The organism is Acetobacter sp. DmW_043 (genome assembly GCF_002153485.1).
Lineage (GTDB): Bacteria > Pseudomonadota > Alphaproteobacteria > Acetobacterales > Acetobacteraceae > Acetobacter > Acetobacter thailandicus.
The window spans coordinates 1-57,671 of the sequence record NZ_JOMN01000021.1 but is presented as its reverse complement, the minus strand read 5'-3'; the positions used below and the strand labels follow the sequence as shown (position 1 = coordinate 57,671).

The 57,671-nt window shown below is 50.0% G+C and carries 43 protein-coding genes (1 of these 43 running past the window's edge); 23 read left to right on the top strand and 20 right to left on the bottom strand.

From position 1 onward, the window contains the following. On the bottom strand, nucleotides 1–150 hold the 5' end (the start) of the coding sequence (locus HK11_RS07395) for an HlyD family efflux transporter periplasmic adaptor subunit (RefSeq protein WP_086554714.1). The gene continues 882 nt to the left of window position 1, outside the view; the window shows 150 of its 1,032 coding nt (coding positions 1–150); its start codon is at nucleotides 148–150; its stop codon lies beyond the left edge, outside the window. A 3-nt stretch (nucleotides 151–153) separates the two neighbouring features. After that, nucleotides 154–429, bottom strand: coding sequence for a YtcA family lipoprotein (locus HK11_RS12330; RefSeq protein WP_158092795.1), 276 nt, complete (start codon nucleotides 427–429; stop codon nucleotides 154–156). 252 nt (nucleotides 430–681) lie between these two features. Here HK11_RS12330 and HK11_RS07385 point away from each other — a divergent pair, with 252 nt between their 5' ends. Together HK11_RS07385 and HK11_RS07380 are read left to right on the top strand one after the other, a co-directional pair. Beyond that, nucleotides 682–1,158 carry a cupin domain-containing protein gene (locus tag HK11_RS07385; RefSeq protein WP_086554712.1) on the top strand — a complete coding sequence of 159 codons (477 nt, stop codon included), beginning with the start codon at nucleotides 682–684 and terminating at the stop codon, nucleotides 1,156–1,158. 245 nt (nucleotides 1,159–1,403) lie between these two features. Continuing rightward, nucleotides 1,404–3,782 (top strand): TonB-dependent siderophore receptor, encoded by a 2,379-nt coding sequence (locus tag HK11_RS07380; RefSeq protein WP_233127548.1) that lies wholly within the window; start codon nucleotides 1,404–1,406, stop codon nucleotides 3,780–3,782. Between the two features lie 51 nt (nucleotides 3,783–3,833). Here HK11_RS07380 and HK11_RS07375 read toward each other — a convergent pair whose 3' ends face one another. From HK11_RS07375 to arcC, 5 genes are all read right to left on the bottom strand, one after another. Continuing rightward, nucleotides 3,834–5,408 (bottom strand): GH39 family glycosyl hydrolase, encoded by a 1,575-nt coding sequence (locus tag HK11_RS07375; RefSeq protein WP_158092794.1) that lies wholly within the window; start codon nucleotides 5,406–5,408, stop codon nucleotides 3,834–3,836. A 241-nt stretch (nucleotides 5,409–5,649) separates the two neighbouring features. Beyond that, nucleotides 5,650–11,583, bottom strand: coding sequence for a DUF3320 domain-containing protein (locus HK11_RS07370; protein WP_233133367.1), 5,934 nt, complete (start codon nucleotides 11,581–11,583; stop codon nucleotides 5,650–5,652). A 133-nt stretch (nucleotides 11,584–11,716) separates the two neighbouring features. Beyond that, on the bottom strand, nucleotides 11,717–12,118 hold the full coding sequence (locus tag HK11_RS07365) for a heme-binding protein (protein WP_086554709.1): 402 nt from the start codon (nucleotides 12,116–12,118) through the stop codon (nucleotides 11,717–11,719). An 18-nt stretch (nucleotides 12,119–12,136) separates the two neighbouring features. Next, nucleotides 12,137–12,988 carry a DUF2877 domain-containing protein gene (locus HK11_RS07360; RefSeq protein ID WP_086554708.1) on the bottom strand — a complete coding sequence of 284 codons (852 nt, stop codon included), beginning with the start codon at nucleotides 12,986–12,988 and terminating at the stop codon, nucleotides 12,137–12,139. Continuing rightward, nucleotides 12,985–13,914, bottom strand: coding sequence for a carbamate kinase (gene arcC / locus HK11_RS07355; RefSeq protein WP_086554707.1), 930 nt, complete (start codon nucleotides 13,912–13,914; stop codon nucleotides 12,985–12,987). The genes HK11_RS07360 and arcC overlap by 4 nt, the downstream gene beginning before the upstream one ends. Nucleotides 13,915–14,197: 283 nt before the next feature. Here arcC and HK11_RS07350 point away from each other — a divergent pair, with 283 nt between their 5' ends. The 6 genes from HK11_RS07350 to HK11_RS07330 all read left to right on the top strand — a co-directional run bounded on the left by HK11_RS07350 (nucleotide 14,198) and on the right by HK11_RS07330 (nucleotide 21,045). Further along, on the top strand, nucleotides 14,198–14,980 hold the full coding sequence (locus HK11_RS07350) for an IclR family transcriptional regulator C-terminal domain-containing protein (protein WP_233133365.1): 783 nt from the start codon (nucleotides 14,198–14,200) through the stop codon (nucleotides 14,978–14,980). 267 nt (nucleotides 14,981–15,247) lie between these two features. After that, on the top strand, nucleotides 15,248–16,771 hold the full coding sequence (locus HK11_RS07345) for an ABC transporter substrate-binding protein (RefSeq protein WP_233133363.1): 1,524 nt from the start codon (nucleotides 15,248–15,250) through the stop codon (nucleotides 16,769–16,771). 3 nt (nucleotides 16,772–16,774) lie between these two features. After that, nucleotides 16,775–18,316: an acyl-CoA synthetase FdrA gene (gene fdrA / locus HK11_RS07340; RefSeq protein WP_086554706.1), complete on the top strand. Its 1,542-nt coding sequence runs from the start codon at nucleotides 16,775–16,777 to the stop codon at nucleotides 18,314–18,316. After that, nucleotides 18,309–18,485, top strand: a complete 177-nt coding sequence (locus HK11_RS12470) for a hypothetical protein (RefSeq protein WP_198943238.1) — start codon at nucleotides 18,309–18,311, stop codon at nucleotides 18,483–18,485. Before fdrA ends, HK11_RS12470 begins: the two co-directional genes overlap by 8 nt. 32 nt (nucleotides 18,486–18,517) lie before the next feature. After that, the gene (locus HK11_RS07335) at nucleotides 18,518–19,783 is read left to right on the top strand and encodes a DUF1116 domain-containing protein (protein ID WP_086554705.1); all 1,266 of its coding nucleotides are present in this window, start codon (nucleotides 18,518–18,520) and stop codon (nucleotides 19,781–19,783) included. After that, nucleotides 19,780–21,045, top strand: coding sequence for a DUF1116 domain-containing protein (locus HK11_RS07330; protein WP_086554704.1), 1,266 nt, complete (start codon nucleotides 19,780–19,782; stop codon nucleotides 21,043–21,045). Before HK11_RS07335 ends, HK11_RS07330 begins: the two co-directional genes overlap by 4 nt. A gap of 44 nt (nucleotides 21,046–21,089) precedes the next feature. Here HK11_RS07330 and HK11_RS07325 read toward each other — a convergent pair whose 3' ends face one another. The 12 genes from HK11_RS07325 to HK11_RS07270 all read right to left on the bottom strand — a co-directional run bounded on the left by HK11_RS07325 (nucleotide 21,090) and on the right by HK11_RS07270 (nucleotide 37,816). Next, entirely contained in the window at nucleotides 21,090–22,199 is a 1,110-nt protein-coding gene (locus HK11_RS07325) for a metallophosphoesterase (RefSeq protein WP_369822933.1), read from the bottom strand. A 133-nt stretch (nucleotides 22,200–22,332) separates the two neighbouring features. Continuing rightward, nucleotides 22,333–23,823 (bottom strand): gamma-glutamyltransferase, encoded by a 1,491-nt coding sequence (locus tag HK11_RS07320; protein ID WP_086554703.1) that lies wholly within the window; start codon nucleotides 23,821–23,823, stop codon nucleotides 22,333–22,335. A gap of 2 nt (nucleotides 23,824–23,825) precedes the next feature. Next, nucleotides 23,826–24,566, bottom strand: a complete 741-nt coding sequence (locus HK11_RS07315; protein WP_086554702.1) for an SDR family NAD(P)-dependent oxidoreductase — start codon at nucleotides 24,564–24,566, stop codon at nucleotides 23,826–23,828. 13 nt (nucleotides 24,567–24,579) lie between these two features. Next, nucleotides 24,580–25,782 (bottom strand): cytochrome P450, encoded by a 1,203-nt coding sequence (locus HK11_RS07310; protein WP_086554701.1) that lies wholly within the window; start codon nucleotides 25,780–25,782, stop codon nucleotides 24,580–24,582. Continuing rightward, a complete protein-coding gene (locus HK11_RS07305) occupies nucleotides 25,779–27,515 on the bottom strand; it encodes a hydantoinase B/oxoprolinase family protein (protein WP_233133362.1) in 1,737 nt (578 codons plus the stop codon). The genes HK11_RS07310 and HK11_RS07305 overlap by 4 nt, the downstream gene beginning before the upstream one ends. Next, nucleotides 27,512–29,617, bottom strand: a complete 2,106-nt coding sequence (locus tag HK11_RS07300) for a hydantoinase/oxoprolinase family protein (RefSeq protein ID WP_086554699.1) — start codon at nucleotides 29,615–29,617, stop codon at nucleotides 27,512–27,514. Before HK11_RS07300 ends, HK11_RS07305 begins: the two co-directional genes overlap by 4 nt. Beyond that, nucleotides 29,617–30,774, bottom strand: a complete 1,158-nt coding sequence (locus tag HK11_RS07295; protein WP_086554698.1) for a mandelate racemase/muconate lactonizing enzyme family protein — start codon at nucleotides 30,772–30,774, stop codon at nucleotides 29,617–29,619. Before HK11_RS07295 ends, HK11_RS07300 begins: the two co-directional genes overlap by 1 nt. 67 nt (nucleotides 30,775–30,841) lie before the next feature. Beyond that, on the bottom strand, nucleotides 30,842–32,035 hold the full coding sequence (locus HK11_RS07290; protein ID WP_086554697.1) for an MFS transporter: 1,194 nt from the start codon (nucleotides 32,033–32,035) through the stop codon (nucleotides 30,842–30,844). Between the two features lies 1 nt (nucleotide 32,036). Next, on the bottom strand, nucleotides 32,037–33,632 hold the full coding sequence (locus HK11_RS07285) for a carboxylesterase/lipase family protein (protein ID WP_086554696.1): 1,596 nt from the start codon (nucleotides 33,630–33,632) through the stop codon (nucleotides 32,037–32,039). A gap of 24 nt (nucleotides 33,633–33,656) precedes the next feature. Continuing rightward, nucleotides 33,657–36,068 carry a TonB-dependent receptor gene (locus HK11_RS07280; protein ID WP_158092906.1) on the bottom strand — a complete coding sequence of 804 codons (2,412 nt, stop codon included), beginning with the start codon at nucleotides 36,066–36,068 and terminating at the stop codon, nucleotides 33,657–33,659. Between the two features lie 195 nt (nucleotides 36,069–36,263). Then, nucleotides 36,264–37,493 carry an NAD(P)/FAD-dependent oxidoreductase gene (locus HK11_RS07275; protein ID WP_086554694.1) on the bottom strand — a complete coding sequence of 410 codons (1,230 nt, stop codon included), beginning with the start codon at nucleotides 37,491–37,493 and terminating at the stop codon, nucleotides 36,264–36,266. Next, nucleotides 37,493–37,816 (bottom strand): 2Fe-2S iron-sulfur cluster-binding protein, encoded by a 324-nt coding sequence (locus HK11_RS07270; RefSeq protein ID WP_086554693.1) that lies wholly within the window; start codon nucleotides 37,814–37,816, stop codon nucleotides 37,493–37,495. The genes HK11_RS07275 and HK11_RS07270 overlap by 1 nt, the downstream gene beginning before the upstream one ends. Before the next feature lie 185 nt (nucleotides 37,817–38,001). Between HK11_RS07270 and HK11_RS07265 the strand changes: the two genes are divergently transcribed. From HK11_RS07265 to HK11_RS07240, 6 genes are all read left to right on the top strand, one after another. Continuing rightward, entirely contained in the window at nucleotides 38,002–39,324 is a 1,323-nt protein-coding gene (locus HK11_RS07265) for an aromatic ring-hydroxylating dioxygenase subunit alpha (protein WP_086554692.1), read from the top strand. 12 nt (nucleotides 39,325–39,336) lie between these two features. Continuing rightward, nucleotides 39,337–40,770 carry a glutamine synthetase family protein gene (locus HK11_RS07260; RefSeq protein ID WP_086554691.1) on the top strand — a complete coding sequence of 478 codons (1,434 nt, stop codon included), beginning with the start codon at nucleotides 39,337–39,339 and terminating at the stop codon, nucleotides 40,768–40,770. Between the two features lie 53 nt (nucleotides 40,771–40,823). Next, nucleotides 40,824–42,074 carry a lipase family protein gene (locus tag HK11_RS07255; RefSeq protein ID WP_086554690.1) on the top strand — a complete coding sequence of 417 codons (1,251 nt, stop codon included), beginning with the start codon at nucleotides 40,824–40,826 and terminating at the stop codon, nucleotides 42,072–42,074. A 24-nt stretch (nucleotides 42,075–42,098) separates the two neighbouring features. Further along, nucleotides 42,099–43,610, top strand: a complete 1,512-nt coding sequence (locus HK11_RS07250; RefSeq protein WP_086554689.1) for an amidohydrolase family protein — start codon at nucleotides 42,099–42,101, stop codon at nucleotides 43,608–43,610. Next, nucleotides 43,607–44,380, top strand: coding sequence for an N-acyl homoserine lactonase family protein (locus tag HK11_RS07245; RefSeq protein WP_086554688.1), 774 nt, complete (start codon nucleotides 43,607–43,609; stop codon nucleotides 44,378–44,380). Before HK11_RS07250 ends, HK11_RS07245 begins: the two co-directional genes overlap by 4 nt. Before the next feature lie 105 nt (nucleotides 44,381–44,485). After that, a complete protein-coding gene (locus HK11_RS07240; RefSeq protein ID WP_086554687.1) occupies nucleotides 44,486–44,782 on the top strand; it encodes a hypothetical protein in 297 nt (98 codons plus the stop codon). 55 nt (nucleotides 44,783–44,837) lie between these two features. Here the strand turns inward: HK11_RS07240 and HK11_RS07235 are convergent, their stop codons facing one another. Continuing rightward, nucleotides 44,838–45,815, bottom strand: a complete 978-nt coding sequence (locus HK11_RS07235) for a glycosyltransferase family 2 protein (RefSeq protein ID WP_086554686.1) — start codon at nucleotides 45,813–45,815, stop codon at nucleotides 44,838–44,840. 282 nt (nucleotides 45,816–46,097) lie between these two features. Between HK11_RS07235 and tssH the strand changes: the two genes are divergently transcribed. The 9 genes from tssH (at nucleotide 46,098) to tssG (ending at nucleotide 57,404) form a co-directional block, all read left to right on the top strand. Beyond that, the gene (gene tssH / locus HK11_RS07230; RefSeq protein WP_086554685.1) at nucleotides 46,098–48,755 is read left to right on the top strand and encodes a type VI secretion system ATPase TssH; all 2,658 of its coding nucleotides are present in this window, start codon (nucleotides 46,098–46,100) and stop codon (nucleotides 48,753–48,755) included. 25 nt (nucleotides 48,756–48,780) lie between these two features. Further along, a complete protein-coding gene (locus tag HK11_RS07225) occupies nucleotides 48,781–49,263 on the top strand; it encodes a type VI secretion system tube protein Hcp (protein WP_086554684.1) in 483 nt (160 codons plus the stop codon). 190 nt (nucleotides 49,264–49,453) lie between these two features. Further along, the gene (gene tssB, locus HK11_RS07220; RefSeq protein ID WP_086554683.1) at nucleotides 49,454–49,960 is read left to right on the top strand and encodes a type VI secretion system contractile sheath small subunit; all 507 of its coding nucleotides are present in this window, start codon (nucleotides 49,454–49,456) and stop codon (nucleotides 49,958–49,960) included. A gap of 3 nt (nucleotides 49,961–49,963) precedes the next feature. Continuing rightward, entirely contained in the window at nucleotides 49,964–51,460 is a 1,497-nt protein-coding gene (gene tssC, locus HK11_RS07215; RefSeq protein WP_086554682.1) for a type VI secretion system contractile sheath large subunit, read from the top strand. 9 nt (nucleotides 51,461–51,469) lie between these two features. Continuing rightward, nucleotides 51,470–52,987 (top strand): type VI secretion system contractile sheath large subunit, encoded by a 1,518-nt coding sequence (gene tssC / locus HK11_RS07210; protein WP_086554681.1) that lies wholly within the window; start codon nucleotides 51,470–51,472, stop codon nucleotides 52,985–52,987. Nucleotides 52,988–53,019: 32 nt separating this feature from the next. After that, nucleotides 53,020–53,841: a type VI secretion system accessory protein TagJ gene (locus tag HK11_RS07205; RefSeq protein WP_086554680.1), complete on the top strand. Its 822-nt coding sequence runs from the start codon at nucleotides 53,020–53,022 to the stop codon at nucleotides 53,839–53,841. Next, complete coding sequence (gene tssE, locus HK11_RS07200; protein ID WP_086554679.1) at nucleotides 53,838–54,377, top strand: type VI secretion system baseplate subunit TssE; 540 nt, start codon at nucleotides 53,838–53,840, stop codon at nucleotides 54,375–54,377. The genes HK11_RS07205 and tssE overlap by 4 nt, the downstream gene beginning before the upstream one ends. Before the next feature lie 4 nt (nucleotides 54,378–54,381). Then, complete coding sequence (gene tssF / locus HK11_RS07195; RefSeq protein WP_086554678.1) at nucleotides 54,382–56,214, top strand: type VI secretion system baseplate subunit TssF; 1,833 nt, start codon at nucleotides 54,382–54,384, stop codon at nucleotides 56,212–56,214. Beyond that, nucleotides 56,211–57,404, top strand: a complete 1,194-nt coding sequence (gene tssG, locus HK11_RS07190) for a type VI secretion system baseplate subunit TssG (RefSeq protein ID WP_158092792.1) — start codon at nucleotides 56,211–56,213, stop codon at nucleotides 57,402–57,404. The genes tssF and tssG overlap by 4 nt, the downstream gene beginning before the upstream one ends. The last annotated feature ends 267 nt before the right edge of the window (nucleotides 57,405–57,671 follow it).

Below are 57,671 nucleotides of genomic sequence, written 5' to 3'. Positions count from 1 at the left end.
AATATCGGCGGTCAGATAAGCATCTTCTGTACGGGGGCGGTGATGGAGACGATTCAGAACTAACAGCCCGAGAACCACGCAGCTGAACAACGACAGAATAAGCAGAGAGACGCCCCCTGCTCTTACCGGAGAGAATTTAAAGCGTGCCATGATTCAATGCCCAAAAATCAAAAGCCAGGTAAGAAAAGTAGCCGCCAGTGCAAAGGCGATATAAGTCAGAACAGGAACCGGCACTGCCTCATTGACCCCGAACGCCCCGATAACGGCGCGTAATAAAGCTGAAGCCACAACCCCGAAGACACCGCAGAGCATCCAGGATGGAAAAAAAGAACCAAGGACATCCTGTAGCGGTGCCCGGCTGCACCCACTAAGCAAAACAGGCATCAGACAAAGAAAATAAGGCTGATAAGAAGATTTCTGATATTTCACGACCGGATTACTCAAGAACAGGTTGATTAGCCCTGAGGGCAAAGAATTTGAAATACAGGATAAATAATAGTTTGTTTGCAAGTCAACTAAATTTATATCAGCGATATCCTGCAGCAGAGCCCCACACGGTCTGATCGGGCAAATATATCCTTCACTCTGCATATGTGATGGCATGCCTCTCCTTCTGATGCTTTTATAAAACGTAAAAAATTTATAGGGTTTCAGTTCGTTATCCAGCGAAAGAGAAAAATAATGAAACTCGTCAAAACAACATTAGCCATAGGCGTATTAACTTTTTATGGCTGTCTTTCCTCATATGCGGCTGAACCTGCTATCGTCCTGGATACCGCACAAATTCCATGGCAACCCGCTCCGGCAGATTTCCCCTCAGGAATCAAAATCTCTTACGTTTATGGTAACCCTGCCCATAAAGGTCCTTTTGTTATCAGAGTGTGGATGCCACCTCATTCAGCCATTGCCCCACATACGCACAGCATGGACGAAACACTGACTGTCGTTTCAGGTCAGTTCACCCATTATGTTGGTAAAACATACGACACCTCTGAAACAAAAGAACTGACAGCAGGTGGTTTTGTACATCTGCCAAAAAATATACCACATGCTCTGCGCACAACAGACCATGAAGCCATTGTCGAGGTTGTCGGTGTCGGTCCCTTTGGTATGACCTATGTCAACCCGAAGGATAATCCTGCAGCCTCCTTAAAATAATAGCCTGCCTGACAATCAGATACAGCTGAGCTTTGACGCTCTCCTTCATGTGATGCAGCAGATAAAAAAAAGCTGCATCACAGCTCCGGCTAAGCCAATCAGCTACTCAGATCCTCACCAAACACGCACCAATATATAAAATAAATAAGATGTAATAAATTTACCTCTTTTTGTTAAGACGTTGAACTGATACCTCACTGATAATAAGAATGAATCGCATTTGCGTTTATCGGTAGGATAATCTTGTGATACGCCACCATATGACCTGTTTCCGGTCGCTTCTTTTGCTCGCATCAACCTCCCTCACGATCGGTGGCAGCATGTCAGCTGCCTGTGCAGCTGAGACCGCACCTGTTCAGTCAGTAGCTGACAGCACCATAAAGAAAAAACACTATTACAAAAAAAATCTGCATAATAAGGCAGCACATTCTGCGCAGGCGCACCATAAACACAAAACTGACGAGAGTATTCTCGTGCGAGGAAACCACTGGGAGAAAGGCAGCTACACCGCACAGGAAACCAGTGCCTCTACCGGCCTGCCACTGAGCCTGCGCGAAACACCACAAACTGTGACCGTGCTGACACGCCAGCTTATGGACGATCAGCAGATCAACACACTCGATGACGTTCTTACCACCACCCCAGGCGTTACCTCCTATGCCAATGATAACGCTGGCAGGACCACTTACCGCGCCAGAGGGTTCGATATAACAAACTATAAAATTGACGGTATGCAGGTCGATGCCACAACAAGTTTTGGTGGTGTTGGCTCATCAATGAACATGGATTTATATGACAACGTCCAGATTGTTCGTGGCGCAAATGGTCTGCTGGGCGGCACAGGCGACCCGTCAGCCACCATTTACCTGCAACGCAAAGCACCACAAAAATATTTTTCAGCTAATAGCCTGCTCAGACTAGGTAACTGGAACGAGCACCGCGTTATGGCTGACCTGAATGCTCCGCTGAACCGCTCGGGCTCCATCCGCAGCCGTTATGTCTTTTCGTGGGATGATACTGATACCTTCAGGGTGCGTGAGCATGTGAATCGTATTGGCGCTCTGGCCAATTTCACAGCCGATCTTTCTTCCCGTGACAGTCTCAATTTCGGCTTTCAGTATGAAAGAACCCGTAATGACGGCGCCTCATGGGGCACTAACGTACCGATCTGGTATGCTGACGGCACAAAAACTCATCTGCCACGCAGCACAAACCCTGCTGCGAAATGGAGTCAGGCTACACGCGACCAGTATACAGCTTTTATCGACTATGATCATGATTTTTCACATGGCTGGCACCTGAAAGCCGGGTATATGCGCACTCAGGGCAGCTCTTACAATAATCTTGGCGTAGCAAAGATAAATAATGCGGCAAAAAGTCAGGGAGGATATGCCGGTTTCTGGAATCAGGATGGTTCAGGAGCTTATCTGAACGCACTGCATGCAGAATATGAAGATGCACGTGATAATGCTGACGTACATGTTTCAGGGCCATTGCATCTTCTGGGGCGCACACATCAGCTGGTCTTCGGGTTTAACGGCTATAATGACGAACTGACACAATACACGTTTAGCAAAGCACTGGGCAACTGCTCCATTGCTGGTGTTACCCCATATTCCGGCTGTCAGTACAGGGCAACCGGACTGCCTATTTCCAACTGGCAGACATGGGACGGTTCATATCCCAACTTTGTCACACACCGCACAAAAGCACGCGAAGTCGATGTAACGCGTAATTATGGCGCTTATGCCTCAGGGCATTTCATTCTGGCTAAGGGTCTCTCTCTTATTCTTGGTGGTCGCATAAGCAGTTATCAGGCTTATACAGGCACATATAACAAAGCCAATCAGTATTCAGGCTCAACCAGTACCGGGCAGGAAAATGCTGTACTGACTCCTTATGCTGGTATGGTCTACGATTTTACGAGAAATATGTCTGTTTATGGCAGCTATACAAGTATATATACGCCACAAACCAGTTTACGAGATGAAAATAACAAACCACTCAGCCCTGTACAGGGTAAAAGTTATGAAACCGGCCTAAAAGGTGAATTTTTTAAAAAACGACTGAATACATCTCTCGCTTTTTATCTTAATCGTCAAAGCAATGTTGCACAGGCAACAGGGGCAACCAATCTGACGACAGGCGAGGCCATTTATGAATCCGTCAATGGCGTCAAGACAGAAGGAATTGATTTTGATGCCTCCGGCCAGTTACTCCCCGGCTGGAATGTCTTTTTTGGTTACAGTTATCTTTACGAAAAAGGGTTAAGCTACCGTCAGGATCCGCATCACCTGGTACGCTTTAGTACGACTTACACCTTTCCAGGGAAAATGCATCATCTGACCATTGGCGGGGGCATTTCAGCCCAGTCAAGCACACAATGGACAACAAACCCGGGCCGCCCGCTTGGCAATGGCAAATATGACAAATCAAACCTGACAGTCAGAGGTTATACACTTATCAATATTATGGCGCGTTACCGTATTAACAAATGGCTTTCTGTTGCAGGGAATATAACCAACCTCACAGACAAAACCTATGTCCGGCAGGCCGGGTTTTATGATGGTATGATTTATGGTGAACCCCGAACCTTCAACTTTACTATAAGAGGTCACTACTGAAACCTGGCAATCAGGGACTGACCTGCATGAAGCCAGCCCCTGATGATATTCTTACTGCACTACCAGTAATGCCAGACTTTCTGGCGGCAGAACTATTATATTACCTGTAGCATGCACAGCTATTTGCTGTGCTTCAGGAATATGCGCCGCATTAACAAGAGCCTGCGTCTGCACATCTGTGGGCGTCGCAGGACGGTTCATCGCATGGTAAAGATCCTGTGGTGTGCCATGATGCTCATCTATAATGACAAGAGATGCTTTTTTCGTTTTCAGCCCCTGCAGATCAAAGCTCATAACTTTTTTCTGATCATGGCTGCGGTTCCACAATGCAAGACTGATACCCTGATTGTTATTACGCGTTGCCAGAATATCTGAATTTTGTGGTGACACGGGCAAACGCATATCACCCAGCTGATGCAGTAAAGCAAAAGCATTAAAAGCAGGTTTAGGTATACCGCGTGAGCTTAGTAAACCATAAGCGCCCGGCAGTTCACGGTCGGCCACACCCTGCTCTTCAAAATCATCAGAAAAAGTCCAGTAAGACATGATTGGTGCCAGACCATCACAATCGCGGATCGTTTCAGCCAGCCAGGGAGAAATCCAGGAACGTTCTGCCGTACCATTCTTCATATCCCAGTCAGCACCAAACTCCGAGATATAAAGCGGCAGATGGTGCAGAGATGAACGGGTGAGCGTTGCCCGTGCAACGCGCGTAGCATCGCATACGGTATTACCTGTATTTTCAGGACTTTTAGGAAGATTCAGCAGATCTGGCGGATCATTGGCATAAATATGTGTTGAGATAAAATCGACCGGCACGTGATAACGCACAACATGATCAATAAAATCACCCACCCAGTGAATAGCTCCGGTTGACGGACCACCAACCTGCAAAGCAGGATCAACGGATTTTATTGTTCTTGCCGTATTATCATAAAGGGCGAAATAACTCTCCATACGCGGAGAACCTACCCATGTCGCCTGATCAGGCTCGTTCCAGACCTCAAAAGGCCATTTACGAACTTCATCTTTCCCATATCTCTGCTCAAGATGTGTCACAAGCGCACGAATCAGATCATTCCACTCCTCCATATGTGCCGGGGGAGTGACATTGGCACGATACCACAACGCACCTTTACTAAAATCAGTTACTGGTTTAGGCGGCTCTGAGGCAGTCATATTCATCAGAGGTTCGAGGCCACTATTGCGCCGCAGGAGGTCACTCCCGATCAGGCTCGGCATAAATGACAGCTCAACATAAGGACGAATATGTAACCGCAGAAGGTTATCATACACGGCATCAAACTTATGAAAATTATAATGCATATGGCCCTGTGTATCAGGAGCCATAATACCCATACTGTCATCCAGAATACCGTGAAAACGTACGTATCGAAAATCCGTTGCTTTCTTAGTAGCTTTTGCATTTTCGACGTAAGAGTGTGTCAGAACCAGATCTGCTCTGCCAGAGCCAAAAGCCTGCTCCCAGAAATGAGGAAACGGTTTACCGGCTGCTGTCGTATCAATTACAACAGAAGAAGATGAAGCATTCTCTGCCTGCACAGACTGTGGACGGCAAAAAAATGCAGCGGCAAAACATGCGGTAATGATAGTCGAAAAATGCAACGAAAAAGCTCCCATCACCAAAAAGAATATGAATAATATAAACGAATAAAAATCAAAAAACTCATATGGCTATAGTCATCTTTTGAAAGATAAAAGTGACATATGATATTTATTCCTAAAGCAGGGAATTATGGGAGTGATTGATTTTTATTCGCACCATTATAACTATTAAAAATGTCTTTTTTCAGTTTTTTATATTAAAATTATTTATTAATATAAAAAACCAAACATTCTGAATTTATCAGATTCCCTCTACCTCTTTACGTGCACGATTAAGTGCCTCAGCAAGGCGGGCACGTGTTGCCTGCCCCATACGACTCATGCCACAGGCACCCCGCATACGTGAAATGGCCTCATCATCTGAACAGTCTGTTGCTATTGCCAGGCTGGCAAGGTCGACCAGCGCTGCCAGAGGCACCTTAGCCGGGTCAACCGGCTTTTCCATTGTAAGATTTTTAAAAGGCAAACGAGAGGACACAGGCAGGCGAGGCGACCAGATGAACACTCCGGCCTCATCTTCCGTTCGTTCAAATAACGCTGGTATAACACGCTGAATGCGCTCACGTATCTCCCGGCCAGCACGGGCAAAACCATGCTCTCTGGAAATATGCTGGATAAGGATATCCTCACGAATGACCCCTGCTTTATCTACTGCCTGTATAACAAGATGTTTTAAAACGGGATCATACTCAGCCTGAAAAAAACTGGCGCCATCGGCTATGACACTGTCAGATGGCAATGAAACAGTAGCCGCAGTTTCACTGGCATATAAAGGTTCCGATATTTCGGAAGAGGCACACATATCAGCCGGAGCCTCTTCAGCTATACCTGATACCAGCAAAGCATCGTCAGCCGCTTTCTGGTCACGTTCAGCCTGCTCTGCACGCTGGCTGCGTAATTCTTCAAGCTTTTTTCTGAGCACAGCATCAATTCTCTCCGCTTCACGTGGCGCATTTGTCCACCAGTCCGTTGACCAGATACGCAGAATAGTCCAGCCCAGATTCTCGAGCACGGCCTGACGCAGCCTGTCACGATCACGCGCTGTAGCACTGCGATGATACGTCGCACCGTCACATTCGATACCAGCGAGGAAGGCACCGGGCAGATCAGGGTCAACAACACCGAGGTCAATACGAAACCCTGAGACGCCGATCTGTGTTGCGATATGCCAGCCTTTTGCTCGCAGCATTGTGGCAACCTGCACCTCAAATACGCTGTCATATCCGCCGACCGATCCCTCATGTGCACCGACAAGAGCTTTTGTTCCACGCTCAGCAAACAAAAGGAAACGACGCAGGTCATGTACACCTGCGGCCGATGTCCGTTCCGTCGCAATCTGATCGCCGCGCAATGACCCGAAAACAATAAGTTGTTCACGCGCTCTGGTAATCGCCACATTAAGACGACGCTCACCACCATCACGGTTCAGCGGTCCGAAATTCATCGAGATCTTTCCTGCCGCGTCTGGGCCATATGTCAGCGAGAACAAGATAATATCACGCTCTTCACCCTGAATATTTTCAAGGTTTTTAACCAGCAGAGGCTCTGACGCTCCTTCTCCTGCGAAACGCTCGAGTGCCGGGTCTTTTCTGACCTCAGCCTCAAGCAGCTCAGTAATCAGCTTTTGCTGCTCACTGTTAAAAGTCACGACACCAACAGAGCGATTAGTGCCATCACGCATAATCCTGACTGCTTCTGCCACGACCATACGGGCTTCTGTCGGGTTTGTGTGTGAACCTCCACGCCCTGGTTCATAAACCCCCTGTGACACAAAACGGAAAGACACTGCCTGGTCTGTCGTAACCGGCGCGGGAAAGGTCACCAGCCCTCCGCCATAATAAGTCTGATTTGAAAACGCGATCAGACTTTCATGGCGGCTTCTGTAATGCCAGCCGAGACTAACAGATGGCACACCTGCGCCCAGACACTCATCAAGGATGGAATCAAGATCCATCATTTCATCGGGGAACGGATCGTCCTCCCCGCCACGCCCCGCAGTAAAAAAGTCTGTTGGTGGCAGCTGCTTAGGGTCTCCCACCACGACAACCTGCCGACCCCGCCCGATAGCACCTATCGCATCCCAGGTTGTAATCTGAGAGGCCTCATCAAAAATCACCAGATCAAATGGCTCTGCATGAGGCGGCAGATACTGAGCAACCGACTGGGGGCTCATCATCAGGCACGGAGTTAATGTACGCAACGCACCAGGCATTTTTTCTGCCAGCCGGCGCACAGGTAAATGGCGCTTCTGTTTTGCAATTTCATGGGTCAGAATTTTATATTCCGGGTCATGCCGCCTTTCTGCCTCGCCTGGAATTTTACCAGCAAGCCGTGCCCTGATCAGTTTCACAGAAAGCTCTTTCTGTTTTTCATCAAGCTCACGAAAGCGCTGAATACGCCCTTCATGCGTGGCAGCCACAAACCCTTTCAGCACCTCTGAATTACTAATGGCGTGCATCATCCACCAGCGTGCGTAATTCGCTTCAAACACAGAAAAAATCGTCTCTCGCGCCACAAGCCCCTGCTCAATAGCGCTTACTAACGGTGCGAGACCAAGCTGCTCTGCCTGATGACGCGCCTGCTGCCACGAGCACCAGTCTCGCATTTCGCGCGAGGCCTCTTGCCACCCCTCCAGCCTGACACGAAGGAGCTCAGGCCACTGCGGGTCGGCCGGGTCAGCCAGAGTCGCGATAACACCAGCACTCCGTTCTGCCAGCTCTTCCATTACTGCCTTCAAAGCCGCGAACGCAGACTGATAAGCTGTAAGTGCCTGATAAATCGTCCCCCCAGGAGACAAAAGATCACGCCCCTCCGTCAGCAGATTTTTTAGTGACGTGCGCGCCGAAAGAAGAGTGGCTATATCGCCTGTACATCCTCCCAGACAGGTCCTGACCATCTGCCCCCACCGGAAAGCAGCAGTAATCTGTTCAAAATCAGTCTCTGTACCACGCCATAAAGCCCCGATCTCCGCTTTATAAGAGGCCACATCAAGACGACTGAAAATCTCCTCCCGTTCAACCAGCTTTTCAAGGTCACTTTCACAGTCTTCAGGCAGGTCGAGCGCATGCTGTGTAAGACGCTTACGCAGTGCTTTGTGCCCCATAGAGCGAGACAGCAGCCACTTCTCATTAAGAGCACGCCACTCATTCAGCATCTCAGCCAGAGGCAGCGTTTTTACACTCTCTTTCCAGCGGGTTTTCAGATCATCAGAAAGAGCGTGATAACGGGCAACATTCTCTTTTTCAGCCTGCACCGTATCATGAATATCCTGAGCATTTTCACTCAGCCCCCACCCAGCAATATCAGACTGCAACAAATGGGCACACAGCACTTCAATGCGGCTGAGCCGTTGCAGCGACAAATTACCTGGCTCAAGGGAAAGCTTTTCAAACACTCTCTCAGCCGCTGTGCAGGCAACTGTAAGTGCCCCCAGTGTTTTACTCACTGCATCAAGCAGCCCTGCCTCCCACAGAGGAGACCAGTTCGTCTGCTCCATCCCGACCAGACGTGGGGACGTGACAATGTCACCAATACGCTCGTATAAGACAGCCAGATCTTCAACAGTCTGCACCAGTCTGTCATAATCCTGCTCTGAATGAATATCAGCATTCGGCCATGAGAAAGGAATATTCTGTACTGCCGCCTGATCAGCACGCAGACTGACACCAATCCCTCTGTAAGGCGTCCAGCCATTACGACGCGGTGTATGCAGGTCACGTACATAAGCATTCAGCTCATTACGAAGAGTATCAACTTTTTGCTTTACCTGGGCATAGTCACCGGCCTGAAAATCCTCAAGGACAGCCTGCGCCGCCTGAAACTGCTGTAATACCTCCATTTTACTGGTTTTGGGCGAAAAGAGATCCAGGCAGAACTCCCCTATACCCAGCTTCACCAGTCGTGCTCTCACAACCTCCAAAGCGGTACGCTTTTCAGCCACAAACAGCACAGTACGCCCCTGTGCCAGGGTATTCGCAATGATATTACCTATCGTCTGACTTTTACCCGTACCTGGCGGGCCAATAAGCACAAAATTCTCACCCGCCGCAGCACGGGCAACGGCTTTAAGCTGCGACGAATCAGCCTCCATCGGGCAGACAAGATCAGCCTCCGCCAAAGCTGTATCTAAATCATCATGACCTTCAAATCCGACAGCCGGCCCGCTCTCACCTGTCTTACTCTCTTCCTTCACACCATTAAGCAGGCGGCTGGCCACATCATTAGCTGCCAGCTGGTCACGTCGCTCGAGCAGATCTTTCCACATCAGAAATTTCGAGAAACTCAGCGTTGTCAGACTTACATGATCGCGAATTTCCCACCCGGGAATATGCCGCAGATGCAGGCGAAAAATCTCGAGAATTTTCGTAACATTAAGCCCGGCATCATCTTCGGGCAGCATGTCAGGTTCAAGTTGCGGTATACGAATATCGTAGTCTGAACGGAGCATCTCAAGCAGCGTTGCGTTAATACGCGGCTCATCACTATGCGCACGTAATGTCAGCGGAGATTTAAGGCTGACACGCTCGAGACTGACAGGAACCAGAATAAGTGGCGCCAGATAAGGCTTTGTTTTATCCTGCGGCACCCAGGCTACAGCACCGATGGTAAGAAACAGCACATTAGAGCCGCCTTCCTGCTCGGCGGCTCTCGCCTGACGATACAGCTCAACAAGAGCATTCTGCAGGGCATCATTCTCACGCTGCACTATCAGCTCGTGTCTGTTCAGTGCTTCCAGAGCATAAGCGCGCAGGGTTTCTTCATGATGTCGCTGCTGATGGATATCCTGATTGCGCGGATCCTGAGCATCCATAAAACCGGCAGAAGAAACAAAACGCAGAGACTTTGTCGTGCCACCCACCCGCATATCAGCCAGAATATCTTCAAGTTTTTCGGGAGCGGGACAGTCAATTTTAATCAGCTGACGGTCAGACTCCGGCAGCCTGAGCAGGCGGTTACGCCCGGTCATGTCAAGCAGACGGTTACACCAGCGCTGCACCCGATCTGCCGGGCGGTCAGGCAACCTTTCCAGCTCTTTCTCTTCGCGCAGCACAGGAGCGGCTTCGAAAACGGGCTGCCCTGCCATATCGGGAGTAACAGCATCCTCCCCGTCAGCCGCCTGAGAAGGAACCAGTGTTGAAAGCGGCCTGATACGACGCAAACGCGCACGATAGATATCAATAACAGCGCGAAATGCCTCATCATCATCGCTGATATTACGCAGTGTACTTTCACCACGCTCACAAGCCACAGAGAAGCCAGGTTTCTGCGCCGCTGTGACCAGAGTGGTTTCAAACACACGCAAATCATCAAGTTTCAGACGATTGCGTATACCAGGCAGGTCCTGCACGACAGAGGTCATAGCATCCTGCCCTGCCAGCCACAGACCAGCAAAAGCATGCCCCTGGGTCAGAACAATCACTGGCCTCAGGCCAGCAGCTTCAAGGCAGGCCGCAAAAAGCACTGTGGTATCGAGGCAGGTGGCAAGTCGCTCGTCATATATCTGTGCAGGCAGGCGAATACGCTGACCACTTTCAACAAATGATGCCGGCGGGTTAACATATGTCAGATTAAGCCCGCATACTGCACACCATATAGCCTGCGCCTGAGCCCAGACCCGGGCTTTATCGCCCTGATATCCTTCAAGTGACGGTGACTGACCTGCTTCACGTAAAATATCAGAAGCACTGCGCAGAACACGGGCAACAGCGGGGTCATTAGGTAGTACAAAAGCTGCCAGAATATCAGGAAGCCCTGCCAGCCCCCCCCACTCATTACGTGCAAGAATACGAATATCATGCGTGGTTTCTGTCAGAATCTGACCATCAGCCCGGGCTGTCAGCGTAATCGTTGCCCGCGAGGCCTCAGTCTGTGCAGCGAGCAGCGCACCGTTCAGCGCCACGTCACGGTCAGGCAGCATATACAACTGCTGCGCCCTTACCTGCTGAAGATGCCAGGTGCGCGGCATAAGAAAAGCCGGGTCGCAGCTAAGGGTTATGTCAACCTGCTGATAGTCATGGTCCGTGATATTATCAAAAATCAGCTCTTCGAGAACAGGCACGCTGTTCTCCCACAGGCTTGCATTCATTGCATCCTGCACTCTGACTGTAAGAGCCGGAGCCGGGACAGGTGGAGCTATATCAGCATTTTCAGAAATCTGCTTATGCTCAGTGTCCACCGCCAAGTCTCCTCTGCACGATACATGTTTATGGTGCTGTAACAAGGCATGTCGACAGCACCATAAAGAAAATAGTCAGCGCACATTATAGAGAATTGTCTCAGACTGACCATAGTCAGCGGCAGATAACACCTCAGAGACTGTCACACCCCAGAGCCAGCACCCCGGCCATAGCACATTCTTCATCAAGGTCAGCGCTGGCACCCCCAACCCCGACAGCCCCCAGCAGCTTGCCATGACGCAGCAAAGGCACCGCCCCTTTTGCGTAAATCATATTATCCCCTTCGAGCGATGAAATACGGTTCATCACAACTGAAGAGGGCGGAATGTCACCACTTTTGCACCGTGTTGCTGCTGCTGTCAGAGCTTTGCCCTGGCAGCCATATATGCTGGCCCAGTTTGACTGATCCATCCGGGCAAATGAAACCAGTCTGCCGCCTGCATCACACACCGCTACACACACATCTATCTTCAGCTCTTTTGCACGTAACAAAGTCGCTGTCAGGGCTGTTTGTGCCTCATCAAATGTTATCATCTTATTTTCCTTAACAGGTTATGAAAGCTGTACATTTAAACCCCACAGAAACCCGGCCAGAGTATCCTCACCCGAACTGTAACCATGCTGTGTTATAGGCCGCACCAGACGCAGTCTCTGCTCAGGAACAGAGTGAATGAGAGGGTAAAATTGCAGGAACTTTTGCCAGTCTTCTGATGCATGCCGATAACTGGCTGATTTCAGAAAAAAATATGACAATGTTGTTGTTTTTTCTTGAGCGTCATAAAAAATATCTGAAAAAAAATCAGAAGAAAATTCTGCGCTGACATAAGTAGCAAGCATCACGCCACATAAAAAATCATCACCGGCTGGTGTCAGACCCCGACCAAGACCAAGCCCCTGTGCAACACCTGCGGCAATAAGATTTTTATCGCCCAGCCTTAACCCCTGCCGTAAATCTGTGAGGGACCACCCTGCGACTTCCTGGCAAAAGGGATCATTCAGAACAGCAGCCAGATACTCTGAATGTCTCTGAACACAGGCACCGTCATATAAAGCGGCCTCATAACAAACCCGCTGCCGCCAGTATTGTTCTGTTACAGGGCAATCTGATGCTATTTCAGCAGCATCAGAAAGGTTTATTATAAGTTCGCCATTACATATTTTCTGACTGTTACAAAAAATTTCACAGTTATCATCAAAATATACAGGCCATGTTTCAAGGCGCACAGTATAAGGTGTCATACGCTCTGAAACAGGAGAAAAGATAAGCATAGACCGGGCGTCACCCTCACCCGCAAGCGCATAGACATGCCTGTCAAACCGCGCCAGAACTCTGAGCCGCTGCTTATCATGCCCCAGAGCAGTCATAGCGAAAGACGCAACCGATGAGGCCTGAATAACGCTCATGCAGTTTTCAGAGCTTTTTCATCCGGATAAATCCAGGTACCAGCCTCTCCTGCAGCAATCTCTTTAATCTGAGAGAGAGAACCTATTGCGGCACATTTACCCGTTTTGCGCACAAAGTTCACAGCAGCCTCTATTTTAGGTCCCATTGACCCGCGGGAAAAAGCCCCGGTCATAAGCTGTTCGGCAGTTACTTTATGCAGTAATTTCTGTTGTGGTGTATCATAGTTTTCATAAACACCAGGGACATCGGTTGCGATAACAAACAGGTCAGCAGGAATATGTGCTGCCAGCAGGCTCGAAGCCCGGTCTTTATCAATAACAGCCTCTACCCCCTCCATCCGGTTTTCGCCTGTATCAACAACAGGTATGCCACCACCACCGGCACAAATAACGAGTGTGCCGTTATCAAGCAGCCACCTTATAGGGCGATGCCACAAAATGCGTTTTGGCTGTGGGGACGGCATAACACGGCGCCATTTGCGGCCATCCTGACGAAAAACCCAGCCATGGGCTGCGGCCATCTGCTCTGCCTGTGCCTCATCAAACACCGGTCCGACAAATTTGCTGGGGTCAGAAAATTCGGGGTCATCTCTGTCAACCTCCACACGGGTGAGCAATGTGGCAACCGGCACATCATACCCCAGAATATTGCCCAGAGCCTGCTCAAGCATGTAGCCAATCATACCCTCAGTAGCCGCGCCCATCACATCAAAAGGGTAAGGTTCTGCTCCTTTAAAAGCATCGGCCTGCATTGCCAGAAGCCCAACCTGCGGACCATTGCCGTGTGTCAGAATAACCTGATGGGTCCGCGCGACCGGGGCAAGAGACTGCGCAGCCACCCGGGCATTGTTCCATTGTGTTGCCATGCTTAGCGGTTCACCGCGTTGCATCAGGGCGTTACCGCCCAGTGCTATCACCAGTTTCATGATGACCCTTACGTTAAGGAGGTTCTGTCAGAACCGGGAAAGTTCACATAATGCACAATAGTTCGTATATAACAACTCATTTCGATACGTTATCGTTAAGAGTGTAAAAAAAATCATAGCCGGCTATCACAGCTGAGGCCGGGAAACTGCACATTATGCAAACATTTGTTTTTTTCTGAGTGAAACGCGCTATAACGCCTTAGAAATCACCATACCTGAGCTCAGACGTCAGGCCCATCAACCTGCGCCGCCTTTTAGTCGCGCTAAAAAACGGAATGTGTTTGTGAGTAATTCCAGTGCAGCACCAGCTGACAAACCAAAAGGTGTTGTTGGCTCTCTGGCCCACGGCCTGAACATCATTATGGCGTTTAGCAAAGCGCATCCGCGCATGACGCTCTCTCAGGTATCAGAGAAAACAGGCATGGACCGTGCCGGAGCACGTCGTTATTTGCTGACACTGGTGCATCTGGGCTTCGTTGTGCAGGACGGCAGATTATTTCAGCTCACACCAAAAGTACTTGAACTGGGATACTCTTATCTCTCATCCGTCCCTCTGACGGATAAAGCTCAGTATTACCTCGATCGAATCCGCGATCAGACCGGCTTTCCCGTCGCTCTGGGTGTGAGGGATGAACTCTATGTTGTGCATCTTGCCTCAGCCAACAGTGACGAATTTAACTCCCCCGGGCTCACTATTGGCCGACGCTTTCCCATTGCCTATGCATCAGCCGGTCGCTGTATTCTTGCAATGATGGAAAAAGCTGAGCGTGAAGCTTTACTCAAAGACATTAAGCTGGAGCCTATGTCAGACATGAGTGTTGCGACAATCAGTGCTCTGAACAAGCAGCTCCAGATCATTCGCAAGCAGGGCTATGCATTAGTCGATCAGGAAATGCAGACTGGCATACGCTCACTTGCTGTGCCTGTTTTTAATGCCAGAGGGCAGATTGCCGCAAGTTTTAACACTTTTACCTTCAGCAACCTTGTGCCTGCTGCGCAGCTCATTTCTGACGCTTTACCCGTTATGCAGGCTGCTGCTGAAGAACTTCAGGCGACTCTCATTTAATATCTTCCTTACCCTTGCTGCCCATGTGACGGCAAGGGACTCCTTTTTCCTCTGAAAATACTAATATTTTCTCACCCGGCAGGGCAAACTTCTGCCGGGATATATGCGCTTACGGTAGTCATATTTTCTCTGTTGTTCAGCGCACCATTCAGAGATTCAATAAAAAAGTTTCGTATTCGACACATTTTCTCTCTTGCAATAAATGCGTAAAATGTTTCAAATTCGCACATATGTTCACATTAAGAACTTTAGCGGAGAGTATAACCTTTGAAACAGCTTCGCGTCGGGGTTCATTACGAACCATCTAATATCGACCCCCATCTGGGCGCTGCAGAGCTTGCCCTGCAAATGACCAATGGTGTTTTTGATACGCTGGTAAATAAAACCACTGATGGCGAGTATCTGCCTGGTCTGGCTGAAAGCTTTCAGATTTCAGAAGACCAGTGCAGCTATATTTTTACCCTGCGTCGTGATGTTCTGTTTCATGATGGCACCGCTTTTACTGCTCATGCCGTTCAGGCCTCGTTTGAGAGGGCACGTGACCCTGCCAGCAAATCACAGCTGGCAGGCAGTCTTCTGGGCAGTTACAGGTCCTGTCATATTATCAATGATTACTGCCTCGAAATTCTGCTCGACAAACCTTATGCCCTCTTTCTTGATGCTTTGAGTCAGGCATGGCTTGCCCCTATGTCAGTCAAAGCCATGCAGGAAAATGGTCCTGGTTTCATGCGGCACCCCGTTGGGACAGGTCCTTTCATCTTTGACCGCTGGGAGGCCGGAAACTGTCTGGTCATCAGGCGTAACCCGGCTTACGCCTGGGCACCACCAGTGGTAAAAAACCAGGAAACGGCTCATCTTGATGAAATCGTCTTCAAATTCATCGCTGATGATAAAAAACGAAGTGAAGCTTTTGAGAAAAATGAAGTTGATCTGATTTTTGCTGCAAACCCGGGAGATGCAGCTCCTCTGCGTGCGCGCCAGGATACAGATGTAACAGTCTGGCCCATCCGTGGTGTGCCTGTCTGTCTTATGCTCAACATAAAGCGCACCCCCACAGACAGTCTGGCGGTCAGACAGGCTCTCAGCCACGCTATTAACAGAGACGCTCTGGTTACAGAAGTATTTAAAGGAGAATTTACCCGCGCATATGGCCCGGTCTCGCAGTTTACGCTGGGTTATGAACCAGGTGTGGAAACATTTTATCCTTATGATCCAGACAAAGCTGTCACCTTACTTGAACAGAATGGCTGGATTATGCAGGCAGATGGCAGACGTTATAAAAATTCTGTTCCGCTGGAAGTTATTTTTTACGCTTTACCGGTTAATTTCTACCCTGAATTTGGCGATATTATCACGCGCGAACTCGCCCCTCTGGGCATAACAGTCAAAGTAGAACTTTGCTCACCCCCTGCATGGATTCAGGCCGGCATGCAAGGGCTGCACAATATGATCCCACAGGGAAAATATGCAAGCTCATCGCAGCTTCTTGGGTTTGTCTATCATTCCCGCAACAATGGTGCGGGCGGTTACGGCTGGAGCAAACGCGGCCCTGAAGATTATCCCGAAATTGATACTCTCATTGAACAGTCTGACACCTGTATCGATAAAGCAGGATATGTCCCTTTATTTAACAAGGTACAGCTTGCGGTTATGCAGGCGGCTCTGGCTGTTCCCCTGCATTGCAATGCTAATATTGTTGCTGCCCGCACAACAGTCAGCGGCCTGACTTTTGATGCCATCGGGGCCTACCCCCTGTTTCATGACACAACCATTCAGAAAAGTGAGGGCTGACTGATGACCTCCCGTATTCTCATTCGCCCGCGTGAATATCATGACTCTGTACGCCTGATGCGTGCTTCAGAAGCTATTCGTCAGGAAAGCGGCGTCACTGAAGCCATGGCTATGATGGCGACAGTTAATAATAAAAAAATTCTTGATACATCAGGCCTGTTAACTAATGCCGTTAAAGCTGCAAACCCCGATGATCTGATTATCGCTGTTGTCGCAGATACGGAAGAGGCTGCTGAACGCGCCGTTGCCGCAGCTCAGTCTTTCCTATCACAAAAAGTGCAGAGTGGGCAGCAAACACTCCAGCCGCGTTCGGTTGACGCGGCCTGCGCTCTAAACCCGGCCATTAATATGGCCTGCATTTCTTTACCTGGTATTTATGCGTATCGCGAAGCAAAACGCGCTCTTGAGCTGGGGCTGAACGTCTTTTTATTCAGTGACAATGTCAGTCGCGAAGATGAACGTAAACTCAAAGAGCTGGCCCAGGAAAAAAACCGCCTGCTTATGGGCCCCGACTGCGGCACAGCCCTGATTAACGGTGTGGGTCTTGGCTTTACCAATGCTGTGCGCAAGGGAAAAATTGGCCTTGTTGCGGCATCCGGCACCGGCACCCAGGAGATTTCTTCTCTGCTTGACTGGCTGCACTGTGGTGTAAGCCAGGCCATTGGCACGGGCGGACGCGACCTGCAACACGACATTGGTGGCCTGACAATGTTGCAGGGGCTGGCCATGCTTGCCGCAGATCATGGTACAGATGTTATTGTCGTCACATCAAAGCCACCCAGCCCGGAAATTGCTGAGAAAATTATTGCATTCTGCTCACGTCAGACCAAACCTGTTGTAATGAACTTTATCGGGCAGAGTATAACCGGGCAGAAAGGCAATATTACTTTCACCTCAACCCTGGCCGAAACAGCCCTGACAGCTGCACGCCTGCTTAACCCCTCCTGCGAGCTGCCGCATCTGAGCAGTGCTGACACAAACAAGTTTATGCAAACCGCACGTACTGCACGCAAACCATCGCAACGTTACCTGCGTGGCTTATATGCTGGTGGTACCCTTTGTTATGAAGCGCTGTTTCTGCTTCGTGAACAACTGGGCGGTATCTACTCCAACCTGGAGCACGGCGCATATGAACTGAAAGACCTCTTTAACAGCAAAGAGCATACCCTTATCGATATGGGTGAGGATGCCTATACCGAAGGGCGCGCTCACCCGATGATCGATCCCTCGCTCAGAAATCAGCGTATCCTCAGAGAAGCTCAGGACCCTGATGTAGCACTCCTCCTCCTCGATCTTGTTATCGGCTACGGCGCACATGAAAACCCGGCTGCACAACTGGCAGAAACCATTACACAAGCCCGCGCCATCACACAGGCAGACGGGCGCGATCTGCCGGTGATTGTTACAATCTGCGGTACAGAAAACGACATACAAAATTATGAAAAACAAGCCGAGCAGCTATGGGCTGCCGGTATTCTTGTCGCAGGCAACAATGCTGAGGCCGTCACACTGGCTGGCCATTATCTGGAGACACTCAATGACTGAGCAGCAACCCTCTCCTTTATTCGGACAAACTCTGAGTGTGGTGAATATCGGCATTGACCTCTTTGCCGAAACACTCAGGCAGCAATCGGTCGATGTTGTACAGGTGCAGTGGAGCCCTCCTGCCACGCAAAATGAAGACCTGATGAACCTGCTCGACTCTCTGCTCTGATTCACTCTCCTCTGTTTGCGGAAAAAAATACCATGTCTGCCCTGAAAACTCTGATTGAAGATGCCAATGCCAAAACGCTTGATATTATTCTGCGAGGCAAACCACGGCTGATTGACGTTGCCCCTGCACTAAACGTAGTGCCTGGTATGACGCCCAACCTGATTATGCACGCAGGGCCTGCTATTGAGTGGGATCGTATGTGCGGCCCCCACAAAAATGGTGTCACCGGGGCTGCCCTGTGGGAAGGACTGGCCAGCACCCCCGAAGAAGCCGACCAGAAAATTCGTAGTGGTGAAATTCTGATCGCCCCCTGCCACCATCATGTTTCTGTTGGTGCAGGTGCAGGCATTATCTCAGCCTCCACTCCCATGCTGGTTGTCGAAAATGCAACATTTGGCAATCGTGCCTATAGCTGCATCTCTGAGGGAGGTGGTCTGCGTCTGCTGAAATGGGGAGCGTATGACGAAACTGTCTTTAAAAATCTGACATGGCAGGCGAAAGTTTTTGCTCCTGTGCTTAGTAAAGCACTTCAGGCCTCGGGTCCGATAGATATTCGTAATATTATCTCTCGTGCTGTGGAAATGGGGGATGAATGCCATAACCGCTCTGTCGCGGCGACGGCACAGTTTCTTAAAGAAATGTTTGCCTATCTCGTCGCTCTTGATATGCCCGGAGAAGATGTCAAAGCATCAATAAAATTTCTTGTAGAATCAGAGCATTTTCTTCTTCATGCCATTATGGCTGCAGCAAAGGCGATGCTGGTTCCGGCCGAAGGCATTGACTACAGCACGATCGTCACAGCTATGTCGCGCAATGGTGTCGATTTTGGCATTAAGGTCAGTGGTCTGGGCGACCAGTGGTTTACCGCACCAGCCAACCCTGTCACGGGGCTTTTCTTCAGAGCAGAATGGAACGATTCAAACGCAGCTCCTGACCTGGGTGACAGCGCCATCACAGAAGTCATCGGTCTTGGTGGCTTTATTCAGCCAGCGGCTCCGACTGTTACGCAATATGTACAGGGAACGGTGCAGCAGGCCATTGCCAACACGCTCGAGATGCAGGAGATTTGTGCAGCCTCTAACCCTGACGTTCGTATTCCTGCCATGGATTTTGCACCAGGCCCCATTGGCATTGATATACGTAAAGTGGTGCAGACAGGCATTCTCCCTCTGCTTGATACCGCCATTACTCACAAAGAAGGCGGGTTAATTGGTGCCGGTGAAGTACGTGCACCCATGGGCTGTTTTGAAGCTGCCCTTAAAGCATTTGGTCAAAAAGTAGCAGGGGCACAGGCATGACCTCACTCATTGACAAAATTAACGCTGCAAACGAAGAAGCTTTTTCTCGCCTGGTTTCTGCTAAACCGGTGTGGGTCGATGTGCAGCCTGCCCTCAGTGTACTGCCTGGCATGACCCGTCATACAGTGCTGCATGCAGGTCCACCCATTGCCTGGCAGAATATGTGCGGCCCGCAAAAAATGGGTGTCGTGCAGGCTGTTCTGCATGAAGGTCTGGCCGCAGATGAGGCTGATGCTGAAGCAATGATCTTGTCAGGGCAGGTTACTGTTGCCCCCTGTCACGAATATGGTGCTGTTGGTGGCATGGCTGGCATTACCTCTGCCTCCAGCCCTATGGCTGTTGTGTATGATAGTGTGCATGATCGCTATGGTTATTCACAGCTCTTTCAGGGGCCGGCCTCAGGCCTGCAAAACCGCGACGACTATAACCTCGAAGCCCGCAAACGCTGGACCTGGCTTGAAACCGTGCTTGGCCCGGTGGTGGGCAAAGCTGTTCGCAGCACACAGGGCATTCCGGTTAAACCTATGATTGCCCGCGCCCTTGAAATGGGCGATGAGTGCCACAACCGCAACAGCGGCGGCAGCCTGGTTATTCTTAACGCTCTTATTCTGCCACTTTATGAAACCTGCACAGACCCCGCTCTGCTGCATGAGGTGCTCGACTACCTGAAAGTAAATGAGCAGTTCTCACTCTGCCTTTCAATGGCAGCCGGTAAAGCCATGGCAGATGCCACAAAAAATATCCCCTACAGCACAATGGTCTCTGCCATGTGTCGTAACGGTGTTGAGTTTGGCATTAAAGTCAGTGGCCTGGGTGAACAGTGGTTCACCGCCCCTGCCAGCCGGATTGAAGGATTATTCTTCTCCTCTGAATGGAGCGATGCCGATGCTGTGCCCGACATTGGCGACAGCAGCATTATGGAAACGATTGGTCTTGGCGGGCATGTTCAGGCTGCAGCACCAGTGCTGCAGCAGTTTGTTAATGGCTCATTTGCCCGTGCGACATCGGTAGTGGAAAGCATGCAGCTGATTACACTGGGTCAGGTTACTGAGTTTAAAATTCCGAATATGAATTTTACCGGTGCACCTACAGGCATTGATATTCGCAAAGTAGTGCAGGCAAACCTGACACCTGTCATTGATACTGCCATTGCTCATAAAAAAGGTGGTGTCATCGGTGCCGGGCAAACCCGCGCACCCTTTGACTGTTTTGCTCATGCGCTGCGGGCTTTCAGCGCACGCTATATGCAACAAAGTCAGTAAAAAAGAATATCCCGCTTCTTTCCTGCAAAGAAGCGGGCAGGAAATCAGGCGCAGCGCAGACGAAAACGCGTCATTTCTGATGGCACACCAAGACGCAGTGCAAAACCTGGCCATAACCCTGTACCGTTGCTGACATAAAGCGTCATCCCGCCAATCTGATAACGACGGGAGACAAACCCGTTATTACCTCGCGCAACAAGCCAGGACAATAAAGGTAACATACCGCCATGAGTGTGCCCTGAAAGCTGAAGAGCCACACCACGCTCTGCAGCATTGTGCGCTTCACCAGGCTGATGATCGAGCAAAATAACAGGGGCATCAGCAGGTTTTCCGGCCAGAGCTGCCTCAGGGTCGGGGCCAGCTAAATGATGCCCGGATGCAGAGCGGTCTGTCACACCGGCAATCACAAGCCGGGCGTCACCACGCTTTACGGTATCATGGCTGTTTAAAAGCATCTTAAACCCAAGAGATGATAAATGCTTCATCCACGCATCATAATCAAAAAAATACTCATGGTTGCCAGGTACAGCGAGCACACCATCAGGCGCACTGAGATTTGAAAGTGGTGCAATATCATCACGGCGCATGGCAACAGAGCCATCAATAAAATCACCTGTGATGACTATCATATCGGCCTGAGCTGCATTTGCACGCTCTGTAACTGCCTCTGTCCATGTGCGAGGAAAAAGCCGGCTGATATGCAGATCACTCAGCTGAAGGAGCGTATAACCGTCAAACGCCTTATCCAGCCCAGGGATAACAACTGTTACATCTTCAACCGGTGGCACACGCAAAGCATTTACCAGAGCAAACGCCGCCAGAAAACCAGCAAATCCTCCGGCAGCTATACGTACCACCGGAGGAATATGTAGCCACTGCCCTTTAACTACAGCAGCGACCACTACACCACCATCAAGCAACAGCTGAAACAGAAAGAGAAATACAAGTGTGCCAAAGCCCCAGTTAAACAATATAACAACCGGGCGCGGAAACTCAGGGGCAAACACGGAGCCTGAAGAACAGCGACACCAGAAATGATACAGCGCTGCCACGATAATCAGCACTGCGCACCCCGGTTTCACCAGCAAAGGCAATGGTAGCGGAAGCAGCCAGTCAGCAATGACAAACAACGGTAAAAACATAAAAATAAGCATGCGCACAGCTTCTGTTCCTTCGCTGAGATCACGCACGACACTCAGCGTCACACGTCGAAGATACTTCTCTGTTACACAATTTTTCTCATAAACCGAATGACATCTGCTGAGTGACCTTTACCTGGGATAAAACTCAGACAACACCTGCCCAGCTATTGCGCCGCCAGTCACTCACCGCAAAAGGTTCCCCTCCGGCCTCCACACCGGCACAGGCAACGGCTCCGAAACACAAAGCTCCCGATGGCCGCAGAGCAATATCATGCCCCAGAGCCCGCAAGCCTGCTTCTGACGGATGTCCGTCCTCAACCAGAAGCTGTCCGCCTTCACTACGCCAGCGCGGAGCCGCCACAGCCGAAGCAATATCTTCTCCGCGCCGTATCATCCGGTCAATCACCTGCAGTAATGTCTGCACCTGCCCGTCAGCCCCTGGTGTTGCCAGTGCCATCACCCCATTTTGTGAACGCACCATAGCCGGGGCCAGTGTATGCACAGGCCTGCGTCCTGCTGCCCAGCTATTTGCACCTGTGGTAAACCCGCCGGCTCTGTTGTTGAGCATAATCCCCAGCTCAGGCACCAGCAGACAGGAGCCAAAATCATCAAACACGCTCACAAGGGATGATACCACCATGCCATGACAATCCGCGACAGAAACACCGGCTGTATGCAGGTAAGCACGAGGGCCACCCCGCCGTGATGCACGGTCAGGATCTGCCTGCAACGCTATATCAAGAAGGGCTGCCCCCTCAGCTGCACGGTCACGATAAGCGAAGGAGGCCTCTGTCAGTTCAACCGCAATATGATCAGCCTGCACGTCTGTCTCAGGTGACCAGCGACTAAAATTCTTCAAAGCCATGCCGAGCAACACACCCTGTGCAGGGGACGGCTGCACCAGCACCGTTGCTTCCCCCAGGCGGATAGCGAGTGGCTGCATGATGTCTGTCTGATGGGCAGAAAGATCGTGCTCATCCAGGGCGCCACCATATGCAGCAACACGACGCGCCACGCCTGCTGCATAATCTGCGGTATAAAAACACTCAGGCCCCCGCTCAGCAAAACGCCGCAGTACAGATGCAAGTTCGGGCTGCACCCAAAGCTGCCCGGCTTTCAGGCTCATCAATGGCCAGATGCTGCTCCCGTTACGTTCCAGCCTGGGCGTATGCGCCTTAACGACCTGAGCAAGAGACTCTGAGAGTACAATCCCATCTTCAGCCAGGCGAATAGCCTTCTCAAAAATAATAGCAAATGGCAGCCGGCCCCAGCGGGCATGCATGCGCGCCCAGGCACCAGCAATACCAGGCACGGTGATGCTGTTAGCCCCTTCATCAGTGCAGCGTGTCGCTTTAGCCGGAAAAGCCCCGGCCCCGCTAACGGCAAATGTCTGCTCGCCCTCTGCAACGAGTGCAAATAAATCACCGCCAATGCCGCAGGCATCAGGTGCGACAACGCACAAAACAGCCTGTGCCGCAATGGCGGCATCTGCCGCACTGCCGCCACGTGACAGGACATCCTGCGCAGCGGATACGGCAAGCGGATGCGCCGCAGACACAGCCCCTGCCGGACCGGAAATAACCGGTCTGACAGATGATGAAAAACCATCAGCAATATGCCAGTGCCTGTATGTCATGTCTAAACCGCCGTATACCCGCCATCAACCACAAAGGAGGTGCCCGCCATATAGCGACCACCCGCAGCAGCCAGAAGCAGAATAAGTGCTGCGACCTCATCTGGTGTGCCATGTCGCCCGAGCGGAATTTGCTTATCAATCACCTTACGTTTTTCATCAGGGTCATGCTGATAAGACCAGAACGGATCATTAAAAGGGGTCTCGATCCAGCCAGGCAGCACGCAGTTAATACGAATCCCCTGAGGCGCAAGCTCTGCGGTCAGACTACGGGCAAGACCAGGTAAAGCCGCTTTGGTCGCCTGATAGGCAGACATACCGGCATGCCCTCTGATCGCCCCGGTTGAAGACGTAAACACCACGCTCGCATTGTCAGACATGGCCAGATAAGGCGCTGCCGCCTGAGTAAAGAAAAACGGCATTTTGAGATTAAGGGCCACGGTGCGGTCCCACATCTCCTCTGTCCAGTCTGCCAGAGAAGCAGAGACCATAAGCGCTGCGGTAATAATTACCGTATCAACTCCGCCAAATTGCTTGACAGCAAGAGCGACAGCCTCCTGCGGGACAGCAGGGTCAGACAGGTCACGCTGAAGAAACAGACATTCCCCATTGCTCTCTTCATCAACCACGCTCCGGGCCTCAGCCCGGTGGTCAATCAGCACAACATTATCGCCCTGTTCGCGAAATTTTCTGACACAGGCGCGACCTATACCTGTAGCACCACCTGCTACAATCACTGTTGCCATGGTGTGTGTCTCCTTATTGTTTGCCGCCAAGAACAAGAGGCAAAGATGTCAGCCCGCGCAGACCAGGATGCAGCCTCAGCTCTGAAGGGCCATCTGTTTCAAGGCGGTCAACTTTTTCTGCCAGAGTACGGAAGAAAACCTCGCCCTCAAGGCGGGCCATCATCTGCGCCACGCAGGCATGTGGGCCGGCGCCATAACCAATCTGGCGGGTTATTCTGCGGCGAATATCAAAACGATCAGGCTCTTCCCACGCAAGCGGATCTCGCCCGGCTGAACCTATCAGAACCAGTACTTTTTCATGCTTACCCAGTCGCTGCCCTTCGAACTCGAAATCTTCAGTCGTAGTGCGGAACAGACTTTGTGATGAACTGTCGTAACGCGTAGCTTCTTCAAAAGCAGCACGGGCAAGAGATGGATCTTCACGCAGCAATGCCCACTGCGCGGGGTGCTCAGCCAGCGCACGCAGGCACAAGCCTATTGAGTCAATCGTGGTATCAACCCCGGCAGAAAGAAAAGACCTCACAAGCAGCTTTGCCTCAGCGTGCGTGATCTCACCCCTGTCAGCAGCGGCATACATCGCAGCGCCCAGGCCATCATCTGTCAGAGCCGAGCGCTCACAATGAGCATCAACCCAGGCACTCACTTCTTCAGCCCGTGACAAAAGCTGATCATACCATGGTGTACGCGGCCCGAATGCACCAAACACCATACCGCCATAGACGAGCATCATGTCACGGTCGAGAGGAGGCATACCCACAGCGTCAGGAAACACCTTCATGGGAAAAGGCAGAACGAGCTCTGACACAGCTTCAATACGGCCACGCTCTGTTGCTCTGCTTATCAGGTCATCTGCCACACCGGTAAACTCGGTACGCATTTTTTGCAGAGCACCCGGGGTAAACAAACGCATAAGTACCTTGCGGGTGCGGTCATGGTCGGGCGGGTCAACCTCAAGAATAATGCTGGGCTGACGCCAGTTTTTATCTTTAAAATAATTCGTCAGCCCACCACCACCGGCGTTGCTGAAACGCTGCCAGTCGGTCAGTACTGTGCGCACCTGGTCATAGTGGTGCACCACCCAGATATTATGCTTTTCAAGCCAGACAACAGGCCCAAGAGCACGCAGCTGTGCATAATAACGATAAGGATCAGCCCTGAACTCTGCTGAAAACGGATCGAGGTCTGAAACAACGCGTTTATCCGTAATAATAGTCATGAGTGTTGTCCTCTCATTCTGGCTCTGTAGGCACGGGTTTCGCTCTCATCCACATCCAGGTCAGCTGTCAGAACCACTCCGTAGGCAGACAAAGCTCCGTCACGTGTCACACGACCGTCCCGCACATCCTCCAGCACATGCACGGGGTCACGCTCTAAGGGGTCGCCATAGCCACCACCACCCGCCATGACATGACGGTAAACATCACCCTTACCAAGTATAATCGGATCAAGCGGCATAGCCGGCAGAGTGCTCTCCTGCCCCTGCGAGATCAGAATATTTGAAGCTGCCGCACCAGGCCTGCCACCAAACAGACCATGTGGCGGATATTTCACTTTATCAGAACGCACACCAAAATAGACGTTATCCTGCAGGATACGATATTCGCGCAGAATACCGAGGCCACCACGCTGTTTACCCGCTCCGGCCGTATCAGGCACAACACCATAACGCTCAATACGAATGGGATAGTCTGTCTCTATAATTTCGACAGGAACATTTGCCTGGTTAGAGGCCATATGAGGTACACCCTCCTGGCCATCATGCTGTGCTGTTCCGCCCCACACACCCATTACGCACTCAGAAAACACAAAGGTACGGCCACGATACACGCCACTGAAACTGGGCAAAGTAGACCCGCCTGCACCGTCAGCTGCCACACTCTCGGGCAAACATGGCGCCAGTGCTCCAAATACACAATCAACAATACGATACCCTGTAATACCCCGGCCGCCGCAGGCCGCGGGGTAAGTACAGTTTAGCACAGTACCTTCTGGCGCAACGACTTTAATAGGACGGGTATAACCGTGACAGTTGGGAACGTCAGCCCCCATAACTGAACGCAGTGCCGCGTAAACATTCGACTTACAAAAAGAGACAGGCGCGTTGATACCACCTGCAACCTGCTCTGAAGTTCCTGTCCAGTCAGCGGTTACTTCATCACCCTGCACATGCAGGGCCAGGCGAAAAACAACCGGGGCTCCCTGCTCTCCCAAACCGTCAATATGGTCTTCAAAAGTATAGATACCATCAGCAATTGAACGAATAGACTCACGAGCCAGACGTTCAGCATAGTCATGTAGCGCCGCGGTATAAAAATGCAGCTCCTCACGACCATAACGCCGCAGCATATCAGCGAATGCACGATCACCGGCCTGAACTGCCGCACATTGCGCCGCAATATCCCCCAAAACCAGGTCGGGTGTACGCACATTTGCCGCAATAATAGCGTGAATGGCGGTATCAGGCATATTTTTACGAAACAGCTTTAAAAAAGGAAGGCGCAGCCCTTCCTGATGAATGCTGACAGAACTGAGAGAATTACTGCCAGGCACCAGCCCGCCCACATCAACATGATGCGCAATGGTAGCTGCCCATCCACACAAAATACTGTCATGAAAAAGAGGTTTTACAACATAAATATCTGGCAGATGCTGCCCTGATGCCAGGTAAGGGTCATTGCCAACAAAAACATCACCCTCATCAATATTTCCGGCATATTCTGTGATCAGATGCTGCATGGCATCATAAAAACTACCAAGATGCATGGGAGTTGTAAGGCCCTGGGCAATGTTCTGCCCCTGCGGGTCGCACAAAGCAGTGGAAAAATCCATCGCATCGCGTACAATTGGCGAATGAGCTGTGCGCATGAGAATAATCGCCATCTCATCAGCAATAGCTTCAAATCCGTTTTTTATAATCTCAAGAAGAGCCAGGTCACACTCAGCCATCATGCGCCTCCCTGTTCTGGCAGATCAATCACCACGTTATTATAAGCATCACGCCAGACCATGCAGTCAGGCGGCACAATGGTGGTGCCTTCATATTCCTCAATAATCATCGGCCCCTGACGCGGTTTATCGTTCAGCAGGTAACGGTGGAGCACAGGTGTGGACAGCAGGCCATGCTGCGCGCCAAAATAGGCCATACGTGTGCTTTCCTCAGCCAGATGGCCACCAGCTATCACCTTATTAATTTCAGGCGGACGTGCAGGCGGGCGTGAGGTCACCACACGAATACTGACAAGCTCCATGTGGCCATTATCATGCACATAGCCGTAGCTGCGTTTGTGCTCAGCCATAAAATCCTGCGCTGCCTGCTTAATCACATCAGCGGTAACCGTGGCTGATGAAAGTGGTACACTCAGCTCATACCCCTGCCCCTGATAACGCAGCTGCGCAAAACGGGTAATAGTCAGCCCGGCATTATCGTCTTCACCCATTTCAGAGCAAAGTGCAGACTGCAAGGCATGATAAGCGGCTTCAAGAGCACGTCGTGCCTCTTCCCCGGCAGGCAAAGGCGCGGCATAGGCAATTGTACGGCCCATTTCATAATCAGCAAAAAGCAGACCAACAGCACTGAACACACCTGCTCCAGGTGGCACAATCACTCGTCCGATATTCAGCTCACGGGCAAGTAACGCCGCATGCATGCCACCATTGCCGCCAAAAGCCAGCATTGTGAAGTCACGTGGATTACGACCACGATAGGTCGAAACAGCCTTAACCGCACGCATCATCGTCGCATTAGCAACACAATGCACACCATAAGCTGCCTCGAGCAAACTTATATCCGTTTTATCGCAGACAGCAGCCTGCAAAGCATCTCTGGCACACTGTGCATTAACAGGCACTGTGCCAGAAGCGAGAGCGTGAGGATTGAGGTAACCAAGCACAAGGTTGGCATCCGTTACGGTAGCCTGTGTGCCACCATGACCATAACAGGCAGGCCCTGGCATAGCCCCCATACTTTCGGGGCCAATTTTCAGCCCGCCGCCCGCATCTATGCGCACAACACTGCCGCCACCTGCGCCAACTTCTGACACATCAATAATAGGCAGCTTCAAAGCATAGCCACCACCCTTTGCCAGAGCACTGGACATAGAGATACCGCCACCGACCTCATAATCATCAGTGGCAGTCAGGCGACTATCCTGAATAAGGGAAGCTTTTGCTGTGGTGCCTCCCATATCAAACGTAATAATATCGGAATAACCGGCGACATGCCCAAGCCGTGCAGCCCCCACCACGCCCGCAGCAGGGCCACTTTCAACCACAGTAGCAGGGCGGGCAATCACCTGAGAAACATCAAGCAGTCCACCGCTGGACTGCATCATCAGCAGGCGGCCATCGAACCCTGCATTCTGAAGAGTCTGCACCAGCCCTTTAAGATAACGACTGACAACCGGCCCGACGTAAGCATTAACAACTGTTGTACTGGTGCGCTCATATTCACGTACCTCTGGCAACACATCATAGCTTACAGAGATAAAACAATCTTCCGGCAGCTCTTCCCGTAAAATACGCTCTGCCTGCTTTTCGTGTTCAGGATTAACGTAGCTATGCAAAAAACAAACAGCCACAGCTTCAACTCCGGCTTTAGCCAGCGTCTTAGCAACAGTACGTACGTTCTCTTCATCCAGCGCCTGTATCACATCGCCACGGGCATCAAGGCGTTCACGCACTTCAAGGCGCAAGCGCCGCGGCACTAAGGGCTCCGGCTTCTGATAAAGAGGCTCATATAAACGTGGCACACGAATACGACGCAGCTCCAGAACATCTCTGAAACCTTCAGTTGTTACCAGGCCTGTCCGCGCACCTTTTGCTTCAAGAATAGCATTTGTCGCAATTGTCGAGGCATGCAGCAGCTGCCCAAAAGCTGAGGCCGGCGCCTGTAACTGTGCAGCGATCTGACGCACACCGGTCAGAATACCCAAAGCATAGTCATGAGGGGTAGACGGCACTTTAGCCGTAACCAGAACACCATCAGCGGAAAGGCAGGCGACATCTGTAAAAGTCCCGCCAATATCAGCAGCTATACGATAATGTGGTTCCATCACTTATCACACCTGAAAGCAGCCAGTTTCTCTTCATCAACCGTAATGCCGAGACCCGGAGCATCAAGCGGCAGAATAGAACCATTACTAACCTGCATAGGTTCTGTCAGAATATCATCATCGTAATAATGCCCGGCTACACGATATGGATGCCGCCCTGCCGGTGCGCTGATTGCAATAACAGCCCCGAGTGACACCGCAGGCCGTGCCAGCGCAAAATGAACGTTAGCTGCTGTACCAATAGCTGATTCAATCGAGCCATTAACATCGCATGGTATCAGAGAAGCTTCGGCCACATCAGCAACTTTACAGGCACCACTTATACCACCTGCCTTAGCCAGATAAACTGAGATGCAGTCTGCTGCTCGTGCTGACACCACATCAAGCGCATCATTCACATCCCAGCAGCTCTCATCAGCGATAACAGGCACAGAAGAAGAGGCTGTCACCTCTGCCATATAACGCAGACCTTCTGAAGGCTGCTCCACCATACTGACGCCAGCCTCAACCAGACGACGCACGGTCTCCATCGCAGATTTTGCGTGACCATACCCCTGATTTGCATCAAGTCTGAGAGTTATATCGTCGCCCAGGCGCTTGCGCAGAACACCAATCAGGCGAATATCACGCGCTGCATCTGTTCCGCCTTTGATCTGCAAACAAGAGACGCCATCATCTATTGCGGCAATAGCTTCTTCAAGCGCATCCTCTTCAGGCATCAGGCCGACCATATGTGCGACAGGCACGCTGTCACGCACCTGACCACCCAGCAATTTATAAACCGGAAGACCCGCACACTTACCCCAGGCATCATACAGCGCAATGCTGACAGCACATTTGGCATAAACATTGCCTACTGCAACACGGTCCATAATCTGTGCCGCACGGGTTACAGCCGTTACGTCCTGCCCGATCAGAGCCGGTCCGATAACTGTGGTAACCATATTGATAACCGTGCCTATGGTTTCACCCCCATGACGGGCAAAATCCCCTCCCCAGTCCGGCAAAGGAGTAGCTTCACCATAACCTGTCACACCATTTTCTGTCGTGATACGCACAGCAACAAAGTTACCAAGCTGACCAAGCATACCAGCCCAGCGAAAGTCACGCCGTGACGGCAGAGAAAACGGAAAAGCCTCAACAGAAATAATCTTCACAGTATCATCTCCATAATCACAGACTGATTAAAAAATATACAGTTCTGCAATCATAATTTTATACAGATCATGCACTGACAGAAGTTTTGCGGTAAGGCACCAGACAGGCGGCTACCAGCAATACACAACAGGAAAGCCCCCAGAAAGAAGACCACTGTGTCAGCGCGAGATAAACGGGAGGAGCAGCCAGGCAGATAAGTGACGTCAGCTGCCCGACAAGGCCTGAGACAACACCAATATCTTCCTGTCTGCTAACGAATGTCGGCAACTGCGCCATTGTGCCCCCTGCCATGCCACCAAAAGCCAGCAACCAGCAGATGAGCGCAACGAGCGCCCAGCCAAAACCACCGCCTGGAAAAAACAAAACAAACAAAGCGGCCAGGCCCAGGCAAACAAGCGAACGATACATTATTCTGTAATGCACCTGCTTGGTCAGAATATAACCGGTAACAAAGCCACCGAGCATCATGGCAAAAATTTTTGCTGCTGCTATGCCACTGTTAGACATACCCACCTCAACCCCGTAAGCACGAGCGAGGTAAGAAGGGGTAACAACACTAACGCCATAAGCAACCGCATTAGGTAAAGCGAGCGAAAAACCAAGACGTATAATAGCTTTGTCTTTAAACAATAAAGCCAGGCCACCATTACCAGTATTGACATTTACCTGTTCTTTGCGGCGCGGCAGCTGCATAACAAAACAGGTGAGTGCTGCAAAAATAGCCGCATGCCACAAAAAAACATGCTGCCAGACACCACCGATGGTAAATGGCACGGCCAGCAACAAGCCGAAAGCATAACCAACAGGCCCATATGTAGACCAGAAAGACAGGGCGCGTGTACGGGCGTCGCCTTCAAGCCAGGACACAAGAGCCGATGGGCATGTCACGGTCAGGGCACCAAAAGACGCCCCTGACAAACACATACCAAAATAAATAAGTAACCAGCTATGAGCCTGACTTAAACAGACATCGCCTGCGATCGCGAGCAAGCCTGCCAGCACCATACCTGAACGAATACCAATACGATCAACCAAGCGCCCTATAGGTACGCATGCCAGAGCAGAGGGCAAAGAAAAAAGCGAAATTGCAAAACCAGCCTGTGGCGCTGCAATTGAAAGATCGTGGATAACATGAGGCAGAAATGAAACAAAAACACCAATACTGGACATTGAAGCCACGATCATCGCGTAGCAAAAAAGCAAAAGCCAGAGCGCTGAAGTGTTGCCAAGAAACGGGCTGACATTAACAGGTTCTTTCATATCACCCCTCCTCCTCCAGTACGCGGTTGTTCATTGCCTGCCCCAGCAAAACAAGACGATCATAATGATCGATGCTGCTTAACCCCTGCGCATGAGCATCCAGGCTAAAAAGCTGACGCTTTGCAGGCTGATAAACAGGCCAGTGTGTTAAACCACTGCCATTAGGCGAGCCTGTTTTTGCAAAATTCAGCCAGTAGCCAGAGACAACCTGCATCAGATGTTCCTGTTCTGAGCGACGGGCGGGCTCTTCATACTGATGTGTTTTAAGTACAAACCCTATTTCAGCACCATGAAAAGCACCTGCATCTGCCAGCTGACCTGGTGCCGGGTGTGGGTTAACTGGTTTTGTATGCGCATAATCAAAGCGATAGGCATAGCTGGGCACATGCCGCGACATCACCTGTGACAATACGATGGTATTCCAGTTAAACACGACATCACCAAATATCTGATGCCCCATAGCCGCAGGCGTATTATACCCTTCCTGACGCAAAACCTGCAGCAGCGGATCACGCTGCTGACCATAAAAATCTGATACAGCAGACTGGAGCCCGGTTTGTGTGCCGCCACCCATTGGTGGAAAAAGGCTGCCTTCATCATGGTTATGCCCGGCCATAACCGGCACCCGGGCACAGTCACCTTCTGCCATCATGCTGTAAGGCGAGCGTGGAACAAGCCAGCCATCAACAGCAGGATAAAACAGCCAGTTAAAACCATACGACTTGATAAGATCTTTTGCCGGAATGCGGCGTAATGCCTCGAGCGATGGCGCTTTAAGGCTCTGAGCATAAGCCGCCCCCACCTGCTCCATCTGCTTTGTGTTACCAAGCAGAATATAAGAGCTGGGTTTACCAAGTGGTGCGCCACTTTGCGCAACGGCCCGATGAAACAAGCCACGTGAAGCCGGCATAACAAGATGATAGGCAACACTAAAGGCACCAGCTGACTGGCCAAAAATCGTGACATTATCAGGGTCACCGCCAAACCGGGCAATATTGTCACGAACCCACTGAAGGGCAGCAACCTGGTCCATCAGCCCATAGTTACCTGACACACCATGAGGAGATTCCTGCGCCAGCTCCGGATGAGCAAAGCTACCTAAGATCCCTACACGGTAGTTAACAGAGACAAAAACAACACCATCAGCAGCCAGACGCGCACCATCATATTTTGGGTCCTGCGACGACCCCATGATAAAGGCACCGCCATAAATCCAGACCATAACCGGGCGTAAACGCCCGTCTGATGGAGGGGCCCATACATTAAGATTCAGGCAATCCTCATCCATATGCGACGGGGTGAAGCTTTCCATTGGCCCGGACGGTGCCCAGGGACTGCCTCCAAACTGTGTGCACGACCTGACACCGGCCCAGGGTGTAACAGGTTGCGGTGGTTTCCAGCGTAAATTGCCCACAGGAGGCGCTGCATACGGAATACCAAGCCAGGCGGTTACTCCCGGTTGCATCGTGGCACAACCATAAACCTGCCCGGCCGTCGTCTGACGTACCGGAGCCGGACCTGCAGCACCCAGGCCACCGGCGAGACAGGCACCTCCCGCCAGCAGAAACGTTCTGCGACCGAAACCATATTCCGTCATGTGCACTCTCCTGCGTATCAGATATCAGAAACCTGCTGATACCGTTGCCATGGCCATAAACGGTGTAGAAACGTAATAAGACGGTGTACCACTTTTCGCGACAGTGCCACCATTGACGCCTTTTGTTGCCACAGCATTAGACTGGACGCTATAGACCCCGGAAAGATAGTGGTTATTAGCAAGATTAACGATATTTAAGCGAATTTCAGGATGCTTGAGAAATCCGATATTATGCATACGATACCCTGCTGTCAGATCAGCCTGCACATAGGATGGTATGGATTCATCATTCATAAATGTTGAATACTGCTTACCAACCCATTTAATACCAGCATTGCCGAACCATGTACCATCATCATAATCAAGGCCAAAGCCAAGCTGATATTTTGGTGCCATAACTGCATTTTTACCTTTTGTCGGCAGTGCATTGTTACCGACATAAAGGTTATTATCAATTTTAGCATCGAGATATTCAGCTGACATATAAGGGCGGAAATGATGAATAGGTGCTGTGCCAAGCTCAAAATCTACACCACGCGCATGCTGTCCACCACCATTCAGCTGAGACGGAATTTGCTGGTTACCACGGTAAATCATTGTACTGACAAGGCGATTAGTCATATTATAATTAAAGAATGCAATACGGGCCATTACCTTATCTGAGGTATAACGATACCCTATTTCTTCAGAAATCGTATATTCAGGCTTAAGGTTGAGGTTAGCTGCGCCGGTTACAGCACCATTATAGGTACTTTCATACATTGCATTGGTCGTAGGAAGACGAAAAGCCGTGCTACCATTAATGTAAAACTGATGATGTGAATTAATAGTATAAGTCATACCAACATTTGGAAGAGGCTCAGCCGTATTAACACCCATATGATAAGGAGTACCAGGAAGTGAGTTTGTCCCCTGGCGGTTAACCATTGCCTCACGAAAGCCTGCTGTAATTTTCAGCTTATCATGAAATAATGAGAGTGTATCAGCAATATATAATACATTAGTCGTAATATATGAATGAGACGCCATCAGATAATACGGACTGCCATCAGCCTGCCTGTAATAGTGGCTGTCACCCCATGGATTCATTGGCGAACCATTTGCTTTTACACGACCATACTGTGAAAAAAGATTATCATTTTCATATTGAAACCAGTAACCAAACGTCAGAGTGTTATGCCGTGTCGCATAAGCCATGTTTGTATTAAACCCGGAGCGTGATGTTTGCTCGATATAAGGTTCATACACCATTGATGAACCACCAATTTTTCCATCGCCGTTCAGGTCAACCTGGTATTTATTCAAACCACTGTAAACAGCATCTTCTGATACAACACCCCCAAAGCCGGTTGTGCCATAGTTATAATATGTATAAGGCGTAAAATTGAACGTCAGCTGATCTGTGAGCTTCAGTTTTGTCGGCGCAGAAACAAGGAGTGCTTCATAGGGGTTCTGGTGAAGCTTGTAATATTTTGAATTTGTACCATTGTCATAGTCTTTAGTATAATTATATCCAGGCCCTGCTTTAAACTGTGCGGCCGTAGGATAATTATAGTTAGAAATATTAAAGTTACCGTAAGTGATTGTCAGCTTTGTATTGCTTTGCTTTCCCCAGTCTTTAACAACACCAACGTCAACATGTGTTTTTGAATCATGACCGGCACCACGCGTATGATCTGCCTCTGTCTGCGACACAGAAACAAACATACGGATTCCCGAACGCCCAAGGTCACCGCTATCTACACGCATAAACCCACGCGCCATGTTATATGACCCACCGGTTGCGTCGGCCATCACATGAAAATTATGTGAAGGGTTACGTGTAAACAATGTCATCACACCGCCGGATGCGTTGACTGTTGGGGTTGTCACATCGGGAGAACCCTGCTCCAGACTTATTTTTTCAAGATTTTCAGTATCAGCCCACTCAGAGGGGTTAACAATACTGTTATATGACCCCGTAACCGGAATACCTTCATAAACAAAGCCCATCTGTGAAGCATCAAGTCCACGGACTGAGAAACCACCACCACCAAACTGCATACCAAATGGATCAGATGAAGCCGCATTAGCACCAGGTGTCAGCTTCATCAGCTGAAAAGCAGACTGAGTAGGCGACTGTTTAGCAATAAAATCCCGCGTCACAGTACTAACAGACTTATCGCCTGTTTCTTTGGTCATCAGACCACCGCCAAACTGCTGACCAGTTACCCCACTTGCCGAAATAACCCCTGAACCATGCACTTCAAGATACTCGTTATTGCGACTTCCTATTTCTTTTCGAGGAACTTTTTTATTCTGATCAACCGGCACCTGTATTTTTTTACGCGGGCTAACCGTTTTATGCGTAACCGCTGCATGTGCCCTTTCGGCTGCAACGTGCGTTACCAGAGAAACACAACTAACCAACAAAACGAACTTTCTACTGTAACGCATCACTGACCCTTCCCCCATGACAGAGTGAAAAACTCATCTCCTGACAAACACAAAAACCGCAATTTATTTTGAAAACGAAACAATCAACGTTATCAAAAACAAATAAATAAAAAAACAAATATTCTATTTATTAAATTAAAAACAAAAAATAACGTAATATTAACTGAGAAAATTCAAGTATTAATTGCTTATACTTTATTTCCCAATAAGCCCCTTCAGATCGAACTGAACGTCACCTGCCTGCTGCATATCCGGGCTTATCTCAGCAGCCAGTAATCTTCGGGCAAGCATATGCAACGCAGGCTGATTTATGGTTTCAACCGCTCCAAGTCGACCATTGCTATAAAAATGAAAAAGTGCATATTTTCCTGAAGATTTTTCTCCTCTCACGACGCAGGTCATACCATCCTCTATGATACCTGCCGTCTGAAATTTTACTCCAAGCTGATCAGACCAGAACCACGGCACAGCAGCATATTCTTTCGCCTCGCCGACAATAACTGAAGCTGCAACCCGCGCCTGATCCATCGCATTTTGCACACATTCTAATCTTAATGTCTGAGCATGGTGTGCGACAGGAGACCTGCTGCAATCACCAATTGCGAATATAAATTCATCGGAAGTTTTACAGAATTTATCAACAACAATACCATCCTGGCACGCTAAGCCCGCTTCACCCGCCAGTGTCTGTTCTGGCACAATACCTGTGCCCAGAATAACCATTTCTGCATTAATGACAGTATCATCATGCAACACGACATCTATTATTGTTTTATGTCCTGCATTAATGGCTCTTACCGGACATGATAAATGGAGAGAATTGCCTGCTTTTTTATGTAGCTCTGCAACATATTCAGACAACTCTGCTGAAGCGGCACGGCGCAAAAGACGTGGCGCCATTTCAACAATATGCACCTCTTTTTTAAAGTGCGTTCGTAATGTTGCGGCAAGCTCAAGCCCGACATAACCGCCGCCAATAACAACCACTGCACCAGAAAGAGAAGCTGCTCTTCTGGCTATATTCGAGGCATCCTGCACGGTACGCAACGTATAAACGTGCTCTGGTAAATCAGCTCCATGCCATGGCCTGGGTTTGCTCCCTGTCGCCAGAACAAGATAATTGTAAGAAACTATCTTACCATTACTCAGCACAACATTTTTCTGCCCGGGGTTTACTGCTGTTACCTTTACTCCTGTCAGAAGATCAATGTTATCCTCCTGATAAAAAGACGCGCTTTTTAAAGGAAGGGAATCTACACTGACAGCACCGGTCATATACCCTTTTGACAAAGGCGGACGATGACAGGGTATACCTTCTTCTTCACTGACAAGAAGAATACGATCAGTATAACCTGCTTCTCTCAGGGCAGCTGCACAGGTTACCCCTGCATGCGATGCACCAATAATGACCGTCCCCGCCGACATCAGAACTGCCTGTCGGGCACTTCTATGCCCATACCATCCATACTGTCATCAACCATGACCTGACAGGCCAGACGGCTGTTGGGTCGGCGTTCAGCTGCAACGCCTTCAAGCATTTCAGATTCTTCGTCTGTCAGGTCCGGCAAACGATCAGAGTAACTCTCATCAATATAAACATGGCAGGTCGCACAGGCGCAGGCTCCGCCACATTCAGCGTCTATTCCACGAATATTTGCCTGAATGGCAAGCTGCATGACACTGACACCACTTTTGGCATCCACTTTACGAACGCTTCCATCACGCTGGTGAAAAATCAGTTCTGGCATACTCAGGTGTTCCATAACGTGAAAATAACAGTAACGCGATAACCCCGATGAGACTCAGTTCGTCGCGATATCAAAACAAACTTGCATCCTTTCCGTATTTCTTGCAAGCATAATGTTCGTATAAAAAAAATATGTTCACATAGAAAACATTTCATTTTACTCATCAGCCACAGGAGAACGTCCACATGATGAGCGCAGAACAAAATGCAAGGATCACGCGTATCACGGCAGATCAGCCGGCAGGCAAGCTGTTACGCCAGTACTGGCAGCCTGTAGCCCTTTCAGTCGAGCTTGAAGGTCCGCGTCCTATCCGCCCCGTCGAACTGCTGGGGCAGCATTTTGTCATTTTTCGTGACGAAAGCGGCACACTGGGCATGCTTGACCGCGACTGTCCGCACCGCAATGCTGACCTGGCGTTTGGTCGCCTTGAGGATGGCGGGCTACGCTGCCCGTTTCATGGCTGGCTTTTCGATGTTAACGGGGACTGCCTCCAGACTCCGGCGGAGCCAAAAGGCAGCACCCTCTGCAAACGCATTAAGCAAAAATCCTATCCGGTTATTGAAAAAAGCGGGATTATTTTTGCTTTTCCTGGTGAAGGTAAGCCTCCGGCTTTTCCTGATCTTGACTGTTTTATTGCCCCTGACAACTATGTTTTTGCATTTAAGGGGCTGATGGAATGCAACTGGCTTCAGGCACTTGAAGTCGGTATTGACCCGGCTCATGCCAGCTTTCTGCATCGTTTTTTTGAAGATGATGAAGCCGAATCCTCTTACGGGCGTCAGTTTCGTGCAACATCTGCCAACAGCACAATGCCCATGACCCGCGTTCTGCGTGAATTTGACTGCCCCGATATTACAGTCGACACAACCGACTATGGCCTGCAGCTTATTGCCACACGCGCTATGAGCGAAGAGAACACACATGTGCGCGTCACAAATGTTCTGTTCCCACAGGCTTTCGTTATTCCGCTCTCAGGCGAAATGACCATAACTCAGTGGCATGTACCTGTTAATGATACCAGCTGTTACTGGTATGCTATTTTCACCAGCTTCTCAGAACCGGTCGATAAAGACCATATGCGTGAGCAGCGCCTGAAGCTTTATACGCTGCCGGACTACCGCCCGCGTGTAGGGCGCGCCAACGACTATGGCTTTGACCCTGGCGAACAGGCCAGCAAAACCTACACCGGTATGGGAGATGATATTAACGTACACGATCAGTGGGCCGTAGAATCACAGGGGCCGATACAGGACCGTACCCGTGAACATCTGGGCCAGACGGATAAAGGAATTATCGCCTACCGTCGCATGCTTAATCAGGCCATTGATCAGGTCGAGCGCGGTGAAAAACCACTGATGGTACTAAATGCCACTCAGGCAGCAGCCATACAGGGCCCTGCAACGATGGATGGCGTAGGCCCCGCCAGCAACACAGAGGATTACTGGAAAGACGTTGATGCCCGCCGCCGGTCTGCGGCTCCATGGCGCCAGGCCGCCGTTCAGATATAAGGGGGTTCGACGATGAGCTTTATTCAGCAGCATGGACTATGGACTGAAAAACAGCAACGCACGGCCAAAGAGGTAGCAAACAAGGTGCGTGCAGAAAACATTCAGGTTATTCGCTTTTGCTTTCCTGATCAGCATGGTATTTTACGCGGCAAAACACTTGTTGCTGACGCCCTGGGCACCGCTTTTAGCAGTGGAATCTCTCTTGCCTCCTCTCTGTTGCTGAAAGACACAGCTCATCGTACTGTTATCTCTGTTTTTTCAGCACAGAATACCATTAAGGATTCTGCGGTTCAGGGCTCTGCTGACATGTGCATGATACCTGACCCGACCAGCTTTAAGGTACTACCCTGGGCACCACATACCGGCTGGATGCTGTGTGATCTGTATTATAAAAATGGTGAAAAAGTACCTTATGCAACACGACATATTTATCGTGATGCGCTGCAACGCCTGGCTGAGACGGGCTATGAATTTATGGCCGGGCTGGAGGTCGAGTTTCACCTCACCCGCATTGAAAATCAACGCCTGCACCCTGACGATGCAGGTCAGCCAGCGGCCCCACCTGACGTTTCCCTGTCTCACCGGGGCTATAACTACCTGACAGAACTGAATTACGATCAGATCGACCCGATGATGGAGGTCATGCGTAAAACTGTTCAGGGACTTGGACTCGGCTTGCTTTCGCTAGAGGTCGAATTTGGACCAGGGCAGGTCGAAATGGTTTTTAAAGCCGATAAAGGCCTGCAACCAGCCGATGACATGATTCTGTTTCGCTCTGCTGTAAAACAGGTTTGCCGCAGACACGGCTACCATGCCAGCTTTATGTGCCGGCCTCGTCTGCCTTCTGTCATGTCAAGCGGGTGGCACCTTCATCAGTCTCTGTGCACGCCTGACGGGAAAAATATTTTTATGCCCGAAAAAGCTGAAGATCAGCTTTCTTCAACCGGCATGGCATGGCTTGGAGGACTTTTAAAACATGCTGAATCAAGCAGTGTTTTTTCCACACCAACAATTAACGGATATAAACGCTACCGTCCGTTCTCTCTGGCCCCTGACCGGGCCATATGGGGTATTGACAACCGTGGTGTTATGCTGCGCGTTCTTTCTGCACCTCACGATAAAGCCTCACGCATTGAAAATCGTGTAGGAGAGCCAGCGGCAAACCCCTACCTCTATATGGCATCACAAATTATTGCCGGGATGGACGGTCTGAAAACCAGCGCTGACCCTGGACTACCCGCCGATGCACCATATGAAACACAGGCTCCGCTACTACCCACCACACTGGCACAGGCTACGGATGCGCTCGATAAAAGCACTCTCTTTCGTGGGGCTATGAGTGATACTTTTATTAATTACCTGATTGCAATTAAACGCTCTGAAATAAGGCGGTATGAACTTGAAGTTTCTGAATGGGAACAACGGGAATATTTTGATATATTCTGATATCGTAACTTTTACCCTCTCTCCGGCCTCTCTGTCACCTCACAGGATCTGACATGAAATTTCCATCGCTGCTCTCTTCTCTTCTGATGCTTTCCACAATCTGCCTGCCGGTGCAGAGCATGGCTGCACCTCCTGCACCGTTTTATGACTGGTCTGGCCCGGTCACAGATGCCCCGGGTACAATGCTGCGCTCAGAACCTCTCAAAGCAACCTGGCTGCCAGCTGATACAGGCAAAGCTTTTAAAATTCTTTACAGCTCAACCGATGGAATGAAACCCGAAAACAAAGTGCCGGTCTCAGGGTATATCCTCATCCCTTCCGGCCCGGCTCCCAAAGGCGGGTGGCCACTGGTTATCTGGGCACATGGCACAACAGGAGTGGCTGATGTCTGTGCACCATCATGGATGGGCCCTGCAGCCAGAGACCAGGCCTATCTGAATGTATGGCTGAAACGAGGCTTTGCTGTTGTCGCATCCGACTATCAGGGACTGGGTACACCAGGCACACACCCTTATCTGTTATACCGCCCCGAAGCCTATAGCCTGCTTGATGCAGCACGAGCTGTGCTGAAGCAGCATCATTTCGATATACAAAATAAAGCAATGATTGTTGGCCAGTCACAGGGAGGGGGCGCAGCACTTGCTGCAACATGGGCTTTTCCACACTATGCACCTGACCTCAATGTCAAAGGAGCTGTGCTGACAGGCTTAGTTACTGCAATACATCAGGACACACCAGAGCTAAACGAAAAGCGCTATACAACTGTTGATGCGATGGACCCTGCTTTCGCTACACTACGCCTTGCTGGCACAGACCAGGCTATTCACCCGGAGACTGACCCTTCATCTCTCTTTTCTGAAAAAGGAAAGAAAATGCTTGAAGTTGCCCATAACGGGTGCCTGCATGATCTCTTCCGCGAAGCTAAAAAGCTGAATATCAAAACCGGTAAAGAACTCGTATCTCGCGACATCACAGCCTATGACCGCGACATGACCCGTTATTTTGAACTGCCTGACGGGCATCTCACTGTGCCGGTTTTCTTAGGCACCGGGCTTGCTGACAACATGGCCGGTACAACTGGTCAGTACGGTGCAGCTCTCGCACTTTGTAAAGCCGGCAGTGTTGTACAGTGGCATAAATACCCCGGCATTACGCATAGCGGTGCAGTCAACTACTCACTGCCTGATTCAGAGCAGTTTACGCATGACATTATGAACGGCAGCCCGGTTGCCTCATCATGCAGCGACATGCCCCCTCCGGGGCCCATTCAGAAACCAACCCCCAATATTCCTTTTAACCAGTAAACCATTAAGAAAAGACAGCGGAACATGAACCACTCATCAGCACCATCTTCTGCAACACAAACTGAAGAATGGTCAGCAGAATTTGTGCTGACACGACCCGGTCATGATGCTCCGCTGTTTAACCAGCGTATTACAACCCGTGATGGTCGCCTGTGCGCGCTACAACCCGAGATATTACCTCAACAGGGGGCTGGCCGTGTTGCCATGCCCGCCTTTGCCAATGCGCATGATCATGGTCGGGGCGTGCCTACCCTGTCAGCTGGCATTCCTGACGGGCCACTGGAACTCTGGCTGTCGCGCCTGGGGGTTGAGCCACGTATGCAGGCTTACCTTAATGCGGCCTGTGCCTTTGCAAACATGGCTGAAGCAGGCATTGGCGCTGTTGTGCACTGCCACAATACGCAAAATGGTCGGGCCCTGCTGGAAGAAGCAGAAGGAGTCGCTGCTGCTGCCCGTGATGTCGGCATCAGAGTCGCTTTTGCTGTTCCGTTTGCTGGTGAAAACCCTTTTGTCTACGGCGATAATGCAGCTCTGGGCGGGTATATGCCTGATCTCTCCCGCTATCCCCAGCTTTCTGCACCGCGTCACAAACGTTCGCTGGCGGAAGGTCTCGCCATCACTGATGCTCTGACCCGCCTGGAAAGCCCGACTTTTACCGTACAGTATGGCCCTGTCGGCCCGCAATGGACTGACCGGGAGACACTCGAAACACTAAGTGCTCTTTCAGCCTCGACCGGACGCCGGGTACATATGCATTTTTTTGAAACACGCTTACAGCGTGAATGGGCCGACGCACAATTTCCTGAAGGTCTTATCCTCTGGCTTGACAAAATCGGCCTGCTTTCACCCCGCCTCACTCTGGCGCATTGCTGCTGGCTGCGCGAGTACGAGCTTGAGCTGCTGGCACAGCGCGGGGTGCTGATTGCGTGTAATACCTCTTCAAATTTTCGCCTCTCTTCAGGTCTCCCTCCCATCGCTGGCGTACTGCGCCACGCTATTACGTTCGGAGTCGGGCTGGATGGCATGTCACTGGAAGATGACCATGATATTTTACGAGAAACCCGTTTGCTGCGTGGTGTTGCACAGGCACTTGATGCTGGCATAGACGGTGTTGCCGACAAAGGCATGTTGTTAACGCACTGTTATGACGCCCTTCTGCGCGGTGGTCGTGAAGCCGTTCTGGGCCCGGATAGCGGTGGAACTCTCCTTGAAGGCGCACCGGCCGACTTTGTTATTGCACGCACAGATCGCATTATGAGGCATACCGTGCCTGATGCCGCCTTACCTGACCTGCTGCTGACACGGCTGACACGCCAGGACATCGACACGCTGGTCGTTAATGGCAAAACCATTGTAAAAAATGGCCAGTGCATCACCGTCTCAAAACCCGACCTGGAGCGGACCCTCAACGACCTGATCAAAGCTGCTCTGGATAAAAACCATGGTACCTCACCGGTCGACCCTGAATGGGAGAACGGGCTACGCCGGTATTACCGTGCCGGAGAACACCGCAAAGCAGGGATTACGCACGTATGACAGCGATAAAGCGCCTCTATGTGCTGCTATGCGGCTACGAAACCATACCCAAATATATTTCTGTCAGCGGTGCCGATAACCGCTTTATGATCAGCGAGCCTATATGTGCTTACCTGCTCGACACGACACAGGGATGGATTTTGCTCGATGCAGGCATGGACCCTCAGCACGTCACAGACCCACAGAGGCTGCACACATATTTTACATCACAGGGTATGATCCCTCCGATCGTACGCACTCAGCATGACCTGAAAAATCAGTTAGCTGAAATTGGTATTACACTGGCTGATATCAGCTGGATTATTCTCTCTCACCTGCATTTTGATCACACCGGTTACATCAAACACTGCCCACAGGCGCGGGTTTCAGTACAAAAGCGAGATTATGATGCTGCTATGGGCGCTGACTATTTTGCCAGTATTGCCGAAGATTTTAACAGCCCCACGATCAGATGGGATTTCAGAGAGGGAGACTGGGACGCCTTTCCTGGCCTGACTCTGCTCGACACCCGAGGGCACACGCCAGGGCATCAGTCTGCTCTGGTGCAGTTGAAGCATAGTGGTGCATTGCTCCTGACCTTTGATGCTGGCGACCTGATGGAAAATTTCAATCAGTCTCTGCCTCCGGGCTCATGCGCTGACCAGAATGAAGCTCTGTCCTCTCTTCTGCGGATCAAAACACTTGCTGAAACGCTGCCAGCTCAGCTTATTTTATTTCATGACCCTCAACAGATACAGCAGCTCCGTTTATCTCCCGAATACTACGAATAAAATATAATCTGACCTGCAAAATGATGTTAATCTTGCCGATTTTCTGTAAAAGTGCATAAAGCAGATAATAACTGTTTTTATTTTATCAGAATTCCGGTGCCCGCGATGAAAAAGAAATTTATAGCAATGAGTATCGCCTGCCTTATTTCAGGCGGAGCATCTTATGCAAAACCACCACAAAAAGATAAAATCAACACGCCTCAGACTTCTCCTGATGCCTCAATTGATATACCGCCACCTGCACCAGTTTTTGAACAAAACCCGGCACATACGCTCGAATGGTATACACAGCACAAACAGCAGCGCTCTGAAACAATTCAGGCCTGTGCAAGCAACAGCTCCATACAGGTCAGCACAAACGACTGCACTAACGCCATTAACTCTGCGGTCGCCAACCCCTGACTTCAGAGCAGCGACACAGGGTTACCTGCTGTTACTCAGACGGAGTAAGAACAAGCTATTTTTCTGCTCCGTTCTCCATGACGCTTTCTATATGGAAACGAGGTCTGTGTTTCGTTTCAAGATAAATTTTACCAATATACTCACCGATAATACCCAGTGAAAGCATCTGCACCCCTCCCATAAAGAAAATTGAGAGAACGACTGAGGACCAGCCTGCGATGGTATGTCCGGTTATTTTTATCAGTAAAATGTATAAAATAGCGAGCAAAGACAAAATACAGATCAGAAAACCCAGTGAAGCAATAAGACGCAGCGGCGCAACAGTCATGGAGGTTATACCCTCCAGCGCCAGCGCCAGCATTTTACGTAACGGGTATTTCGACTCACCGGCTATACGCACACCACGGTCATAGCGCACTTCAAGAGAAGGAAAACCGATAAGAGGAATCAAACCGCGAATGTAGATATTGCGCTCATTATAATCGAGCAAAGCTTTGAGCGCACGACTGCTGAGCAGACGGTAATCAGCATGATTAAATTTCTGCTTAACGCCCATCAGCGCCATCAGATGATAAAACCCTTCAGCCGTTGTCCTTTTAAACCATGTATCTGTCTGACGACTGTCACGCACACCATAAACCACATCATAACCGGCACAATAAGCCTTCACCATCCTCCTGATAGCCTGAACATCATCCTGCAGATCTGCATCTATACTGACGACAGCATCTGAGTGCTGACCTGCCACATGCAACCCGGCCAGCAGAGCAGCCTGATGCCCTTCATTACGCGACAGCTTAACACCCTGAATGCACTCTCCCTCAGCACAGGCCTCACGGATACATCTCCATGTCTGATCACAGCTGCCATCATCGACAAATAATAAAAAACTATCTTTTTTTATGAGGTTATCCTGCACCATTTCTTTAATGCTGTTTCTCAGCTCTGTCAGACAGGAAGAGAAAACCTCTTCCTCATTATAACAGGGCACGACAATAACCAGCCGTGGCGCCGGGCGGGACATAACTGACATTCAATACAACTTTTAAAGGCTAATAAAATTTATCCGGTTATAATATTAACATTTATTCATAAATTTGGCGATAAATTTTATTATCAGATTCATGTTCAAAAAATCAAAAAGACCGGAAACAAAGCACGCCAGCAGACTCCGGCCAGATAAATCCTCTGACCTGAGTATTATCTCATTGTAAATAATATGCCTTTATTTTAATGACATTTTGTTCATAAGATTGACCACCCCCAGGCGGTGTTTGCTTCGCTATGCACTGCAACACATTAAAGAGAAAAAAGCATGAGGCCTGTTGAACTGTCTAAACTTGTACAACGTTTAGACGATACATGTCGTCGTCAGCTTGAAAACGCCGCTGGCATGGCAGTATCACGCACGCACTACGATGTAGAGGCCGAACACTGGTTCAGTTTCCTCCTCCAGGCTGAAAACAATGATATCCTCAACATTACCAGAACACTTGGCCTGGACCCGGCACCTCTGCTTACCCACCTTGAGAACATTCTCGCGGGTCTGAAAACCGGCAATGGCAGAGCACCTGGCCTTTCACCCGATATTGTTCGCCTGATAAAATCAGCCTGGCTGGGCGCATCGGTTAACAGAAGTACCACCGCAATACGCTCAGCCGATCTGCTTCTTGCTCTGGCAGCAGATACTGATAACTGCCTGAGTCTGCGCAACGCACTTAAGCCACTACTTGGTGCTGTGTCTCGCTGCACCGAAGCTGAAGTCTGGTCTTTTTGCCAGGCAAGTGCCGAAGTGCCCCCTGCCCCGGCATCCCGGGAAATATCAGGAGATACGCAAGACGCGGTGCATGACGATAAACGCTTTGGAGCCGCCTTATCACGCTACGCACAGGATCTTGTCACTCAGGCTGAAAAAGGAAAAATTGACCCTGTCCTGGGCCGCGACAGTGAAATACGACAAATGGCGGATATTCTTCTGCGCCGTCGTCAGAATAATCCCATTCTGGTCGGTGAAGCCGGTGTTGGTAAGACAGCTCTGATCGAAGGACTCGCCCAGCGTCTGGCAGACGGTGATGTACCACCAGCTTTAAAAAACGTCCGTATTTTCACCCTTGACCTGGGCCTGCTACAGGCCGGAGCCGGTGTGAAAGGTGAATTCGAAAACCGCCTGAAAGACGTTATTGCCGACGTTGATGCCGCTCCTGTCCCTGTCATTTTATTTATTGATGAAGCTCACACTCTGATAGGTGCAGGTGCCGGAGGTACAACAGGCTCAGGTGATGCTGCTAATCTTCTCAAGCCGGCTCTCGCCCGGGGCAACCTGCGCGTTATCGCAGCCACCACCTGGGCGGAATATAAAAAATACTTCGAAAAAGATGCTGCTCTGACACGCAGGTTTCAGCCCGTAGCAGTAAACGAACCGAGCATCCCGGTAGCCACCGCAATGTTACGTGGCCTGACCAAAACACTCAGCGGGCATCATAACGTATTGATCCTTGAAGATGCCATCCACGCCGCTGTCTCTCTCTCAGCACGCTATATCACCGGACGACAACTGCCGGATAAAGCCGTGAGCCTGCTCGACACAGCCTGCGCGCGCGTCGCCATGAGTCAGAATACCACTCCGGCTCAGCTTGAAGACAGCGAGCGCAGACTAAGTATGCTGAACACAGAAATCAGCGCTCTTGAATCAGAAAGTATTTTCGACAAAGCCAGTCAGAAAGAACATCTCGCTACATTACAGGAACAACGTATAACCGAAGAAAATCGTCGCGCTGCTCTGGCTGACAAAGCTGCACAGGAATATGCCCTTGTTACAGAACTTGAGGCTCTTCAGACCCAGCTGAGCAGAGATTCAGAAGAAGATAAATCCGCTCTGAGCACAGCCTATCGTGATGCAATGGCCCGCCTTGAAATCGTTCAGGGTGACAATCCAATGATCTTCCCCATGGTAGACCATAATGCAGTTGCCGCCGTCGTTTCAGAATGGACCGGCATTCCGCTCGGACGCATGCAAAATAACCAGCTTCAGGCTGTGCTCTCTCTCGAAGAGACAATGAAACAGCGCATCATCGGGCAGGACCATGCTCTTCACGCTATTGCTCTTGCCGTACAGACCTCACGCGCCGGTCTGAATGACCCACGTAAACCCGTAGGTGTTTTCCTGATGGCCGGCACATCCGGTGTGGGCAAAACAGAAACCGCGCTGGCTCTGGCAGACCTGCTCTATGGTGGAGAACAAAGCCTCACCATTATCAATATGTCTGAGTTTAAAGAGGAGCATAAAGTCAGCCTGCTGATGGGCAGCCCCCCCGGCTATATTGGTTACGGTGAAGGCGGCATTCTGACTGAAGCTGTGCGCCGCAAGCCATATTCTGTGCTGCTTCTCGACGAAATGGAGAAAGCACATCCCGGCGTGCAGGAAATCTTCTTCCAGGTGTTTGACAAAGGACACATGAAGGACGGCGAAGGACGTAATATTGATTTTCGCAATACCCTGATCGTTATGACCTCTAATGCCGGCACAGAGTTAATTTCGAGCCTGTATGCTGACCCTGAAACAGCCCCGCCACAGGAAACAGTTGATAAGCTGGTTTATGAAGAACTGCAAAAATCCTTTAAACCTGCTTTCCTCGGGCGGACAAAGGTTATCCCCTACATCCCTCTGAGCCGCGAGACATTACTGCGTATTGTTGACCTGCAACTGACCCGCGTGCGCGACCGGGTTAAGACACGCTTTGGCGTCACCGTTGAAATTGCAGAATCGGTCAGAGAAATGCTGATTAATCGCTGCGAAGAAGGAAGTGCCGGCGCACGTGCACTGGAAAGAGTTATTGCTGACACGCTCCTGCCAGCTCTTTCACGATATATTCTTGAAAGACTTACCGCCCGTGAAGATGAAAAAAACTTCATAATAGGGCAACTTTTTATTGACTTAAATTTAGAAATGCGGCCTTTTATAACAGAACTTTAATTTTTAATCAGGGTGAGAGACGGCCGTGGCTATCTATATGCAGTACGAAGGCGTTGAAGGCAACGTTACCGAAGCCGGACACGAAGGATGGACCGAACTGACCGGGTTTCAATGGGGTGTCGGTCGAGGCATTTCCAGCAGCGTTGGTTCGACAGCTGACCGTGAGTCAAGCGCACCGAGCGTTGGTGAAGTGATCGTTACAAAGAACAATGATATGTCGACCGGTGACCTGATGAGCGAGGCTCTGTCAGGTCATGGTGATAAAGTTATCAAAATCGACTTTACACGTACCTACAAAGATCAGCAGCAGGTTTACCTGTCGCTGGAACTTCAGCAGGCCATTATCAGCTCTTACTCTCACTCTTCAAGCGGCGACCGTCCTCACGAATCGCTGGCCTTTAATTTCAACCACGTCACGGTCAAAACCTATCAGATGAATGCTGATGGCAGCCAGGGCGGTCAGAAAGTAATCACCTACGATCTGGCGACAGCAAAAGCAAACACCTGATTATAAAATTCTGCACCTTCTGGTTCAGATATTTAAAAACCGGAAGAAATATTTTTTATTTCTCTCCGGTTTTATTTTAAGACAGTCATCATGTTCTGGAAAAATAAACAAAAGCGAACATAATGCACACCAGAATACATATAACTGATTCTGTCGAAACTTAAATAATACTCCAGAATGAGGTAATCATATGAGCGGCAGTGTGCATGATAAATTAAAGAACGTTCGTAAACCGCGTGTCCACATTACCTATGATGTGGAAACAGAAGGTGCCGAAATTGTAAGAGAACTTCCTTTCGTCGTTGGCGTTATGGGAGATTTTTCAGGCGACCCGCGCAAACCATTACGCCCGCTGGCTGAACGTAAATTTGTTCAGATTGACCGGGATAATTTTGATGAGGTTATGGCCCGACTGGCCCCGGGCCTTCATATGTCAGTACGCAATACCCTGACAAATGACGGTTCTGACCTTGTTACTGATCTGAAGTTTAACTCCACAGCTGATTTTGAACCTGCACAGGTTATCGACCAGGTACCAGCACTTAAGGCCCTTCTCGAAACACGCAACAAATTACGTGACCTGATGAGTAAAGCTGATCGCTCTGAAGAACTTGAGCAGCTGCTCGAACAGATTCTGCAACAGGATAATAAATTAAATAGTGTGACTGAAGAACTTGCCGGTAAAGAGAAGGGCTAACTGATGTCTGAAACCACATCACACTCAAAGTCAGCGACTTCAGGCAAAACTGAGGAGACCTCAGCATCCTTTCTGAGTCAGGTTGTTGCTGCAACAAAGCAGACAGAACCAGATCGTGCTGAAGAGCTGGTTCGCACACTGGTAGAGCAGGCCGCGGCAGGCACGATCAGATTTGACCGTAATATGAACCGCACGATTGAACGGGCTATTAAGCAGATTGATCAGAAACTCTCAGAACAACTTAATGAAATCATACATGATGAGCGCTTTCTGAAACTTGAGGGCTCATGGCGTGGCCTGCATTACCTGGTCAACAATTCCGAAACTAGCTCCAATCTTAAGATCCGACTGCTCAACGTCTCCAAACGTGAGCTGAACCGTGATCTGACCCGCGCGACTGAATTTGACCAGTCCTCTTTGTTTCGCAAAATCTACGAAAGCGAATTCGGAACACCAGGAGGTGAACCTTATGGTGCACTGATTGGTGATTATGAATGGAATAACCACCCGGATGATGTCGAGACCCTGCGTCAGATATCCAACGTTAGTGCAGCAGCTTTTGCTCCTTTCATCTCGGGAGTGAGCCCGGCGATGTTCGGTTTTGATGACTGGTCTCAGCTGGCGAAACCGCGCGATCTGAGCAAAATCTTTGATAGTGCCGAGTATATCAAATGGCGTAGTTTCCGCGACAGCGAAGACAGCCGCTTTGTTAACCTTGTCATGCCCCGCGTCATGGCACGTCTGCCCTATGGCAACACAACCCGCCCGGTTGACGAGTTCGACTATGAAGAAGCCCCGCAGGATGCAAACGGTCGCTCCGAGTCCATAGCACACAACAACTATTGCTGGATGAACGCCGCCTTCGTCATGGGGGCTCGTATGACAGATTCATTCGCGCGTACAGGCTTCTGCACCACGATACGGGGTGCAGAAGGTGGTGGCAAAGTGGAAAACCTGCCTTCACACACCTTCATGTCTGATGACGGTGACCTCGACACTAAATGCCCGACTGAAATTGGCATTACTGACCGCCGTGAACACGAGCTGTCTCAGCTGGGCTTCCTGCCACTTTGTCATTATAAAAATCATGACTACGCAGTATTTTTTGGCGCGCAGAGCACACAAAAAGCAAAAGAATACGAACGCCCTGAAGCCACAGCCAACGCCCGTATTTCAACCCGCCTGCCCTGCGTTATGGCAACCAGCCGCTTTGCTCATTATCTTAAAGTGATGGCACGCGACAAGCTCGGGTCTTTTACAGAAGCTGAGGATTGCGAAATCTGGCTAAACCGCTGGATTATGAACTACGTCAATACCAACGAAAATGCCGGAGCCGAGAATAAAGCAAAATACCCTTTGCGTGAGGCTCGTGTTCAGGTGCGTGAAGTTCCTGGCAGCCCAGGATCCTACAACGCGGTTGCCTACCTGCGTCCGTGGCTGCAACTGGAAGAACTGACCACCAGTCTGCGTATGGTGGCACGGGTTCCTCAGAAAAGCTGAGAACATCCCGTGACTGAACCTGCTTCCGACTCACCTCCTGCATTGCGTGATACGATCCTTTCAGGACGTTTTATGCTTCAGGAAACAGGGACGGAATCTTTTATCGCCTTTCTTTCAGCTCCTGGTTACCAGGGGCTGAAAGAGTGGTTCAGCATTGATACGCTAAGTCAGGCACGTCATGATCCACAGCTGATCTGCGACATGATTGATTACGACATTACGCGTATCGACCGTATGCTGAGCACACAACTTGACATCATACTTCACGACGAATCTTTTCAAAAACTTGAAAGCGCATGGCGCGGTCTTTTATGGCTGACAGGAGGACTATCTCCCGAGTCACGGGTTTTTGTAAGAATGCTGTCTGTCAGCTGGCCGGAAATCTGCCGTGATCTGCAAAATGCCGTTGATTTTGATAAAAGCGCACTATTCAGACTGATTTATGAAAAAGAATTTGGTCAGGCCGGGGGCGAACCTTTTGGCCTGATGGTTATCGACCATGAGTTTCGTCATACACCAGCCCCACGCAGGCCGGGCGCCCCCCCTTCAACCGACGATATTGCCGCACTTAACAGCCTGGCGGGCATTGCTGCGGCCGCATTTTGTCCTATGGTTCTGGGTGTTTCACCTGTGTTATTTGGTGTTGAACGCTTTTGCGATCTCGCGACTGTTGTTGATCTTGTCGCCTCTCTTAAAGAAACAGATAAACGCCGGTGGGAAATGCTGCGTCGTCAGGCTGATGCGCGTTTTTTATGTGCCTGCCTGCCACGTGTACTGGCGCGCCTGCCCTGGGGTCATGACCCGGCACGACGTGATGGTTTTTTCTACAGAGAGCGGGTTGTCCATAATAAAGAACGCCTCTGGTCCTCTGCTGCTTATGCCTTTGCATCAGTCGTTATTCGTGCACAGATGACCTATAACTGGCCGGCAGACATTCGTGGTGTTCCCATCGGCCGCACAGGTGGTGGTCTGGTGCCAGACCTTATAAGTGAAGCGTCTGCTACTGACAGACACCAGGTGTGGCACTACCCGCCGCTTGACCTGCAACTCTCCCCCGGGCAGGAGCGCGCACTGAGCAACGAAGGCTTTATGCCTCTTGTTTCTCTGCCTTTCGGTCCGGAAGCCTGCTTTAGCTCGGTCAGTAGTATCGCCAGAGCACAAGGCGGAGAAAGTGCTGCATCAGTCAATCACCACTTATCTCTGCAAATGAATATGCTTCTCTGTGTCTCACGTTTTGCCCATTACATTAAAATTCTCGGCCGGTCGGCAATCGGAAGCATAACCAGTCAGGATGCCCTGCAACGCCGTCTGCAAAACTGGCTGATGAGCTACACCAACAATAGTCAGCATGCTTCAGAGCAAACCCGAGCCAGATATCCTCTGATCGACAGTAAAGTAAAAGTTTCTGAAAAACCCGATAACCCGGGACACTTCTTTTGCGTGGTTCACCTTAAGCCACGCTACCAGCTTGACCAGATGAACATTGCTTTTAGCCTGACCACCGAACTCACCGGTCCAGCAGCCTGATATATTTTAGTGATTTATTACCGGAGTTTCTCATGACGTCTGACAGTATAAGCACAACTGCTACTGAAGCTTTTCGCAGCGGCAATCCGGAACATGCTGTTGAGCTGGCCACTGCCGCCGTACGTGCAGCCCCGACACAAAGCCAGGCGCGCTTCAGACTGTTTGAAATGCTTCTGTTCAGCAACCAGTTTGAGAGAGCTGACAACGTTCTTGACGCTTTACAAAAACTCGACACTAAAGCAGCATTATATATTGCTGAGTGCCGGCAGTTACTCAGGGCTGAGGTTTCGCGCCAGAGTTACTGGAGCAGTGGCCAGCAACCAGAATTTTTGCAGGGCTGCGAGCCCGCTCAGGCACTCTGCCTGCGTGCTCTGACCGAACTTCATGCACAGGACAACGTAGCGGCAGCAACCACACTGGAAGAAGCCGAAAACATACGTCCACACGCTCCGGGAGAAACTAACAAAGCTGAATTCTCTGACTTTCGGGATACTGATGACCTGTGTGCCGGCGCCCTTGAAGTGCTGACAACAACGGGACGCTATTTTCAGGTACCATTCTCACGCGTTGAAAGCGCCTCTTTCCTTCCGGTAAAATGTCACCGTGATTTGTACTGGCGAGGGTGCCACCTGAACATCACAAACGGGCCTGATGGTATTGTTTACATCCCCGCTATTTACGGAGCGACTGCGGCTCTGGCCGAGCACTTGCCAGAACGCGGCAAACTATTAACCGGACAGATGACAGAATGGACTGATGGAGATGTTACTCGCGGTATCGGGCAGCGCCTCTTCCTCGCTGGTGATGAGGGGCTGACCCTGTATGATATCGGGGAGCTGACGTTTAAAATATGAATAAGCGCAAAGACCGCATAAGACAGCCGGCAAGCCAGAACTCACGTCAGTCTGACACACACAACACGCCTGTCAGACTCTCCGTTTTTGACCGCCTTACGGCACCCGAAGCATCACAGGCCAGTATTACAAACTCACGTACAGGCATTAAAACACTACAAAATGCTGTGTTACGCGATGTTTCTCTCCTGCTCAACTCACGACGTTGCTGGTATCAGCCATCACGAGAGCAAAAAGACCTGCGCCGCTCTTTACTAACCTATGGTGTACCTGACTTCACCTCTGGCGAGCTGGGGGAGCAGGATAACCGTGAAATGCTGCGTGCTGCTATCGAACAAACGATCACACGCTTTGAAACGCGGCTGAATAATGTGCGGGTCGCACTCAGAGAAGAACGTGACCGTAGTCACGGAGTTCTTAAATTGCGAATTGATGCTTTACTTCACGTGGAGCCTTTGCAGACACCGATCTGTTTCGACACGGTTATTGACCTGGCCTCAGCACATGCTGATGTTTTGCTAAACGAAGTGGTCTGACACTATGGATGATCTTCTTTTTCGTTATTATAATCGTGAACTTTCAGCACTGCGTACACTTGCCGCTGATTTTGCACAGGCCAACCCCAAAGCTGCCGCTCACCTGCGCATTAGTGCTGATACTGTTGATGACCCCCATGTTGCCCGGCTCCTCGAGGGCCTGGCTTTTCTTTCTGGCAGAGTGCATCAGCGACTTGATGATGAATTCCCCGAGCTGACAGAAGGATTGCTGGGGATATTATACCCGCATTATTTTGCGCCCGTTCCGGCGGCCTCCATTATCTCTCTGACTGCACGCGAGGGCACTAATACGCACGGACAAATTGTACCACGTGGCACCCTTGTCGCAACAGACCCGATTGGTGGCAAACCCTGCTTTTTTTCCACCACATCTGACACTTCTCTGTGGCCTGTAAGGGTATCACGCCTGACCCTGTCCGGACTGCCACTGGCAGCCCCGGCCAGCCCACTCACCCGTGGCGCCAGGTCTGTTTTACGTATTGTTCTGGAAACAACTGAAAAAGACATCTCTTTTTCTGATCTTTCCCTTGATAAGTTAAAATTTTTTCTGCGTGGATCATCGCCAGGGCAGAGCTTCGCTCTTCTTGAACTGTTATGCCGACATACAATATGTTTTGCCTGTGCAGCCTCCCCCAACGATCCGTCAGCAACTTTTTTACCTAAAACAGCTTTACAGCCATGTGGTTTTGAGCAGAACGATGCTCTTTTACCATGGGAGGCAAGATCCTTCTCAGGCTTTCGCCTTCTGACAGAATATTTCGCATTTCCCGATAAATTTTTATTTGTGGAATTTGACAGACTGGATGCCCGCACACTCGTCCATGACAGTCGGCAAATGGAAATTTTTGTCTATTTTGATATTTCATTACCTGAACTTGAGCGGACTCTGCCACAGGAAGCTCTGATACCAGGATGCGTACCCATCATTAACCTGTTCCCGCACCATTGTGAGCCTGTTTCGCTCACGCATGAAAATACTAACTATCACGTATCAGGCAGCCTGCACGATCCACAGCATTACGAAATCTGGAGCGTGCAACGCGTCAGAGAAATACAGGGGAATGGCACTGCACAGACCTGGAGCCCGCTCTATCAGCGTAATCCCCACGAAGCAGAGCTGACAAATCAACACTCAATCTCTTATACCCTCAGCCGCAGGCCCGCACCGGCTGACATAACAGGCAGTGAGGTTTATCTTGCTCCTGTTTTACCAGACCTTGCCCCCAATTCACCGGCAAATTCAATTCTGATGATTGATGCTCTGTGTACTAACCGTAACCTGCCTGAACGTCTGCCTTTTGGTGGTGGAGAACCTGCGTTACGTATGCCAGCCATGACTGATATTATCAGACAGGTTACCTGCCTGATGCCTTTTTCAGCGACACTTCGCCCCTCCCTTGAGGGTGATAATACCTGGCGGCTGATTTCACACCTGGCTCTGGGACATATCTCTCTGACAGAGCATGATGCCGGACCACGTATTCTGCACGACCTGCTCACACTTTATGACTGCCGTGATACGCTGGAAACACGCCGTATTATCAGCGGCCTTGTTGACGTCAGTACCCGCCCTGGTCATGCCCGCCTGCCAGGCACACGTGCCGGTGGCTTTGTACGCGGCGTTGATGTTACACTGACCTTTGATCCGGTCGCCTGGAAAGATAGCAGCTCTTATCTTCTTGCCAGTATTCTGGAGCGCTTTCTGGCCCTGCATGTCAGCATCAACTCATTTGTGCGCACATGCGTCATGCTTCAGGGCAAGCCTGGCATTGTTACGCAATTTCCACCACGCTGTGGCACACGGTCGCTATTATGAACAGCTCTGGCATTCCGTCAGGAACCACCACACAGGTCATCTGCCTGACAGAAGAAGATAATGTAAACACGCAGGAAGATCTGAAACCACAGACACCCCTGACAACTTCACCTGTTGTCCGGGCAAATACACCACCAGCTGTGATCACAGAGCCCCCCGAAGCACCTGATAACGGGCTCATGGCTCAGTTCATAAAACAGCCCGGACAGTTCAGTTTTGATGCCGCGGTATTACTGATGCTGCGCGACAGAAAAAATGCTCCCATACAAAGTACTATCCGGTTTCACTCTCCCCAGGGCACCGCGTACCCGACAACTGACATCACCGCGATACAAAAAAACGATACAACATTTCATACAACAGTTACCCCAATTGGCTTAACTGGCCCTACCGGGGTATTACCGCTACACTACACTATGGAGCTGACAGCCGAGCATCGCCGGCGCGCTTCAGCTCTGAGCGATTTTTTTGAACTCCTCATACAACGCCCGCTCATACACTACGCAGAAAGTGGCATTAAATACCGCCTTGCCAGTGGGCATACCCTTCCCGAAAATTCAGGCAGCGCACCTTATGCCGCTCAGATATCTAAAGTTCTTTTAGCGATAGCTGGTTTTCAGTCATCAGCGACTGCGCGGTCACTCGGAGTAAATGCCGATACTGTTAAATTTTACTCGGGGTATTTTTCTTCTATGCCCCGTTCAACAGAGTGTCTTCGCTCCCTTTTAAGTGACTGGTTAAAGCTGCCTGTACGCATTGAAGAATTCACCCCACTCCGCATTAAAATAGAACGCGATCAGCAAAGCCGTTTACCTGTCACAGGATATAGCAGGGAAGATCTGAACAATTTCAGTCAGCTGGGCGTTAATGCGACTATCGGGGAACGTTATCTCAATTATCAGTCGCAGTTTACAATGTGGATTGGCCCGCTTGATCTGACAACATTTCAAAGTCTGATACCAACAGGTCAGTTATTTAAAAAAATAATAAATATGTCAAAGGCTTATACCGGACCTGAATTGCAGATTATTATAAGGCCAATCCTTAAAAAAACTGGTGTCCCTGCTCTGCGTCTTCCTGCGAAGATCAATACAGACAACGAATTTCAACCTCGACTAGGCTGGAACAGCTGGTTAACACCTGCGAAGCCTCGCACAAAAGATGTATCAGATGCTATTTTCACTGAATAATACCCTGAAATATTTTGATTGTTTGTTCTTTTATAATTTCTCTAAAATAGACCGGATATAATTCGTATACTGCCAACGCCCCTGGAACCATCACAACATATTGTGGATATTAATTCATAATTATTTACAAATATTACAAAAATAATTATTTAAAAAAATCCATATTATATAGTTTTAATACCCCAAAAAATAAAAATAAAATATTTTAAAAAATTATTTTATTTATAATAATAAAATAATTACCTATAAAATAAATCATAAATTATT

What these genes read in the sequence shown, in the direction of transcription:
- HK11_RS07385 (WP_086554712.1), top strand. Translation starts at nt 682, where the DNA reads ATGAAACTCGTCAAAACAACATTAGCCATAGGCGTATTAACTTTTTAT.
- HK11_RS07365 (WP_086554709.1), bottom strand. Translation starts at nt 12,118, where the DNA reads ATGATAACATTTGATGAGGCACAAACAGCCCTGACAGCGACTTTGTTA.
- HK11_RS07360 (WP_086554708.1), bottom strand. Translation starts at nt 12,988, where the DNA reads ATGAGCGTTATTCAGGCCTCATCGGTTGCGTCTTTCGCTATGACTGCT.
- arcC (WP_086554707.1), bottom strand. Translation starts at nt 13,914, where the DNA reads ATGAAACTGGTGATAGCACTGGGCGGTAACGCCCTGATGCAACGCGGT.
- fdrA (WP_086554706.1), top strand. Translation starts at nt 16,775, where the DNA reads ATGACCTCCCGTATTCTCATTCGCCCGCGTGAATATCATGACTCTGTA.
- HK11_RS12470 (WP_198943238.1), top strand. Translation starts at nt 18,309, where the DNA reads ATGACTGAGCAGCAACCCTCTCCTTTATTCGGACAAACTCTGAGTGTG.
- HK11_RS07335 (WP_086554705.1), top strand. Translation starts at nt 18,518, where the DNA reads ATGTCTGCCCTGAAAACTCTGATTGAAGATGCCAATGCCAAAACGCTT.
- HK11_RS07330 (WP_086554704.1), top strand. Translation starts at nt 19,780, where the DNA reads ATGACCTCACTCATTGACAAAATTAACGCTGCAAACGAAGAAGCTTTT.
- HK11_RS07325 (WP_369822933.1), bottom strand. Translation starts at nt 22,199, where the DNA reads ATGCTTATTTTTATGTTTTTACCGTTGTTTGTCATTGCTGACTGGCTG.
- HK11_RS07320 (WP_086554703.1), bottom strand. Translation starts at nt 23,823, where the DNA reads ATGACATACAGGCACTGGCATATTGCTGATGGTTTTTCATCATCTGTC.
- HK11_RS07315 (WP_086554702.1), bottom strand. Translation starts at nt 24,566, where the DNA reads ATGGCAACAGTGATTGTAGCAGGTGGTGCTACAGGTATAGGTCGCGCC.
- HK11_RS07310 (WP_086554701.1), bottom strand. Translation starts at nt 25,782, where the DNA reads ATGACTATTATTACGGATAAACGCGTTGTTTCAGACCTCGATCCGTTT.
- HK11_RS07305 (WP_233133362.1), bottom strand. Translation starts at nt 27,515, where the DNA reads ATGATGGCTGAGTGTGACCTGGCTCTTCTTGAGATTATAAAAAACGGA.
- HK11_RS07300 (WP_086554699.1), bottom strand. Translation starts at nt 29,617, where the DNA reads ATGGAACCACATTATCGTATAGCTGCTGATATTGGCGGGACTTTTACA.
- HK11_RS07290 (WP_086554697.1), bottom strand. Translation starts at nt 32,035, where the DNA reads ATGAAAGAACCTGTTAATGTCAGCCCGTTTCTTGGCAACACTTCAGCG.
- HK11_RS07285 (WP_086554696.1), bottom strand. Translation starts at nt 33,632, where the DNA reads ATGACGGAATATGGTTTCGGTCGCAGAACGTTTCTGCTGGCGGGAGGT.
- HK11_RS07280 (WP_158092906.1), bottom strand. Translation starts at nt 36,068, where the DNA reads ATGCGTTACAGTAGAAAGTTCGTTTTGTTGGTTAGTTGTGTTTCTCTG.
- HK11_RS07275 (WP_086554694.1), bottom strand. Translation starts at nt 37,493, where the DNA reads ATGTCGGCGGGGACGGTCATTATTGGTGCATCGCATGCAGGGGTAACC.
- HK11_RS07270 (WP_086554693.1), bottom strand. Translation starts at nt 37,816, where the DNA reads ATGCCAGAACTGATTTTTCACCAGCGTGATGGAAGCGTTCGTAAAGTG.
- HK11_RS07265 (WP_086554692.1), top strand. Translation starts at nt 38,002, where the DNA reads ATGATGAGCGCAGAACAAAATGCAAGGATCACGCGTATCACGGCAGAT.
- HK11_RS07260 (WP_086554691.1), top strand. Translation starts at nt 39,337, where the DNA reads ATGAGCTTTATTCAGCAGCATGGACTATGGACTGAAAAACAGCAACGC.
- HK11_RS07255 (WP_086554690.1), top strand. Translation starts at nt 40,824, where the DNA reads ATGAAATTTCCATCGCTGCTCTCTTCTCTTCTGATGCTTTCCACAATC.
- HK11_RS07250 (WP_086554689.1), top strand. Translation starts at nt 42,099, where the DNA reads ATGAACCACTCATCAGCACCATCTTCTGCAACACAAACTGAAGAATGG.
- HK11_RS07245 (WP_086554688.1), top strand. Translation starts at nt 43,607, where the DNA reads ATGACAGCGATAAAGCGCCTCTATGTGCTGCTATGCGGCTACGAAACC.
- HK11_RS07240 (WP_086554687.1), top strand. Translation starts at nt 44,486, where the DNA reads ATGAAAAAGAAATTTATAGCAATGAGTATCGCCTGCCTTATTTCAGGC.
- HK11_RS07235 (WP_086554686.1), bottom strand. Translation starts at nt 45,815, where the DNA reads ATGTCAGTTATGTCCCGCCCGGCGCCACGGCTGGTTATTGTCGTGCCC.
- tssH (WP_086554685.1), top strand. Translation starts at nt 46,098, where the DNA reads ATGAGGCCTGTTGAACTGTCTAAACTTGTACAACGTTTAGACGATACA.
- tssB (WP_086554683.1), top strand. Translation starts at nt 49,454, where the DNA reads ATGAGCGGCAGTGTGCATGATAAATTAAAGAACGTTCGTAAACCGCGT.
- tssC (WP_086554682.1), top strand. Translation starts at nt 49,964, where the DNA reads ATGTCTGAAACCACATCACACTCAAAGTCAGCGACTTCAGGCAAAACT.
- HK11_RS07205 (WP_086554680.1), top strand. Translation starts at nt 53,020, where the DNA reads ATGACGTCTGACAGTATAAGCACAACTGCTACTGAAGCTTTTCGCAGC.
- tssE (WP_086554679.1), top strand. Translation starts at nt 53,838, where the DNA reads ATGAATAAGCGCAAAGACCGCATAAGACAGCCGGCAAGCCAGAACTCA.
- tssF (WP_086554678.1), top strand. Translation starts at nt 54,382, where the DNA reads ATGGATGATCTTCTTTTTCGTTATTATAATCGTGAACTTTCAGCACTG.
- tssG (WP_158092792.1), top strand. Translation starts at nt 56,211, where the DNA reads ATGAACAGCTCTGGCATTCCGTCAGGAACCACCACACAGGTCATCTGC.